A 55373-nucleotide genomic window follows, 5' to 3' on the forward strand; every position below is an offset into this window, starting at 1 on the left:
AACTTTTGTTGGGTTCCACCTCGCCCAAGAACCGGCTGTCGGGTCCGTGGGCGCGGTGGTGGCGGCGGCGGGGGGTCTCGGAGAGGAACTCCTCGACCGCCGGGACGTCGCCCGCCAGCCGCAGACGGCTCTCAAGATCCACGACTGACTCCCGGGCTCTAGCCGTTGGTGGTCTCGGTGCGCAGCTTCAGGTGCAGGGCCCTGGCATGCCCGGCCAGCTCGCCCACCGTTGCCTCGGGCGGGACCTCGTGCCCGTCGAAGAACAGGTAGTAGCGGGTGGTGCCGTCGCTGGCGAAGCCGAAGGCGGTGAGGGTGTCGGACAGCACGCTCGCGGCGGTCACCTGCGGGGCGTAGTCGTGCTGGTACGGGTGCCCGGCGAGGGCAGACGTCACCGTGGTCTTGATCTCCTGGGGCTGCGGCATACCGATCTCCTAAGTCGTTCGAGGGTGCTACGGGAGAGCCCTGCTGATTCAGCAAAGCATCAATGAGTCTCCAGTGTGATCACATGGGGTCGATGCAGTCAAGCTTCATCGCCGTATTGCTGCGCGCTACGCTGCCCGTATGAGCCCCGACCGGAGCCAGCTCCCCCTCCCCGACCCCGAAACGACCGGACCGGACGCTGTCGAACAGTTCGACATCGCCGAACTCGGACGCCTCCTGAAGGAACACCGCGGTCCCCTCTCCCTCCGGCAGGCCGCCGCCGAAGCGGGCGTCAGCTTCAGCACCCTCACCCGGGTCGAAGCTGGCGCCCAGCCCGACCTCGCCACCTTCACCCGCCTCTGCGCCTGGCTCAGCGTCTCCCCGAGCCGCTTCTTCACCCCGACGGCCACCCGCCAGATCTCACCCCTCGACCAGGCCATCACCCACCTCCACGCAGACCCCCGGCTCACCGACGACGCGGCGAACAAGATCAGCTCCGTTCTGCGCGACCTCTACGACGCTCTCGCGAAGGAGGCGGTCCCCGCCGTCCCCGCCCTTGCCTGCCACCTCCGGGCCGCCTCGGTGCTGCGTCCTGGCGTCCCCCAGCGGCTCGCCGACCTGCTCACCGACATGAACACCGAACTCGAACGACTCGTCGAAGCGGGCGAACTGTGACCCTCCCCCGAGGCTTCAAGGCCAACGCCGAACGAGAAGCTCTCCGACTGCGCCGCGAACTCGACCTCAGCGACACCGATTCCCTGAACGTCGACGACCTCGCCGACCACCTCAAGGTCAAGATCGTCAGCGCCGAGAAGCTCGTCAGCCGCGCCAGCCTCGAAGAGCTCGAACGGGTCCAGGCGTACGCCTTCTCCGCCGCGACCTTCCAGGTCTCCGGCAGGAACATCGTCGTCACCAACCCGCTCCGAACCCCGGGTCGCAGGGCCAGCGACGTGGCCCACGAGCTCTCCCACCTCGTCCTGAACCATGACCTCACTGAGATCCGCGAAGTCAATGGCATGCCCTTCAGGACCTGCCGCCCCGACGAAGAAGAACAAGCCACGGCCTTTGGCGGAACACTCATGCTTCCCCGCCCCCTGCTGCTCGGCGCAGTCTGCCGCCAGTGGGGGCCGGCGCAGATCGCCGAGCACTACGGAGTGACCGAGGAGATGGCCCGGTACCGGTACAACACCACCGGGGTGGCCAAGCAGGTCCGAGGCCGCTGACGGTGCCTGAGGCAGGCGCTGTGGTCTGCCGCTTACCGCCGGGACGTGGCGCGGGAGCGGGCAAGTCCCACAGCACATCCGCCCACGACTCGCTCGACTCGCGCAGGCCCTCGGCCGGCGCGATCAGCTCCTTGGATCCGTCCAGGCGCGCCCCCACCAGCACCAGCACCAGCACGCAAGAGTGCGCCTGCCCCAGGCGGACCTTGGGACACACACGATCGCCCCACACGTAGACCTAGTCGGCCGACGACAGGTCGCGGGCCTGGAAGGCAGCGTGGTCATCGCCCCACGACAGCCTGGTCGTCGAGCCGAGGAACTGCTCCAGCGCGGGCACGAGACCATCCCCATCCTGGGCGGCCGACCACCCGGGGGCGCCCGGCCAGAGCGCGCGCGGAGGCTGCTGATACGGCACCACCGTGCGAGGCATGAGCTGGAATTCCGTGCGGATGCAGTCCGCGGTCGCGGCACCGCATCCTCGATCGCCTGCGCGTACGCGACACCAGCAAGTGCCAGCAGACGGTGCGCCTCCTCCGTCCCCACCTGCTGACCGACGCATCAATCGCCACCCTCACGTCCGCCACGAGGCACGCCGTACTAAACCCAGCACGGGAGCCCTCATCCCATCCCAGCACGGGAAAACAAAGGGTCCGACCCCGAAGAGTCGGACCCTCTCTGACCTGCACATTTGCCAGATCAGCGACGTGGTGATACGTCACCCGCTACACATTGAACCGGAACTCGACGACATCCCCGTCCTGCATGATGTAGTCCTTGCCCTCCATGCGGGCCTTGCCCTTCGCGCGGGCCTCGGCCACCGAGCCGGTTTCGACCAGGTCCTCGAAGGAGATGACCTCGGCCTTGATGAAGCCCTTCTGGAAGTCGGTGTGGATCACGCCGGCCGCCTCGGGGGCCGTCGCGCCCTTCTTGATCGTCCAGGCGCGGGACTCCTTGGGGCCGGCCGTGAGGTAGGTCTGCAGGCCGAGGGTGGTGAAGCCGACGCGGGCCAGGGTGGCGAGGCCGGGCTCCTCGGCGCCGACCGACTCCAGCAGCTCCAGGGCGTCCTCCTCGTCGAGCTCGGCGAGGTCCTGCTCCAGCTTGGCGTTGAGGAAGATCGCCTCGGCCGGGGCGACCAGCGCGCGCTGCTCGGCCTTGAAGGTGTCGTCGGTCAGCTCGTCCTCGTCGACGTTGAAGACGTAGAGGAAGGGCTTGGCCGTGAGGAGGTGCAGGTCGTGGAGGAGCTCGGCGCGGTCCGAGCCCTGGACGATGCCCTGGGAGAACAGCGTGTCGCCCTTCTCCAGGATCTCCTTGGCCTCCTCGACGGCCTTGACCTTGGGCCCCACGTCCTTCTTGATCCGCGACTCCTTCTGGAGGCGCGGCAGGACCTTCTCGATCGTCTGGAGGTCGGCGAGGATCAGCTCGGTGTTGATCGTCTCGATGTCGTCCTTCGGCGAGACCTTGCCGTCGACATGCACGACGTTCTCGTCCTTGAAGGCACGGATGACCTGGCAGATCGCGTCGGACTCACGGATGTTCGCGAGGAACTTGTTGCCCAGGCCCTCGCCCTCGGAGGCGCCGCGCACGATACCCGCGATGTCGACGAAGTCGACCGTGGCCGGGAGGATCCGCTGCGAGGAGAAGATCTCGGACAGCTTGGCCAGGCGGGCGTCGGGGACGCCGACCACACCCACGTTGGGCTCGATCGTGGCGAACGGGTAGTTGGCCGCCAGCACGTCGTTCTTGGTCAGGGCGTTGAACAGGGTCGACTTGCCGACATTGGGCAGGCCGACGATTCCGATCGTGAGCGACACGTTGCGACTTCCCGTAGTGAGTGGGTGAGTGAGCCGGAGGCTGCCAGTGCCGGCGGGCCGGCCGATCCACCAGTTTACGGGGTTCGGGACCCCTGGCCGGCGGTCGTGTCGAACACCTGGACAAGGTCTGCTCTTCGGCTTGGTTTCGGCGTGTCTGGGCTGCGACTGGGCACATTAACCGACCTAAGTTGGTCCGGTGGAGCATCACAGGACCCGTCCCCGACAGCACGGACAGCGCCGTGGCGCCCCCCGCGCGCCCCTGCCGCCGCAGGCCGGACGGCGGCCTGCGACGGCCGAGCGCCGGCCGGCCCCGAGAAGGCCCGGTACGGCGGCGGCCGGCCCCCGGCAGCCACCGGGCCCACGGCTCACCGGACTCGGCGGCGGCCTGTTCTGCGCGGCTGCGATGTTCCTGCTGGGCTTCCTGGACGCCCTGCTGTTCGGGGCGTCCCTGACGGTGTACGGCGTGCTGTCCCTGCCGGTGTGCGCGCTGACCGCGCTGTGGGTGCGAGAGAGCGATCTGCTGACCGCCCCCGTCGTCGTCCCGATCGCCTTCGCCACCGGCCTGCTGACCGTCGCCGACGACGGCGGCGGCGGGTTCCTGGGCGGTGTGATGGGCCTGGTGACGGCCTTGTCCACGCAGGCCGGCTGGCTCTACGGCGGCACGCTGGTCGCCGGGGTGATCGTCATCGTCCGCCGGATCCGGCTGATCCGGAGCCGGCGCGGAGGCTGACCTCCGGCCGTCCCCAGATGTCTCCGGCCGCCCCCGGCCGTCCCCAGATGTCTCCGGCCGTCCCCAGATGTCTCCGGCCGCCCCCGGCCGTCCGGCCGTCCTCGGCTGCCCGCGGCAGCTACTTGGCGTGGTGCGCCGCGCGCATCGCCGCGCCCACGATCCCCGCGTTGTTCTGCAGCTGCGCCGGCACGATCTCGGCCCTGATGCCCTCGATGAGGGGCAGGAACTTGTCGGCCTTGCGGCTCACCCCGCCGCCGATGATGAACAGCTCCGGGGTGAACAGCATCTCGACATGGGCGAGGTACTTGGTGACCCGGTGCGCCCACTGCTCCCAGCTGAGGTCGTTGTCCTCCTTGGCCTTGCTGGAGGCCTTCTTCTCGGCGTCGTGGCCGTCCAGCTCCAGGTGGCCCAGCTCGGTGTTGGGGACCAGCTCGCCGTCGGTGAACAGGGCGCTGCCGATGCCGGTGCCGAAGGTGAGCAGGATGACCACGCCCTTGCGGTCCCGGCCCGCGCCGAACTGCATCTCGGCCACGCCCGCCGCGTCCGCGTCGTTGACCACGGTCACCGGCAGGCCGCCGAGCCGGTCGCTGAACAGCGTGCGCGCGTCGGTGTCGATCCAGCTCTTGTCGACGTTCGCCGCCGTACGGATATGTGTGCCGTCGCTGATCACTCCGGGGAAGGTGAGCCCGACCGGGCCGGTCCACCCGAAGTGGTCGATGACCTGCTTGACCCCGTCGGCGACGCTGTCGGGCGTCGCCGGATGCGGGGTGAGCACCTTGCAGCGCTCCTGGGCCAGGTCGCCCTTGTCCAGGTCCACAGGAGCGCCCTTGATCCCGGAACCACCGATGTCCACGCCGAAGATCTGCATGGCTTCACGTTACGTCGTACGACTGACAGTCACGACGCCGGACGGCCCCCGGGTCACATCGTCGTACGAGCGCCGTTCAGGCCTCGGCGCCGCTGCCGCCGCGCTCGGCGACCAGGGCGGCCGCCTCTTCGCGCAGGTCACGGCGGAGTTCCTTGGGCAGCGAGAAGGTGATGGACTCCTCGGCCGCCTTGACGATCTCCACATCGCCGTAGCCGCGCTCGGCGAGCCACGCCAGGACCTCCTCGACCAGTACCTCCGGGACGGAGGCGCCGGAGGTGACGCCGACCGTGGTCACCCCGTCCAGCCAGGCCTCGTCGATCTCGCTGGCGAAGTCGACCAGGTAGGCAGCGCGGGAGCCGGCCAGCTTGGCGACCTCCACGAGCCGCTTGGAGTTGGAGGAATTGCGGGAGCCGACCACGATGACCAGTTCGGCCTCGGCGCCCATCTGCTTCACGGCGAGCTGACGGTTCTGGGTGGCGTAGCAGATGTCGTCGCTCGGCGGGGAGATCAGCTGCGGGAACTTCTCCTTGAGCGCGTCGACCGTCTCCATGGTCTCGTCGACGGAGAGCGTGGTCTGGGAGAGCCAGACGACCTTGGACTCGTCGCGGACCTCGACCTTGGCCACGTCGGCCGGTCCGTCGACGAGCTGGATGTGGTCGGGGGCCTCGCCGGAGGTGCCGATGACCTCCTCGTGCCCCTCGTGGCCGATCAGGAGGATGTCGTAGTCCTCGCCTGCGAAGCGGACGGCTTCCTTGTGGACCTTGGTGACCAGCGGGCAGGTCGCGTCGATGGAGGCGAGACGGCCGCGCTGGGCCTCCTCGTGGACGACGGGGGCGACGCCGTGCGCGGAGAACATCACGATGTTCCCCGGCGGGACCTCCTCGGTCCGCTCGACGAAGACCGCGCCCTTCCTCTCCAGGGTCTGCACGACGTACTTGTTGTGGACGATCTCGTGCCGGACATAGATCGGGGCCCCGTACTGTTCCAGGGCCTTCTCGACGGCGATCACGGCGCGGTCCACACCCGCGCAGTAGCCACGGGGGGCGGCGAGCAGGACACGGCGGCCAGGCGAAGCAGTCATGGCACCCATCGTAAGGCCGCGTTCGGGGGGCCAGAGATCGCGTCCCGGTGACGATCCCGGGGAGACCGGCGGAAGTCCGGAGCAGTCGGCGACACCCGGCCGCGAAGGGGTCGGCGTTCGCCCACGCGCGCGGTGCCGACGGCGGGGGCGGTGGTCACCGTCGCGGTGATCGTGGCGCGGCGTCGGGGGCGGCGCGGGTGGTGGGGGCTGTGCGGTTGGCAGGAGGGCGTCGGTGCTGGTCGCGCAGTGGCGGGCTGCGTGACGAAGGCTTGTCGGTGGGCGCCGTTACTCTCGGCGCATGGCTTTGAACACGTCTGTCGAAGCACCTGTGCCTGTCGGCGAGGTCTCCCGGTTGATCGGTGGGTGGATCGACCGGCTCGGTGCCGTGTGGGTCGAGGGGCAGATCACCCAGCTCTCCCGGCGGCCGGGGGCGGGTGTGGTGTTTCTGACGCTGCGGGATCCGTCGTACGACATCTCGATCGGCGTCACCTGCTACCGGCAGGTGTTCGACGCCGTAGCCGATGTCGTCGGTGAGGGCGCCCGGGTCGTCGTCCACGCGAAGCCGGAGTGGTACGCGCCGCGTGGGCAGCTGTCGTTGCGGGCGGCCGAGATAAGACCGGTCGGGGTCGGGGAGCTGCTGGCGCGGCTGGAGGCGCTCAAGAAGGCGCTGGCCGCCGAGGGGCTGTTCGCCGCCGGGCGGAAGAAGCCGCTGCCGTTCCTGCCGCAGCTGATCGGGCTGGTGTGCGGGCGGGCCTCGGCCGCCGAGCGGGATGTCCTGGAGAACGCCCGGCACCGGTGGCCGGCGGTGCGGTTCGAGGTGCGGAACGTGCCGGTGCAGGGCGTGCACGCCGTGCCGCAGGTCGTGCAGGCCGTGAAGGAGCTCGACGCGCTCCAGGACGTCGACGTGATCATCGTGGCTCGCGGTGGTGGCAGCGTGGAGGATCTGCTGCCGTTCTCCGACGAGCAGTTGGTGCGGACCGTCGCCGAGTGCCGTACGCCCGTCGTGTCCGCGATCGGGCACGAGCCCGACAACCCGCTGCTCGACTTCGTCGCCGACCTGCGCGCCTCCACCCCCACCGACGCCGCCAAGAAGGTCGTACCGGACGTCGGCGAGGAGCTGGACCGGGTGCGGATGCTGCGGGACCGGGCCCGGCGGTGCCTGGAGGGGCTGGTGGCGCGGGAGGAGCGGGGGCTGGCGCATGCACTGGCGCGGCCCGTCATGGAGGATCCGCACCGGATGGTCGACGAGCGGGCCGATCATGTCGCCTCGCTGGTGGACCGGCAGCGGCGCACCCTCGGGCATCTGCTCGACCGGGCCGACTCCGAGCTGACGCACACGCACGCGCGCGTGGTGGCGCTCTCCCCCGCCGCCACGCTGAAGCGCGGTTACGCCGTGCTGCAGAAGGACGACGGCCAGGTGGTGCGGGGCAGCGCGGAGGTCGAGCCCGGCGAGGCGCTGCGGGCGCGGGTCGCCGAGGGGGAGTTCACAGTGCGGGTGGACGGCTGAGGTGCCGCACGGGTCGTACGAGTCGATGGGGAAGGTGGACACATGAGCAGCAGGACGGAAGAGACGCTCTCCTACGAGCAGGCACGCGACGAGCTGATCGAGGTGGTACGGCGGCTGGAGGCCGGCGGGACGAGCCTTGAGGAGTCCCTCGCGCTCTGGGAGCGCGGCGAGGAGCTGGCCAGGGTGTGCCGGCGGTGGCTGGAGGGGGCGCGGGCCCGGCTGGACGCGGCGCTGGCCGAGGGGGAAGAGGCCGAGGAAGGAGAGGAGGGGGACGCGGAGGGGGAGTGAGCGGGGCGGCGTGAGCGGGCGGCGCCTGTGAGGCGGACCACCAGGTTCCGACCCTTGTTGAAGGTTGAACCTTCTCGGCGTATGGTCGTGCCGTCAGCCTATCCGGACCGCGGTCCGGATTCGACGGATCGTGACCTCCAGGAAGTTAGAAGCCATGTCTCTTGTTCTTGACCCCGCTGCCCAGGACCTGCTGTTCCGCGAGGCCCGTACCGCCAACACCTTCACCGACGAGCAGGTGTCCGACGAGCAGGTCCAGGCCATCTACGACCTGGTCAAGTTCGGCCCGACCTCCATGAACCAGTCGCCCCTCCGGGTGGTCCTGGTCCGCACCCCCGAGGCCCGCGAGCGCCTGGTGCAGCACATGGCCGAGGGCAACCAGAAGAAGACCGCCGCCGCCCCGCTGGTCGCGATCCTCGCCGCGGACAACGAGTTCCACGAGGAGCTGCCGCAGCTCTTCCCGCACTTCCCGCAGGCCAAGGACGCCGTCTTCGGCGACCGCGCCGTGCGCGAGGGCAGCGCCGCCCTGAACGCCGCCCTCCAGGCCGCGTACTTCATCATCGGCGTCCGCGCGGCCGGCCTCGCCGCCGGCCCGATGGGCGGTTACGACGCCGCGGGCATCCAGAAGGAGTTCCTGGACGACGACCACACCCCGGTGATGGTCGTCAACATCGGCAAGCCGGGCCCGGACGCCTGGTTCCCGCGCTCCCCGCGCCTGGCGTACGACGACGTCGTCACGACCGTCTGAGCCACCCCTCACGTGCGAGAGGCCCCCGGCAACGGCGCCGGGGGCCTCTCGCGTCAGCACGGGCTGGTCAGGACGGGCAGGTCAGGACATCTTCAGTGCCGAGGCCATCTTCGTCAGCTGGGTGAACGAGGCCGTGCCGGCCACCACCGTCGTGGAACCGGGGGTGTCCTCCAGCACCAGCGCGTCGTAGCGGCCGCCGGTGTAGTGCGTCCAGGTGCGGTCGCCGATCTTCTCGGTCGTCTTCGTGGCCGTCGCGCCCTGGCTCGCGTCGGTGACGAAGTCCGCGACGGGCTTCTGAGTCGACTGCTCGATCTGGACGTACTGACCGTCGGGGGTCTGGTAGCCGAGATGCCAGCGATCGCCGTCCTCGCCCTGGAAACGGACCGAGGTGGCCTTCCAGGCGCTGGACAGGCCCTCCGGCGCGGCCACCGGGTAGGTCGCCGCGCGCCGAGCCGTCAGCAGCTCGACCCGGTAGTCGACCCGCTGGATGTCGGGAGCGTGATCGTCATGCGGGACGAGCAGGTAGATGAAGCCCGCCGCGAGACCGATCAGGGCCAGGGAGAGAATCATGTCCCGGACCGTCTTCTGCTTGCCGTTCGTGCCTGCCACGTCCCCTATCGTCGCAGGTGCCCGCTGCGCTCATCCGTGGGGTCCCCTGCTCATTTTGTCAGCCTGGAGATAGAGTCGACAGGAACCCTCATCCGGCCGTCGTCGTATCAGAAAGGTGCGCTCCGATGACCGAGCATCATCATTTGCCGTCCGAACTCGATGTCCCCTCCGAGGCCCCCGACCGCAACCTCGCCCTGGAACTCGTCCGGGTGACCGAAGCCGCCGCGATGGCCGCCGGTCGCTGGGTGGGCCGCGGCGACAAGAACGGCGCCGACGGCGCCGCGGTACGCGCCATGCGCACCCTCGTCTCCACCGTGTCGATGAACGGCGTGGTCGTCATCGGCGAGGGCGAGAAGGACGAGGCCCCGATGCTCTTCAACGGGGAGCGCATCGGTGACGGGACAGGTCCCGAGGTCGACATCGCCGTCGACCCGATCGACGGGACCACGCTGACCGCCAAGGGCATGCCCAACGCGATCGCCGTGCTGGCCGCGGCCGAGCGCGGTGCCATGTTCGACCCGTCCGCCGTCTTCTACATGGACAAACTGGTCACCGGCCCGGAGGCGGCGGACTTCGTCGACATCAACGCGCCGGTCTCCGTCAACATCCGGCGGGTCGCGAAGGCGAAGCGGGCCACGCCGGAGGACGTGACCGTCGTCATCCTCGACCGGCCGCGGCACGAAGGGATCATCAAGGAGATCCGCGAGGCCGGCGCCCGCATCAAGCTGATCTCCGACGGTGACGTCGCCGGCTCGATCTACGCGCTCCGCGAGGGCACGGGCGTCGACATGCTGCTCGGCATCGGCGGGACGCCCGAGGGCATCATCTCCGCGTGCGCCGTGAAGTGCCTGGGCGGGACCATCCAGGGCAAGCTGTGGCCCAAGGACGACGAGGAGCGGCAGCGGGCCATCGACGCCGGCCACGATCTGGACCGGGTGCTGACGACCGAGGACCTGGTGACCGGGGAGAACGTGTTCTTCGTCGCCACCGGGATCACCGACGGTGAGCTGCTGCGCGGCGTGCGGTACCGGTCGGAGACCGCGCTGACCGAGTCCATCGTGATGCGGTCGAAGTCGGGGACGGTGCGGCGGATCGACTCCGAGCATCGGCTGCGCAAGCTGCGGGCGTACAGCGCGGTCGATTTCGACCGGGCGAAGTAGGCAAGGCACCCGAGCGAAAAGGCGCCCTCTGTGCGGAGAGGGCGCCTTTTGTCTAGCCCGCCTGTGCTATCCGGTTCGTCGCCGCTGCTCGTGCCGCCTTCTTCAGTTCCATGTCGCGGCGCCTGCGCCTGGCCAGGACCACGCGGCGTTCCGCTGCGGTGAGGCCGCCCCAGACGCCGTACGGCTCGGGCTGGAGCAGCGCGTGTTCGCGGCACTCGACCATCACCGGACAGCGGGCACAGACCCGCTTGGCCGCCTCCTCCCGGGACAGCCGGGCGGCCGTTGGTTCCTTGGAGGGTGCGAAGAACAGGCCTGCCTCGTCGCGCCGGCACACCGCCTCGGTGTGCCAGGGTGCGTCTTGGTCCCTGTCCCGCGCCGGCACCCGCTGGGCCGGAACGGCAGCTACCTGCAGGGACGAATGCGGCGGTTGCAGCACGGGTCTACTCCTGACGACGGCTTCGCGAGCGAGAGACGATGCAGCAAGGCCTACCCGCTGTGCGCGGGCCTATGCACAGCGTCCTCAACAGCCGTGGCGCGGCGGCTCGTTCACGACTCCGGGTGCCGTTCGACGAGGAGCGATTCGCGTCCGTCAACGGTCCAGGTGTTTGCGCAACTTCCTGTCGACCTTGTCGTGGACCCGGTCCAGGATGTCCTCGATGAACTTCCCGCGCTTCGGCCGCGCCTCCACGTTGCCGAGTACGGCCCACCCCTCGACGTAGACGACCGGCGCGTCCGAGTCGACCGAATCCAGCGTGTCCGCCTCGAAGTTGCCGAGCACACCGCCGCCGGTGCCGCGCAGCGACACGTTCTCCGGGACGCGGATCTGGACGTCGCCGAAGACCGAGAACGCCTTGATGACGACCTGCTGGTACTCGAAGATCGCCTCGGTGAGGTCGAGCTCGATGGAGCCGAACACCGCGTACGCGTGCAGTCGGCGGCCCGCCCGCCAGCGGCCCCGGCGGCGGGCGCTGCTGAAGACGGCCACCACGTTGCTGTCCGGCTCGACGGGGATCGCGCCGGGCGTGGGCCGGGGCGGGACCGGCGTGTAGGCCGCCGCGGCCGGGCCGGCGTGGGCCGCCGGCAGGTCCCGTATGAAGACCTCCAGCTCGCCCACCGTCTTGGCGCTCAGCACGCCTTCCACGCGCTCGGCGTGCTCGTCGGCGGTCAGGCGCCCCTCCGCGAGGGCCTCCCGCAGGATGTCGGCGATGCGGTCACGGTCGGCGTCCGAGGCGCGCAGCTCGGCGACCGGCGTTCCGGCGCGCTCCTGAGGGGTCTGCTTCTGAAGGTCCACGGCAGCAGCGTACCGAAACGCGATAGATCGCGACTAGGGGTGTGGACAACCTCGGGCGTGTCGAACTGAGCCTTACCTCACAAGCTCCGTGTCAGCGCCAGGTCCTACGCTGGAGAGCGCTCGCCAGCGTCGGCGGGCGGCCGTCCGTCAGAGTGAGGAATGGGCTGAGATGCCTGAGTTCGCGTATACCGATCTGCTTCCCCAGGGCGAGGACACCACCCCGTACCGGCTGGTGACCTCGGAGGGTGTGTCCACCGCCGCGGGACCGGACGGGCGGACGTTCCTCAAGGTGGAGCCGGAGGCGCTGCGCAAGCTGGCCGAAGAGGCGATCCACGACATCCAGCACTACCTGCGACCCGCGCACCTCGCCCAGCTCCGGCGGATCATCGACGACCCGGAGGCGTCGGCCAACGACAAGTTCGTCGCGCTCGACCTGCTGAAGAACGCGAACATCGCGGCGGCCGGTGTGCTGCCCATGTGCCAGGACACCGGCACGGCGATCGTCATGGGCAAGCGCGGGCAGAACGTGCTGACCGAGGGCGGCGACGAGGCGGCGCTGAGCCGCGGCATCTACGACGCCTATCTGAACCTCAACCTGCGGTACTCGCAGATGGCTCCGCTCACCATGTGGGAGGAGAAGAACACCGGCTCCAACCTGCCGGCCCAGATCGAGCTGTACGCGACCGACGGCGGCGCCTACAAGTTCCTCTTCATGGCCAAGGGCGGCGGCTCGGCCAACAAGTCGTTCCTCTACCAGGAGACGAAGGCCGTCCTCAACGAGGCCTCCATGATGAAGTTCCTGGAGGAGAAGATCCGTTCGCTCGGCACGGCCGCCTGCCCGCCGTACCACCTGGCGATCGTCGTCGGCGGCACGAGCGCCGAGTACGCGCTGAAGACCGCGAAGTACGCCTCCGCGCACTACCTGGACGAGATCCCGGCGGAGGGCTCGGAACTCGGCCACGGCTTCCGGGACAAGGACCTGGAGCAGAAGGTCTTCGAGCTGACGCAGAAGATCGGGATCGGCGCGCAGTTCGGCGGCAAGTACTTCTGCCATGACGTGCGCGTGGTCCGGCTGCCCCGGCACGGTGCGTCCTGCCCGGTCGCCATCGCCGTCTCCTGCTCCGCGGACCGCCAGGCCGTCGCGAAGATCACCGCCGAGGGCGTCTTCCTGGAGCAGCTGGAGACGGACCCGGCCCGCTTCCTCCCGGAGACGACGGACGAGCACCTCGACGACTCCTCCGACGTGGTGAAGATCGACCTGAACCAGCCGATGGACACGATCCTCGCCGAGCTGACGAAGTACCCGGTGAAGACCCGTCTCTCCCTCACCGGTCCGCTGGTCGTCGCGCGTGACATCGCGCACGCGAAGATCAAGGAGCGGCTCGACGCGGGCGAGGAGATGCCGCAGTACCTGAAGGACCACCCGGTGTACTACGCCGGCCCGGCGAAGACCCCCGAGGGGTACGCCTCCGGTTCCTTCGGTCCTACGACGGCCGGTCGCATGGACTCCTACGTGGAGCAGTTCCAGGCCGCCGGCGGCTCCAAGGTGATGCTCGCCAAGGGCAACCGCAGCAAACAGGTCACCGACGCGTGCGACAGCCACGGCGGTTTCTACCTCGGCTCCATCGGCGGCCCGGCCGCGCGGCTCGCCCAGGACTGCATCAAGAAGGTCGAGGTCGTCGAGTATGAGGAGCTCGGCATGGAGGCCGTCTGGAAGATCGAGGTCGAGGACTTCCCGGCGTTCGTCGTCGTCGACGACAAGGGCAACGACTTCTTCCAGGACCCGGCCCCGCAGCCGACCTTCACCACCATCCCCGTGCGTGGCCCCGGCCTCGGCTGACACAGCCCCGGCACACCGCGGAGAGCCCCTGACCGCCGGTCGGGGGCTCGCTGTGCCGTGGCCTCCCTCCCCTCCACCGGGAGGTGCGGGGCGCCCTCGGGGGCCGAGGGATTCAGTCGGAAGCCTGCGTAAGCCGCCGTGAGCGGCCTGGCCGTAGGCAACCCGTCACAGATGGGTTGCCGGCCCCGAGCACGCCGCGACGAACCGGTCTCACGCAGGCTGGTCCGCGGCCGGCAGCGGGGGCGGTGTGTGCCGAGGCCACGGCGCGCCGACCCGTTCCGATGCCGCGGTCCGGAACGCTTCGGTCAGAATGCTGCCCGGAAGGGCTCCGACGGCGAGATCGTGGCGACCGGCATGGCGGCAAGAACGCTCCGCACGTCCCCGGCAAGCCGAAGCGGGAACGCTGCCACCAGCGCATCGGAACCACGCGACGACGCCTCCAGAGTAGGCGGGCGGCTTCCCGAACCCTCGGCTTCCCCTGGGCGAAGGCCGCGATGATCGAACATCCTGCCCATGGGGGTGGTCGCGGTGCGGATCCGGTCTGGCGTAAGTATGTGAGCGGACGCCCGCCCCTGATTGGCGCAGGGGCGGGCGTCGTCGTCAGGTCAGGGCCCGGTCAGCCGGCGCAGATGGTGAAGTCGACCGTGTCGCCCGGCTTGATGGTCTTCGGGGCGTGCGGGGACACCTCGAGCACCGAGCCCGGCTTGCAGCCCTTGACGGCCTTCTTGGTGACGGTGCCGAGTTTCGTCTGCGTCTTTTCGAGCACCGGCTTGGCCATGTCCAGGCTGAGGCCCGCGAGGGGGAGCCGCGTGGTCGCACCGTCGCTGAAGAGGTAGAGCAGGGTGGTGGCGTCGTCGTTCTGGGCGACCGTGCGGGTCGCCGCCGGAGTCGGGCTGTTGCCGGCGACCGAGGTCGCCAGGGCCGTCCCGCCGCCCACCGCGATGAGCGCGGCGGAGACGGCGGCGATGCCCACGGCCCGCCGGCGGCGGGTGCGGCGGACGATCTTCGGCCCGTCGAAGCCGGGGGCCTCGGCGGAGTCGGCGTACTGGTTCATGGCGTTCATCAGTTCCTCTTCGAAGGGTGTGCAGCCGGAGGGCCGCGCATCGCCGTACGAGGTCATCGGGTTCCTCCCTGGGGCTGCCGTGGTGAAGGGCCGGAGAGTGCGGGGAACTGGCTGCGGAGCTTCTCCATCCCCCGGGCCAGCTGAGAGCGCACCGTGCTCGGCGAGATGCCGAGGTCGGTCGCGATCTCGGCGTCGGAGAGGTCGTGGAAGTACCGCAGCACCACCACCGTCCGCATCCGCATGGGCAGGTGCTGCAGCGCCCGCACCAGCTGGTCACGGCTGTCGACCTGTCCGTACGCGTCGCCCGGGGCGATCCGGTCGCCGGGGTCCGGGACGGTACGCCGGTACCGGCGCCAGCGGTCGTTGGCGAGGTTGACCATGATCCGCCGGACATAGGCGTCCGGGACGTCCGCGGCGGCGATGGTCCGCCACTTGCGGCAGGCCCGCTCCAGCGTCTCCTGGACCAGGTCCTCGGCCGTGTCCCGGTTTCCGGTCAGGACCAGGGCGCCCCGGAACAGCGCGCCCGACCGGGCGGCGACAAAGCCGTCGAAGTCCGTCTCCACACGCTCCTCCCTTCCTGTCACCCGTCCTCGACGTGAGCCCGTGCCGTCCTGCTGCATCCGCGTGGTGAGAGCTGGGTCACACACCCGGGCGGAGCAAGCGGCGGAACATCCCCGGCGCGCCGACCGCTGTAACGGACATGAGCGACTACCGCATCGAACACGACTCCATGGGTGAGGTCCGCGTCCCCGCCCACGCCAAGTGGCGGGCCCAGACGCAGCGGGCCGTCGAGAACTTCCCGGTCTCCGGGCAGCGGATCGAGCGCGCGCACATCGAGGCGCTGGCCCGGATCAAGGGCGCGGCGGCCCGGGTGAACGCCGAGCTGGGGGTGGTCGACAAGGACATGGCCCAGGCGATCCAGGAGGCGGCCGGGGAGGTCGCCGAGGGGAAGTGGGACGACCAGTTCCCGGTGGACGTGTTCCAGACGGGGTCGGGGACCTCGTCGAACATGAACACCAACGAGGTCATCGCGACGCTGGCGACCGAGCGGCTCGGGCGGGACGTGCATCCGAACGACCACGTGAACGCCTCGCAGTCGTCGAACGACGTGTTTCCGTCGTCGATCCACATCGCCGCCACCGCCGCCGTCACGCGGGACCTGATCCCGGCCCTCGAGCATCTCGCGGCGTCGCTGGAGCGCAAGTCCGACGAGTTCGCCGATGTGGTGAAGTCCGGGCGGACGCATCTGATGGATGCCACTCCGGTGACCCTGGGGCAGGAGTTCGGCGGGTACGCGGCGCAGGTGCGGTACGGCGTGGAGCGGCTGCGGGCCTCGCTGCCCCGGCTGGCCGAACTGCCCCTCGGGGGAACGGCGGTGGGCACCGGCATCAACACCCCGCCCGGGTTCTCGGCCGCGGTGATCGAGGAGGTCGCGCGGGTCACCGGGCTGCCGTTCACCGAGGCGCGCGACCACTTCGAGGCGCAGGGCGCGCGGGACGGGATCGTGGAGACCAGCGGGCAGCTGCGGACCGTCGCGGTCGGTCTGACGAAGATCGCCAACGATCTGCGGTGGATGGCCTCGGGGCCGCGGACCGGGCTCGCCGAGATCGCGCTGCCGGACCTGCAGCCGGGGTCCTCGATCATGCCGGGGAAGGTCAACCCGGTGATCCCGGAGGCCGTGCTGATGGTGTCCGCGCAGGTCATCGGGAACGACCAGACGATCGCCGTGGCCGGCGCGGCCGGGAACTTCGAGCTGAACGTGATGCTTCCGGTCATCGGCAAGAACGTGCTCGAGTCCGTCCGGCTGCTCGCCAACGTCTCGCGACTGCTCGCCGACCGGACCGTGGACGGGATCACCGCGAACCGGGAGCGGGCCCGTGAGTACGCCGAGTCGTCGCCGTCCGTGGTGACGCCGCTCAACAAGTACATCGGGTACGAGGAGGCCGCCAAGGTGGCCAAGAAGGCGCTGGCGGAACGTAAGACGATCCGCGAGGTCGTCGTCGAGGGCGGGTATGTTGAGAAGGGTGATCTGACCGTCGAGCAGCTGGACGAGGCATTGGATGTCCTGCGGATGACACGTCCGTAACCGCGTGCGAACGTTTCGCGCCGCCCGGCCAGAACCGTGACGTCCGCCGCAGCGTCGTATGCCTATGGCACCTAATATCTGTGCATGGCAGACGGTGGAGCGGTGAGACGCGTGATGCGCGGGGAAACGGGCGGTGCGACCGGTGACGGGGCCGGGTTCTGGGCTCCGGGGAGCCAGATCCTGTGGCGGTACCGGGAGAACGCCGGGGACGGTTTCCACATCGCGCGCCCCGTCACCGTCGTCCGGGACGACGAGGAACTGCTCGCCGTCTGGCTGGCTCCCGGCACCGAGTGCGTCAGGCCCGTGCTCGCCGACGGCTCGTCGGTCGGTGAAGAACCGCTGGAGTCCCGCTACACCAAACCCCGGTCGGTCACGCACGGCCACTGGCGCGGCACCGGGGTGCTGAAGCTGGCCCGGCCCGGTCAGCCCTGGTCGGTGTGGCTGTTCTGGGAGCCGGGCTGGCAGTTCAAGAACTGGTACGTCAATCTTGAGCAGCCGCTGGTCCGTTGGGGCGGTGGAGTGGACTCGGAGGATCACTTCCTGGACATCTCCGTGCACCCGGACCGGAGTTGGCACTGGCTCGACGAGGACGAGTTCGCCCAGGCCCAGCGGGACGGCCTGATGGACGCGGAGACGGCCGAACGCGTGCGGGCCGCGGGTCTGGCCGCGGTGGCCGCCGTACGGGCCTGGGAGCCGCCGTTCTCGGACGGCTGGCAGCACTGGCGCCCGGACCCGTCCTGGGCGGTACCGTCGCTGCCGGATGACTGGGACCGTACGCCCGCGCACGTGTCCACATGAGACCCTTGATGCGCCCCCGGTGCACAACCGTAGGATCGTCCTCCGCAAGGGCGCGCTGAGCACAACTCCCGGAGTGCGATCCGGGCTTGACCGAACGTCACCGAGGGGCGGCAGGACGTGAGCGAGGGGTACGAGGGCAGCACCGGCGAGCGGGGCGCGGGCCGCAGATCGTTCGTCGGCGGCACAGGAACAGCCTCCAGCCACGCCGGAATTCCGTTCCTGGGACATGTAATCCGGGTATCGGAGTTTCGGCGGGACCACCTGCGCGCCCGGCGCGCAGCCCCGGACGGACGGATTCGACTCGCGTGACGGAGCACCCCACCTCCTACGAGCGCCCACAGCCGGGCGCCGACCCCGCGCAGGCCCGCGGGGCGCTCCTGCGTACCCCGCAACCGCAGCCGCAGCCGCAGGCACAGCCCCGTCCGCTCGGCGCCACCGCCTTACCGGCACAGGCCCGCGCGGGCGAGACGCCCTCCGGCCCCGGTACCAGCACGTCCAAGGAGCACTCCGTCAACGGCCCCGAGCACGCCCAGCCCACCAGCGCTGAGCCCGATCCGCACCGGCCGCGCCCCACCCCGGAGGGCATTCCTCCGCAGCCGGGCGCCGAGCAGGAGCGGGTGGCGGGCGCGGGCGCCCAGGAGCGCCGTACCGGACGCGGGCTGCCGCCCGGCCGGCCGATGCCGATGCGCCGGGACGGCGACCGGCTGCGCTTCGTGGGCGCCGCGACCCGGCGGATCGCCCGGGGCATCGACCTGGACGAGATCGTGATGGGGCTGTGCCGGGCGACCGTGCCGACCTTCTCGGACGCGATCCTGGTCTATCTGCGCGACCCGCTGCCGGTCGGCGACGAGCGGCCCGTCGGACCGGTGGTGCTGCGGCTGCGCCGCACCGACCGGATCCCGGAGGAGCGGGACACCGAGGGCTTCCCGCCGCTGCCCGTCCCGGAACCGGAGCCGGCCGAGATCGGCCTGGCCGCGCTCACCGCGGAGCTGTGCGAGGTACGGCCGGGCGGTGCCCTCAACGAGGTGCTGCGGGGCGTACGACCGGTTTTCGCCGACTCCCCCGCCGCGCGCGCCGCGCTGCCCGAACTCCTCGGCGAGGGCGCCGAGTCCCTCGTACCCGGCGGACAGCACGCGATCCTCGCCCCGCTGCGCGGCCGGCGCCGGGTGATCGGCGCGGCCGTGTTCCTGCGCCGCCCGGAGCGGCTCGCCTTCGAGGCGGACGACCTGCTGGTCGCCGCCCAGCTGGCCACGCACAGCGCGCTCGGCATCGACAAGGCGGTGCTGTACGGCCGGGAGGCCTACATCGCCGACGAGTTGCAGCGGACCATGCTGCCGGAGCACCTGCCGAGCGCCACGGGTGTGCGGCTGGCCTCGCGCTATCTGCCGGCCGCGGAGACCGCGCGGGTGGGCGGCGACTGGTACGACGCGATCCCGCTGCCGGGCAGCCGGGTGGCGCTGGTCGTGGGCGATGTCATGGGGCACTCGATGACCTCGGCCGCCATCATGGGCCAGTTGCGGACCACCGCGCAGACACTGGCGGGTCTCGACCTGCCGCCGCAGGAGGTCCTGCACCATCTCGACGAGCAGGCCCAGCGGCTGGGCACCGACCGGATGGCGACCTGCCTGTACGCGGTCTACGACCCGGTCTCGCACCGCATCACCATCGCCAACGCGGGCCATCCGCCGCCGGTGCTGCTGCATCTGGGCGGCCACGCCGAGGTGCTGCGGGTGCCGCCGGGGGCGCCGATCGGGGTCGGCGGGGTCGACTTCGAGGCGGTCGAGCTGGACGCGCCCGCCGGGGCGACCCTGCTCCTGTACACCGACGGGCTGGTGGAGTCCCGGCTGCGGGACGTGTGGACCGGGATAGAGCAGCTGCGGGAGAAGCTCGCCGCGACCGCGCAGCTGACCGGGCCGGATCATCCGCCGCCGCTCGAAGCGCTGTGCGACGAGGTGCTCGACATGCTCGGTCCGGGTGACCGGGACGACGACATCGCGCTGCTCGCGGCCCGCTTCGACGGGATCGCACCGAGCGACGTGGCGTTCTGGTTCCTGGAGCCGGAGGACGCGGCGCCGGGGCGGGCCCGGCGGCTGGCCCGGCGGGCGCTGGCGCGCTGGGGTCTGGAGGAACTGACCGACTCCGTCGAGCTGCTGGTCAGCGAGGTCGTGACGAACGCGGTGCGGTACGCGTCGCGGCCGGTGACGTTGCGGTTGCTGCGGACCGATGTGCTGCGGTGCGAGGTCGGCGACGACGTGCCGCAGTTGCCGCGGTTGCGGCAGGCCCGGGCGACGGACGAGGGCGGCCGGGGGCTGTATCTCGTCAACAGACTGGCCAGACGGTGGGGAGCGACCCGGCTGAGCACCGGCAAGGTCGTCTGGTTCGAGCTGAACCGGTAGCACCACAGGGCGTGCGGGAGGCGGGGAACTGCGGGCCGCCGCCCGCGACTTCCGTGTGCCTGCGTGCGGCCCGCCGGTAAAGGTTGCGTGCACGGAAACTCAAGGTGAACTAAAGTGACGACATCGCCATCGCACACCAGTGCGATGGGCGATTTGTCATGCACCGGATCATGAAGGGGAGGGAAGCGGATGAACGTGGGCAGCTTCGCCGCCAAGGCCACGGTCGTGGTAGCCGCGGGGGCCACTTTCTCGCTTTTCGGGGGACCCGCCCAGGCAAGCTCGGGCTGGGACTACATAGGCGACACGGAATTCCCTGTCAGCACCGCTGACTACATACGCTCGGGCCGGGCGCTGTCGACCGGCGGCGACATCCAGGCCTGCATTGCCACCGGCAACACCAGGAAGTACGCCTACGACCTCTGGGAGTACGACCCGGACAACGACGATGAATTCGTCGGCGCGGTCGACGGGGCCGGATGCTGGATCTGGCGGAACATCGGCAAGTACGTCGACGGCGACAACAAGCGCGCGGAGTTCTACATCGGCACGTACGACAACGAGGCCCTCTGGGTCCACTGGTACGACTGATCACTTCACTTACGCCGACAGGACGAGCTGAGCCGCACCGCGGCTGAGAGAGCCGACGCAAGGGGCGCCCGGTGGAATCCACCGGGCGCCCCTTGCGTACGTTCGCTACTGATCGTCCGCCGGGTCCAGCGGGTCGTCCGTGATGCCCCCCGTGGGGGTCGACTCCGGCGTGGAGGGTGCCGAGGTCGTCGGTGTCGGAGACTTCGTCGGGGTCTGACTCGGCGTCTGCGACGGGGTCTCGGAGGGCGTCGCGGACTTCGTCGGGGTCTCGCTCGGCGTCTCCGACGGGGTCTCGGACGGCGTCGCGGACTTCGTCGGGGTCTCCGTGGGCTGGACGGCCGCGCCCAGTTCGGTGTCCAGGTCGAACTTCTCCTTCTTCGTGACCCCGAAGGTGTACGCCGCCCAGATCTGCGCCGGGTAACCGCCACCGTTGATACGGCCGGTGCCGGGGATGAGGCCGGTGGCGCCGGTCAGCGAGACCTGGTTGTGGCTCTTGGCATCCTCACCGAACAGTCCGACCGACGTCACCAGGTCGGGCGTGAAGCCCGTGAACCAGGCCGACTTGTTGCTGTCGGACGTACCCGTCTTGCCGGCCACCTGCTGGCCCTTGCGCAGCGGGTTCTGGGCCACCGAGACCTTCGCCGTACCGTCGTCGACCACACCGGTCAGGACCGAGGTCACCTGGTCGGCCGCGCTGCGGCTGATCACCTGCTCGCCGATCGGGTTCGGCGGGTCGACCTTGCGGCCGGTCTTCTCCGCCGACGCGAGGATGCTCGGGGTGACCTTCTGGCCGTGGTTGTCGAGAGTGGCGTACACCCCGGCCATCTCCAGCGGGCTCGCGCCCATGCTGCCCAGGGTCTGCGCGGGCACCGCCGGCAGGTCCGTGGTGTCCAGGCCGAGGTCGTCGGCGACCTTCATCACGTTCTTCATGCCGACGTCCACACCCATCTGCGCGAACACCGAGTTGACGGACTTGTTCATCGCCGTCTGCACGGTGATGTTGCCGTAGTCGGCGTCGTCCTCGTTCGGTGGCGAGAAGGCGATGTCGCTGCCCTTGACCGCGCGGCCGCTGGTGCCGTCGTAGATCGTGTTGGCGTTGATCTCCTTGCCGTCCTGCGTCTTGGCGTCCTGGTCCAGCGCGGCGGCGAGGATGATCGGCTTGAAGGTGGACGCCGGCTGGTAGTCGGGGCGGGTGGCGTTGTTGGTGTAGTGCTTGTAGTAGTCCACACCGCCGTACAGGGCGAGGATCTTGCCGGTCTTGGGGTCGACCGAGACGGCGCCGGCCTGGACGTTCTTGTCGACCTTGCGCTTCTTGCCGTCGAGCTTGCTGGTCAGCTGGCCCTTGACGGCCGCCTCCAGCTTGGTCTGCCTCTTCGGGTCGATGTTGAGGGTGATCGTCCAGCCCTGGTCCACGACCTGGGCCTCCGCCTCGGAGCGGGTGAGGCCCTGGGTCTTCATCAGCTGGTTCTCCAGCTGGGTGTTGGCCAGTTCGACGAGGTAGCCCTTCTGGCCCTCCAGACCGGCGGCGGCCTTCGGCTCCTTGGGCACGGGGAACGTCAGGCCGTCGCGCTTGGACTTGTCCAGCCAGCCCTGGCCGACCATGTTGTCCAGGACGTAGTTCCAGCGCTGCTTCACCAGTTTGCGGCCGATGGGTCCCGCCACCGCCCAGTCGTACTGGCTGGGCGCCTGGAGCAGCGCGGCCAGATAGGCCCCCTGCTGGACGTTGAGGTCCTCGGCGTCGACACGGTAGTAGGCCTGGGCGGCGGCCTGGATGCCGTAGGCGCCGCGGCCGTAGTAGCTGGTGTTGATGTAGCCCGCGAGGATGTCGTCCTTCGACGTCTCGCGGTCCACCTTCAGCGAGATGACCAGTTCCTTCAGCTTGCGCGTGACGGTCTGGTCCTGGTCGAGGTAGTAGTTCTTGACGTACTGCTGGGTGATCGTCGATCCGCCCTGGGTGCCGCGGCCCCGCGCCGTGTTGTAGAGGCCGCGGGCCATGCCCTTGAGGTCGATGCCGTTGTCGCTGTAGAAGGACTTGTTCTCCGCCGCGACGAAGGTGTGCTGGACCTCCTTCGGGACCTTGGAGAGGTCCACGATCTCGCGGTTGACGGTGCCCTTGCGGGCCAGGACCGAGCCGTCGCTGTACTTGTAGACGTTGCTCTGCGTCTGCGCGAGCGCGTTGCCCTCGGGCACGCTCACCATCATGTACAGCGCGATGAAGGCGCCGATGCCCAGCAGACACGCGGTGAAGAAGGCGCCGAGCATCTTCTTCCAGGTGAACAGCGCGCGTATCCGGCCCTTGGCGGCCTTGCCGTTCTTGCCCGGCTTCCCCTTCCCGGCGGCGGCCTTGCGGCGCTCCGCACGGGTGCCGCCCTCGGCCGGCGGGGCCTCGACCGCCGTAGCGGTGCCGCCCGGGGTCTCGGGTGTCTCGGGCGCGGGTTGCGGCGACGAGCGGGGCCTGGGCGCGGCGCGGCGACCGCCGCGCTGTCGCGCTTTTCTCTCTTCCGCTCGTCCCATGAGTCCGTCTGCTCCGCTTCGTCTCGGCTGTCACACGTGTGTACGGGTGTCACACAAGTACGTGGCTCAGGTCAGCTCAGAAAGCTAACACCGCCCTCTATGACAAAGAGCAGACGATCCGCCCTTTACGGACGTGACAATCAGCACCCCGCCCCAACGGAACCGACGACTGGAGAGGACGGAGGGTTGCCTCCGCACCGTAAAGTGATATCACTTAGATAGAACGGAGCCAAGCAGCAGTCAGTCGTCCAAGGGGGAACCCATTTCTGTCCACGACTCCTCGGCGACCGCCGCCGTACCCGAGATGCCGGCCCCGCGCGTGCGGGAGTCCACGGCGCACAGCATAGGCGGCGGACTCGCCCTGCTGCTGGGCCTGTTGGGGCTTGTGGCCGCCGTCGCGCTGTTCGTGGCCGCCGCCGTGAACCCCGGCTTCGCCCTCGGGGGCGTCGTCGTCCTCGTCGCGGCCGTCCTGGCGATGCGCGGCCTCAGCACCGTGGCGCCGGGCGAGGCGCGAGTCGTCCAGCTCTTCGGGCGGTACCGGGGCACGATCCGGCAGGACGGGCTGCGCTGGGTCGACCCCTTCACCTCGCGCACGAAGATCTCCACCCGGGTCCGCAACCACGAGACCGCGGTCCTCAAGGTCAACGACGCCTACGGCAACCCGATCGAGCTCGCCGCGGTCGTGGTGTGGAAGGTCCAGGACACCGCCCAGGCCGTCTTCGAGGTCGACGACTACACGGAGTTCGTCGCGACGCAGACCGAGACGGCCGTACGGCACATCGCCATCGAGTACCCGTACGACGCCCACGACGAGGCCGGGCTCTCGCTGCGCGGCAACGCCGAGGAGATCACCGAGAAACTGGCCGTCGAGCTCCAGGCGCGGGTGGAGGCGGCCGGAGTGCGGGTCGTGGAGTCGCGGTTCACGCATCTCGCGTACGCTCCCGAGATCGCCTCGGCGATGCTCCAGCGGCAGCAGGCCGGTGCGGTGGTGGCCGCGCGGCGGCAGATCGTCGACGGGGCGGTGGGCATGGTGGAGGCGGCGCTCGCGCGGATCGGCATGGGGGCACCTCCCACGCCCTTCAGGCAGCGGGGGAAGGGCATCGTGGAACTGGACGAGGAGCGCAAGGCGGCGATGGTGTCCAACCTGATGGTCGTGCTGTGCGGGGACCGGGCGCCCCAGCCGGTACTCAACACCGGGACGCTGTACCAGTGACGGACTCGCCCGACGAGGCACCACGGAGTCGGCCGCAGCAGCGCAAGCAGGTGCTGCTGCGGCTGGACCCGTCCGTGTACGAGGCGCTGGCGCGGTGGGCCGGGGACGAGTTGCGGTCGGCCAACGCGCAGATCGAGTTCCTGCTGCGGCGCGCCCTCGCCGAAGCCGGCCGGCTCCCCGGAGAGACGGGCCCCCTCCCCCGCCGCGGCCGCCCCCCTGGTGGTTCCGCCCCCAGACCCCCGTCGGCCTGAACGGCCTCACTTCCGAACGCCGGACGGGGTGAGAGTGCACCGATCCGTTCTTGTCGAGGGCTTGGCCCATTCGCGGCAAAACATCGCCGGTATCCAAGGGCGGGCTCGCCCATAAAGCAGGCGGGCATCGGGAGTGCAATGGGCGATATACGGAACGGCGGAATGCGTGAGACGCCATACGGTCAGCCGTCATGGATTCAGCCCCAGGGACATGGCTTCACCAAGTAAGTCAAGACTTACCTTCAGGGAACTTTGACCGTATGGTGTGGCTCGAATCGAAGGAGCCCCCTGTTGTCGAAGATGAATGATCCCGCTGCGCGTGCGGTTGAATCGGAACAGGATTATGTGTCCTCCTTATATGAGTTGCTCTCCGAGCGGCTTTCCGAGGCGCGAGTACACCGAGCGAGTGTGCTGAAGGCCCCGGCGGAAAGCGCCGGTGAGGCATACGAGAGAGAAATCGCCGCCGAGCGTCTGGCCAAGGAAATCGGCCGGCTGGAGGGCGCCGAAAAGGGGCTGGTCTTCGGGCGCATCGACTGGACGGACGGCACGGCCCTGCGCATCGGGCGGATCGGACTGCATACGGAGGAGGACGACCTGCCTCTGCTCGTGGACTGGCGCGCGAACGCGGCGCGGCCCTTCTACGAGGCGACACCGGTCCACCCGATGAACCTGCGGCGGCGCCGGCACCTGCGCCTCGATGAGCGCACGGTCATCTCGGTGAGCGACGAACTGCTGGACGGGACCGCCCCGACCGACGAGGACGTCGTGGGGGACGGCCCGTTGACCGAGGCTCTGTCGGCACGGCGTACGGGCAGGATGCACGCGGCCGTCGCGACGCTGCAGGCCGAGCAGGACGCGATCGTCCGCTCCGCCCACCGCGGGGTGACCGTGGTGCAGGGCGGACCCGGCACCGGCAAGACGGTGGTCGCCCTGCACCGGGCGGCCTACGTCCTGTACGCGTTCCCGCGCGCCGCGGAGGAGGGTGTGCTGGTGGTGGGCCCGAACGCCCGGTTCCTCGACTACATCTCCCAGGTCCTTCCCTCGCTCGGAGAGAACGACGTCGTTCTGGCGACCTGCCGGGAACTGGCCGGAGTGTCCACGGACACGGTGGACCCGTTCGATACGGCGCGCCTCAAGGGCGGCTCCGACCTCGCCGACGCCTTGGCCGGCCTGCTGCGCGTCCACCAAGCCCCCGCCGGTGACTTCACCGTGCGGGTCGGACAGGAACTGGTTCACCTGTCCGACGAGGAAGTCGCCACGGCACGCGCCGCCGCCGTGGCAGCCGCACCGGGGCACAACCCCGCGCGCCAGGTGTTCAGGGAGCTCTTGGTCGACGCCGTCACCGACGCGGTGCAACGGGACATGGGCGACCTCCTGGAGCAGATCGACGCCGATGCCGAAAGGATGACGGGCCTGGACCTCGACCGGTTCACGGGAGCCGCCCAGCGCCGTGCCGAAGGTGCGGCCGACCCGGGTCCGGTCCACGAGCTGGACCTGGACGCCATCCGAGCCGATCTCCTCGACGACGCCGGCGTCGACCGGGCGGTCGAGGTGTTGTGGCCGCGGCTGGTACCCGGTGACCTCGTGAAGGCGCTCCTGACGAACCCCGGCGCTCTCGCCGAGCACCTGCCCCGCCTGACCGCGCAGGAGCGGTCCCTTCTGCTGCGCGGTCCGGACGACCCGTGGACGGATGCCGATGTGCCGTTGCTGGACGAGGCGGCGAGCCTGGTCGACGGCCCACCCGAGCGGACGTACGGGCACGTCGTCGTCGACGAGGCGCAGGAACTGACCGCCATGCAGTGGCGGATGATCGTCCGCCGCTGCCCGGCAAGGGCGATGACGCTGGTGGGCGACTTCGCCCAGGCAGGCCCGGTCGCGACAGCACGCGGCTGGAAGGAAGCGCTGAGCCCCCACGTCGGACCGCGGTTCGAACTGCACCACCTGACCGTCAGCTACCGCACCACGCAGGAGATCCTGGAGAGCGTCCGGGACCTGCTCACGCGGATCGCTCCGGACCAGAAGCCCACACGGTCACTGCGAAGCGGTGAGAGCCCTCGCACCGTGACCACACCTTTGGACGGGTCGGTCACCGCCCTCGTTCAGGAACTCCGCGCCCAGAGCACCGCGCACCCGGGCGAGCTTCTGGGAGTGATCTGCGCGGACACCAGGGTGAGCGAGCTGACGGCCCAGGGCATCGCCCACCACGCACGCATCGTGCCGGCGTCCGAAGCACGCGGCCTGGAATTCGACGGGGTCGTCGTCATGAACCCCGAGGAGATCATCACGGTCCGCCCCGGTGGGGAAAGGGACTTGTACGTAGCCCTGACCCGGGCCACCAAGCGTCTCTGCACCATCACCGTCCAGCCCGCCTGACGACTCGGGGCGGTTCTCGGCCACCGCCGCCCCGACCGACAGCGCGTCGAGCGCGTCCATCACCACGCCCTCGGCCTCCAGCCGCTTCAGCAGATCCAGCCAGCCGGAGCGGCGACGAGACGGGCTCGCGCGCTGTGGCATCGCGCTGTCGCACAACCGTGACAATCGGCTCCCACGTGCGCGTTCCCACACCCCGCCATGATCTACACACCGTGCGTATACATGCCGCGTATACACCGTGTGTAGAGTGCTGCCATGTCCATCGGTCACACCCTCCTGGGACTCCTGGAGTCCGGCCCGCGCCACGGCTACGACCTGAAGCGGGCCTTCGACGAGAAGTTCGGTCACGACCGGCCGCTGCACTACGGCCAGGTCTATTCGACGATGTCCCGCCTGCTGAAGAACGGGCTCGTGGAAGTCGACGGCATCGAGGCCGGCGGCGGGCCCGAGCGCAAGCGGTACGCCATCACCGACGCCGGCGTCACCGACGTCGAGAAGTGGCTGGCGACCCCCGAGAAGCCGGAGGAGTACCTCCAGTCGACCCTGTACACCAAGGTCGTGCTCTCCCTGCTGACGCACCGCAACGCCGGCGACGTCCTCGACAGTCAGCGCTCCGAGCATCTGCGCAGCATGCGGATCCTCACCGACCGCAAGCGCCATGGCGACCTCGCGGACCAGCTCGTCTGCGACCACGCCCTGTTCCACCTGGAGGCCGACCTGCGATGGCTGGAACTGACCGCCGCCCGTCTCGACAAGCTCCGCACGGAGGTGACCAAGTGACCGCTCCCGCTGGTTCGCTGCTCGCGGCCGAGGGGCTGCGCAAGGCCTACGGCCCCACACTCGCCCTCGACGGGGCCGGGTTCTCGATACACCCGGGCGAGGTCGTCGCCGTGATGGGCCCGTCCGGCTCCGGCAAGTCGACCCTGCTGCACTGTCTCGCCGGGATCGTGCCGCCCGACTCGGGCTCGATCGTCTACGCCGGGCGCGAGATGGCCACCATGAGCGACACCGAGCGCAGCGCCCTGCGCCGCAGCGAGTTCGGTTTCGTCTTCCAGTTCGGCCAGCTGGTGCCGGAGCTGACCTGTGTGGAGAACGTCGCGCTGCCGCTGCGGCTGAACGGCACTTCCCGCAAGGAGGCCGAGAAGGCCGCGCTGGGCTGGATGGAGAAGCTGGAGGTCGACGGCCTGAGCCGCAAGCGGCCCGGTGAGGTCTCCGGCGGCCAGGGGCAGCGGGTCGCGGTGGCGAGGGCGCTGGTGACCAGCCCCCGGGTGCTGTTCGCGGACGAGCCGACCGGCGCACTGGACTCCCTCAACGGCGAGCGTGTGATGGAGCTGCTGACGGACGCGGCCCGCTCCACCAACGCGGCCGTCGTGCTCGTCACGCACGAGGCCCGGGTGGCCGCCTACTCGGACCGCGAGATCGTCGTACGCGACGGCAAGTCCCGGGACATGGAGCGGGTGGTATGAACGTCAGGCAGTGGTGCAGGGATCTGGCCATGGGGGTCCGGTTCGCCTTCGGAGGCGGACGCGAGGGCTGGTTCCGGGCCACGCTGACGGCCGTCGGCGTGGGTCTGGGGGTGGCGCTGCTGCTGCTCACCACGGCCCTCCCGAGCGCGCTGGCCGTGCGCCACCAGCGCGATGTGGCACGGGCGGACTACACGTACGCCTTCGACCACAAGAAGGCCGGCGAGAAGACGTTCGTCATCGCGGACATCGAGACCCCCTACCGCGGCGCCGACATCCGCGGCCGGATGATCCAGCGGGAGGGCGCGAAGGCGCCGGTGCCGCCCGGGCTCACCACGTACCCGGCGCCCGGCGAGATGGCCGTCTCGCCCGCGCTGAAGCGGCTGCTGGACTCCCCCGACGGAGCGCTGCTGCGCGCCCGGCTGCCGTACCGGATCACCGCCACCATCGCGGAGAGCGGGCTCACCGGCTCGCAGGAACTCGCCTACTACGCGGGCTCCGACACCCTCGCCGACCACATCGACCCGCCGAACGTGGCCCGGATCGACCACTTCGGCAGCCCCAGGTCGCCGGACGAGGAGACCGACCCGGTCCTCACCCTGCTCGTCCTCGTGGTGTTCGTGGTGCTGCTGATGCCGGTCGCCGTGTTCGTCGCGGCCGCCGTCCGCTTCGGCGGCGAGCGCCGCGACCGGCGGCTGGCCGCGCTGCGGCTGGTCGGCTCCGACGGCCGGATGGTACGGCGGATCGCGGCCGGCGAGGCGATGGCGGGCGCGCTGCTCGGCCTGGTCTTCGGCGTCGGCTTCTTCCTGGCCGGCCGTCAGCTCGCGGGCACCGCGGAGGTGTTCGGCACCAGCGTGTTCCCGAGCTATCTCAACCCCTCCCCCGCGCTGGCCGCGCTGGTGGCGGTCGCCGTCCCGGCGGCGGCCGTGCTGGTGACCCTGTTCGCGCTGCGCGGGGTGGTCATCGAGCCGCTCGGCGTGGTGCGGACGGCGAAGCCCGCCCGCCGCCGGCTGTGGTGGCGGCTGCTGCTCCCGGTGGCCGGTCTGGCGGCGCTCTACCCGATGGTCGGGCAGGGCCGCGGAGGCGGCAACTTCAACGAGTACCTGGTCACCGGCGGCGTCCTGCTCCTGCTGGTCGGCGTCACGGCGCTGCTGCCGTGGGTCGTGGAGACGGTCGTCGGCCGGCTCGGCCGGGGTGCGGTGGCCTGGCAACTGGCCGTCCGGCGGCTGCAGTTGAGCAGTGGTTCGGCGGCCCGCATGGTCAACGGCATCGCGGTGGCGGTGGCCGGCGCGATCGCGCTGCAGATGGTCTTCGCCGGTGTCCAGGCGGACTACACCAAGCGGACCACCAACGACCTCGACCGCGCGCAGATGTCGGTCCAGGTACCGGACGGCGTCCCGGTGCCCGAGGTCGCCCGGGCCATGACCGGCACCAAGGGTGTGCGGAAGGTGGTCTCGATCGCCGACGGCCAGGTCGGCGACCTGAAGAAGGACCCGCGCCAGACCGACCAGGTGAGCGTGGGAAGTTGCGCCTCGCTGCGCGAGTTCGCGACCTTGCCGTCCTGCCACGACGGCGACGCCTTCGTGGTGAAGGGCTCCGACTCCGAGTCCGAGACGACCAAGCTGCTGACGACCGTGAAGAAGCACGACCGGACGCTCTACCTCAACCCCTCCTACACCGGCGACGACCAGGGCTCCCCGAGCCGCTGGACGGTACCGGCGGGGCTGAAGCAGGCGACGACCCGCGAGGACCCCACCGGCTACAAGCGCGGCGGTTTCCTGCTCACCCCGGGCGCGCTGCCGGACGGTGCCAGCACGGCGGTGCAGGGCGTGGTCTATCTGTCCATCGACTCCGCGGTGCGCGACGCCAACGAGTACGTGGTCAACACGGCAGTCCGGATCGACCCGCTGATGCACGCGGAGACGCTGACCTCGGTCGAGCGGGACGGCCAGTTCGACTCGATCCGCACCGGGTTGTTCGTCGGCGCCGCCGCGGTACTGGCGCTGATCGGCGCGAGCCTGCTGGTCGGCCAGCTGGAGCAGCTGCGCGAGCGCAGGAAGCTGCTGTCGGCGCTGGTCGCCTTCGGCACCCGGCGGCGCACCCTGAGCCTGTCGGTGCTGTGGCAGACGGCGATCCCGGTCGGGCTCGGCCTGCTGCTGGCCGGCGTGGTGGGGCTGGCCCTGGGCACGGTGCTGCTGAAGATGGTCGGCTCCACGGTGCGGGTGGACTGGCCGGGGGTGCTGGCGATGACCGGCTTCGGCGCGGCGGTCGTGCTGGCCGTGACGCTGCTGAGCCTGCCGCCGCTGCTGCGCCTGATGCGCCCGGACGGGCTGCGTACGGAGTAGGGGTCTACGAGTCGGCGCCGAGTACCCGGACGGGCAGCGGCCGCAGCGCCTCGCGCAACGCGGCCGCCGGCTCCCGGTACTCGGTGCCGCGCGCTGCCCCGGCGCGCATCGCCAGGGCGATCCGGCGGCTCGGGGCGGGCTCGGCGAAGGAGCCGGTGAGGAGCCGGTCGCTGCGGCTGGTCTCGACCCTGACGGCGGTGTGCGGCAGCAGGGTGCAGCCGAGCCCGCCGGCCACCAGCTGGACGAGGGTCGCCAGTCCGGCGGCCGTGGTGGTCACCGGCGCACCCTCCCGTCGCCCGCCACCGCCCTCGGCCGAGGGGCTTCGCCCCGCCCCTTTGATTCCCCGGCCCGCCTCCCGGCAGATGTCCAGGGCCTGGTCGCGCAGACAGTGCCCCTCGTCGAGGAGCAGCAGAGTGAGTTCCTTGAGCGACTCGCGCGGAATACCGGCTTGGCCGCCCAGCGGATGGCCGAGCGGGGTGACGAGCACGAAGTGCTCGTCGTACAGCGGGAGTTCGACGACACCGGGGATGCCCAGGGGGACGGCGAGCAGCAGCAGGTCGAGGCGGCCGGCGGTCAGCCCGCCCAGCAGGCTGGCGGTCTGCTCCTCGTGTGGGGCACGGTCCTGGCGACCGCCATCGCCTCCCGCTCCCCGGTCGTGCTGCGCGAGCTGGCGCCCGAGGCGAAGGCGAACCTGTCGCCGGAGGCGTACCGGGCCGCGAAGTCCGCGGCCGCGGTGATGGCGATGAACAACGTCTTCTACCGCACCCGCCATCTGCTCTCCGACCACGAGTACGGCACCCTGCGCGCGGGGCTGCGGATGAACGTCATCGGCAGCCCCGGTGTCGACAAGGTCGACTTCGAGCTGTGGTCGTTCGCGGTGTCCGCGATCAACGGCTGCGGGATGTGCCTGGACTCGCACGAGCAGGTGCTGCGCAAGGCCGGGGTCGACCGTGAGGTGATCCAGGAGGCGTTCAAGATCGCGTCGGTGGTTCAGGCGGTGGGCGTGACGCTGGAAGCGGAAGCCGTGCTGGCCGAGTTCGAGTAAGCGCCGTCGGCCCGTGGACCCCGCCCCGCTCTCAGCGGGCGGGGTCTTCCGCGTTCCTGGGGGCCGCGCCCCCGGACGTCGCTTCGGCCTGAACGGCCTCGTCCTCAAACGCCGGAGGGGCTGAGGTGGGTGGCGGAGCGCCGTCGTCGGGCTCCTCCTCGTCCGCGTATCTCTCGTTCGAGTACTGGTGCAGATAGCTGACCACCGTGTTCGTCACCGCCACCAGCGGTACGGCCACCACCGCGCCGCCGATGCCCGCGACCAAGCCGCCGGCCGCGACCGTGAGGACCACCGCCAGCGGGTGGACGCGGACCGCGCGGCCGAGGATGAACGGCTGCAGGATGTGGCCCTCGATCTGCTGGACCGCGAGGACCACGGCGAGGGTCATGACGGCCGCGAAGACGCCCTGGGTGACGAGCGCGACCACCACCGCCAGGGCGCCCGAGGCAACCGCGCCGACCAGCGGGATGAAGGAGAACAGGAAGATGAAGACGGCGAGCGGGACGGCCATGGGGACGTCCAGGAAGTAGATGCCCAGGCCGATGAAGATGGCGTCGATGAGGGCGACCAGGACCGTGCCGCGGACGTAGGCGGTGAGTGTGCGCCAGGCGCGCGGGCCGGCGCCGGCCACGCCCTCGCGGGCCGCGCCGGGCACGAGCTTCAGGAACCACTGCCAGATGCGCGCACCGTCGTAGAGCAGGAAGAGCGTGGAGAAGAAGACCAGCAGGATGCCGGTCAGGGCCTCCACGACGACCTGGACGCCTTCCAGGCCGAACGAGGTGATCTGGTCGGTGTTGGCACCGATCGCCTCGCGGAGGTTCTTGGCGATCTGGTTGATCTGCTTGTCGGTGACGTGGAAGGGGCTCTTCAGCAGCCAGTTGCGCAGGTCGTCGATGCCGTTCTGGACCTGGTCGGAGAGCGTGTCGATGTTCTCCATGACCTGCCAGGTCACGAACCAGCCCATCAGGCCTATCACCACGAAGCCGGAGATGGCGGTGAGCGCGGTGGCCGGGCCGCGGGGCATGCCGGAGCGGCACAGCCAGGCGACCGCGGGCTGGAGCAGGGCGGTGATGAGCAGCGCGATGACGAAGGCGAACACCACGAGTTGTACGGCGCTGATGACCCGCATCAGGATCCAGACGGTGCCGGCCAGCACCAGCAGCCGCCAGCCGGCCTCGGCGGCGACCCGTACGCCCCAGGGGATGGCCGTCACGGGGTCGGGACGCGGTGCGGGCTTCCGGACGGGCCTGGGAGCGGCGGCGGTGGCGGGGGCCGCCGGCGCGGGCTCGGGAGCGGGGGCCTGTGCGGGCAGTGCGGGCGGCTCCGGTTCGGTGTGCTCACGCTCCACCTCGGCCCGGCGCTCGTCCAACCGCTCGCCCATCTCGCTCAGTCCGGCGCCGAGCCTGCCGAGCCACTCCGGCACTCGCGACATGATCCGCTCTCTTCCCCCGCGTCTCCGGGTGCTCCTCACCACTCCCCCCGGGAGTCGTTCGGTCCGACCGTACAGGGCGACAGCCCCTCCCCCTAGGACGGGGAGGGGCTGTCGAAGGTTGAGAGAAGCCGAGCGGCCTCTAGTACCAGTTGTTCGCCTGCCAGAACGACCAGGCCTCACAGGGGCTGCCGTACCGGGAGTTCATGTAGTTGAGGCCCCACTTGATCTGGGTGGCCGGGTTGGTCTGCCAGTCGGCGCCCACGGAGGACATCTTGGAGCCGGGCAGGGCCTGGAAGAGACCGTAGGCACCGGAGGAGGCGTTGACCGCCTGGTAGTTCCAGCCGGACTCGTGGCTCACGATGTTGCTGAAGCACTGGTACTGGCCGCTGGCCACCATCGACTGCGCCATCGCCTGGATCTGCGCCACGCTGTACGAGCTCTGGACCGGGAAGCTGGCGGTGGAACGGCTGGCCGCTTCCTTCGCCTCGGCGCGCTCCTTGGCCTCCTTCGCCGCCTGCTCGGCCTCGACCTTCTTGGCGGTCGCGGTCTTGGCGGCCGCCACCCGGGCCGCCTGCTCGGCGTCCTTCTTGGCGGTCGCGTCGGCCTGGATGGCCACGGCGTCGGCCTGCTGCGTCAGGGACGCGGTCTGCACCGTTGCCTGCTGACCCGCGGGGATGTCCGCAAGCAGCGTGGTGTCGGCTGCCGTCGCCTCAGCGTCGTTCGGCTGTGCGACGCTGCCCGAGGCAACACCGACAACGCTTCCGACGGCGGTGACCGCGGTGGCCGAGGCCACTGCGAATCCCCGGACCGAAATCCGGCTCACACGGTTTCCTTCCAGCATCGCCCGCTTCGGTGACCCTGGCGGACGCAATCGTTCCCCTGACACTGGCCTCCCAACTGCGGGGTCACGGGAGGCGCGGGCCCGATGGGCAGCTCCCCGCCGGGGAGTGCCGTGTGGCGTTCGGGCGGCATACGACGTCGCTATGGAATTAGCTGTGATGCTTCCGTGTTGCCGTACCGCTGGGGGTACAGGTGTGTCGTATGCGGGGCCTGACAGGAGTGAGACTCTGCCGTACCCCGACGCCGGGTGGCAATTCCGAGTTGCGTGTGAAAGCTCACATCCCGTTTCCCCCAGGGGATTTCAGGAAAGCCGCACGCACGAAGGCGCCGCCCGGCTAGGCTCAACGTCTTTGCCGGACGGCGCCAACGGATGGGTAATCAGCCCAAGTTGGACACAGGGATCAGATGGATCAGATGTGTCCGTCCTCCAGCATTTCGGTCACAAGCGCGGCAATCTGGGACCTCTCGGACCGAGTGAGGGTGACATGCGCGAAGAGCGGGTGACCCTTCAGCTTCTCCACCACGGCGACCACACCGTCGTAACGACCGACCCTGAGGTTGTCCCGCTGGGCCACGTCATGGGTCAGCACCACCCGTGAATTCGCGCCGATCCGGGACAGAACGGTCAACAGGACGTTCCGTTCCAGTGACTGGGCCTCGTCGACGATCACGAACGCGTCGTGCAGGGAGCGGCCGCGGATGTGGGTGAGCGGCAGCACCTCCAGCATCCCGCGCGCGGTGACCTCCTCGATGACCTCGCGGCTGGTGACCGCCGAGAGGGTGTCGAAGACCGCCTGCGCCCAGGGGCTCATCTTCTCCGACTCGGAGCCGGGCAGATAGCCCAGCTCCTGCCCGCCGACCGCGTACAGCGGACGGAAGACCATCACCTTCTTGTGCTGGCGGCGCTCCAGGACCGCCTCCAGACCCGCGCACAGCGCCAGCGCCGACTTGCCGGTGCCGGCCCGGCCGCCCATCGACACGATCCCGACGTCCGGGTCGAGCAGCAGATCGAGCGCGATGCGCTGCTCGGCGCTGCGGCCCTTGATGCCGAACGCCTCCCGATCGCCGCGTACCACACGGACGTTGCCCTCGGCCGTCACCCGGCCGAGTGCCTTGCCGCGCTCGGACTGGATGGTCAGGCCAGTGTGCACGGGGAGGTCGGAGACCTCCGGGACGTACACGTGCCCTTCCTCGAAGAGGATGTCCACCTGTTCGCCGGGGAGCGTCAGTTCGGACATTCCGGTCCAGCCGGAAGCGCCCGTGATGGCGAGCTCGGCGCGGTACTCCTCGGCCAGCAGACCGACCGACGAGGCCTTGATCCTGAGCGGGAGGTCCTTCGAGACGACGGTGACGTCGTACCCCTCGGCCTGCAGGTTGCGGGCGACCGCGAGGATGCGGGAGTCGTTGTCCCCCAGGCGGTAGCCGCTGGGCAGGACGCTGGGGTCCGAGTGGTTGAGCTCGACACGGATCGTGCCGCCGAGGTCCCCGATCGGGATCGGGGCGTCCAGACGGCCGTGCCGGACCCGGTAGTCGTCGAGCAGGCGCAGGGCCTGCCGGGCGAAGTAGCCGAGTTCGGGATGGTGCCGTTTGGCCTCCAGTTCCGTGACCACGACGATCGGGAGCACGACCTCGTGCTCGTCGAAGCGGGCCATGGCGTTCGGGTCGGCCAGCAGGACGCTGGTGTCGAGAACATAGGTGCGCCGGTCGGACTTGCGGCGCGTTGTGCTGGTCACCACGGAAGGACGTACCCCCTCGGATGAGGTCGGGGAGCGACGAAGAGGAGCTGGACCGGTTGACGGCCACCCTGCACGGGCCGAAAACCGGCCCCCCGCTGCTTCTTCCGTGCCGTGACCGCACGGTCGGGCTGGTGCAAAGGGCCTCCCGGGCGGACGACCCCGAGTCGCCCGCTGAGATCCGATGCCCGTGGTTCGGGCATCGACCTGCTTGCCTTATGCCCTCGAACATGCGCCGCCATGCCACGGTCTGCAACGACGCGCAGGTGAACTCCGTGTTACTGGCGCCCTGAAATGGGTGATTTACGCCTCACGGGTGCGGTGGGGTCATCCACCGTAGCGAGGAAGTCATCCAGCGTGGCGACGGTGACAGGGGGCGTATGCCGTGTTGGCGTCCGCCGTCACGATCACGTCACCCGCCGTAGCGGCGGTGGCGGGCCGCGTAGTCACGCAGGGCGCGCAGGAAGTCGACCTTGCGGAACGCGGGCCAGAAGACCTCGCAGAAGTAGTACTCGGCGTGCGCGGTCTGCCAGAGCATGAATCCGGACAGCCGCTGCTCCCCGCTGGTACGGATCACCAGGTCCGGGTCGGGCTGGGCGCCGGTGTAGAGGTGACGGCCGATCATGTCGACGGTGACGGAGTCGGCGAGGTCGTCCATCGCGACGCCCTTGTCGTTGGCGTCCAGAATCATCGAGCGGACGGCGTCGGCGATCTCCTGGCGGCCGCCGTAGCCGATGGCGACGTTCACCAGTATTCCCTCGACGTGCGCGGTGGCCTCCTCGGCCTCCTTGAGCACGTTCTGCATCGGGGAGGGCAGGAGGTCGGGGGTGCCGACATGGTGGACCCGCCAGCGGCCGTCGGCGGCGAGGGTGCGGACGACGTCCTCGATGATGCCGAGGAGGGGGACCAGCTCCTCTTTGGCGCGGTCGAAGTTGTCCGTGGACAGCAGCCAGAGGGTGACGACCTCGACATCGGTCTCGGAGCACCAGCCGAGGAATTCCTCGATCTTCTCGGCGCCGGCCCGGTGGCCGTGCACGGTGCTGGATCCGGCGGCCTTCGCCCAGCGGCGGTTGCCGTCCATGATGACGCCGATGTGCTTGGGCACCTGAGCGTGGTCCAGGTGACCTTCCACCCGGCGTGCGTAGAGCCTGACGAGCAGGCCGCGCAGCTTGTCGCGCAGGTTCACTTGAGTCCGCCCCTCGTGTCTCGCTGCGGGGTTCCGCGGGCCGAAGCCTACCCCTCCGGGAGTTGAGGGGGGCGCGGTGGGGAGGGCGCCCAAAGGGGGTGGGGGGCCTGTGCGGTCCGGCGAGTGCGGGTGCGTCGGGGCTGGTCGCACGGTCCACCGAGCCCCTTCGGGGCGCCAGGGGCGAGGACGCTTGAAAAGTGGGTGAAAAAACAGGGGCGGCCATGGGCGGGGCGGCGGTGGGCGGCGGCGGGGACGGCCGCGGGGAGAGGCGGGGACGGCGGTGGGGAGAGGCGGGGACAGCCGCGGGCGGAGGCGGGGACGGCCGCGGGCGGAAGAGCGGGCCGGTCCCCGGGCAAAAAAACGGGCCGGTCCGTGGGGGGGAGACGGACCGGCCCGAGGGGGGGTTTCCACCATAACCCTTTGTAAGTGATGCTGCGTGCATCGGCGTGCCACAACTACTCTCCGGAGTCGCCCGACAACGCCTCGACGGGCCTAGAACGCTGGATTCAAGGGCCTCGATTGGCCGATTCGCAGCGGAATCCCAGGAAAACTGGTCGCATTCAGGGAGATCAAGAGGGTTTGGGCCGTCTTGGGGATGCCTCGGCGAGTTGTTCACCCGTCCCCCCGATGGGCTACCCCGGCTGCGAACGGCGCCTTGACGGGAGCCAGTGGGGCATTACGGCACCGCGCAGCCCCCTCCGCGGCGCGGTGCCGCCCGCGCAGATTTGCTCACGCGAATTACCTTGGTCTGAACTTACGTGAGCCGACAGGTGGATACGGGGCGCTGGGGGTAACGATGTGAAAACTCTGTGGAAATGAGAGGTGAACAGAGAGGCCGGATGTTCACTTATGCGTAGATCAATGACCAAGGGTGCAGATTGACCTTATTGGGTCTGCAGTGTCATGACATGCACCATGATGATCGCTGCGGTACGCCCGGTACCGGCTGGGCGTCCGAGGGATCGAACGGCAGTTCTTGGCCATTCTCGGGCACCTGGCATTCCAAGGCCGGTGGATCACGTCCGCCGCTCCGGCTTGCGGGCGTCGAAGAGGTGCCGGGTGCTGTGGGCGACGAAGGGTCCTTCCGCCTCGATCCGCCGGTGCAGGGCGCGGAGTCGGGGCTCGTACTCCTCGACCGTGAAGCCGGGGACCATCCATACGACCTTCCGCAGGAAGTGCACGACGGCGGCGATGTCGTAGAACTCCATCCGCAGCCGTTCGGCCCGCAGGTCCACGACCTCCAGCCCGGCCGCCTCCGCCCCGGCGCGCTCCCGGTCGGGGTGGCGCCCGCCGCGGACCGCCTCCGGCTGCGGCCCGAGGAAGTACTCCACCAGCTCGAAGACGCTGGCGGGTCCGACGTGCTGGGCGAAGTAGGTGCCGCCGGGGCGCAGCACGCGCGCGATCTCGGACCAGTGGGCCCGCACCGGGTGCCGGCTGAGGACCAGGTCGAAGGTCTCGTCGGCGAACGGCAGCGGGGCGTCGTCGGGCGAGGCGACGACCACGACACCGCGCGCACGCAGCAGGGCGCTCGCCCGACGAACGTTCGGCGGCCAGCCCTCGGTGGCGGCGACCGACTGCGACGGCTGGGCGGGGGTGGGGCCAGGGGCGGTTCGGGCGGAACGGTCCCGGGCCGCCGTGTCGAGGGCGAAGGCGAGTACCTCGCCGCCGCCGGTCTGGATGTCGAGGGCGGCGGTCGCGCGGGCCAGCCGTCCGCCGGCGGCGCGGGCATAGCCCCAGGAGGGGCGCGCCTCGGTGGCCCGGCCCTCGAACCAGGAGAAGTCCCAGCCCTCCGTCGGCACGGCGGCCCCCTCGGCGACGAGGTCCTCGAAGGACTCGAAGGTCCCGAAGGTGCGGTGCGTGTGCTCTGCCATGGCCCGCATGATCCCAACGGATTGTCAGTGCCCGCTGCTAATTTCGCCCACCATGACGACCGATGACACGTACACCGCCGGCGAGAAGGACATCCTGCGCGCGAGCCTGGACCGGCACCGGGACGCCGTGCTGTGGAAGCTGGAGGGCCTCGACGACGAACAGCTGCGCCGCCCGATGACCCCGTCCGGGACGAACCTGCTGGGGCTGGTGAAGCACCTGGCGTCCGTGGAGTACGGCTGGTTCGTGTCGAGCTTCGGCGGCGAGACCGAGCCCCTGTGGTTCGACCCGTACACGGACGAGGACATGTCGGTCGGCCCCGGCGAGACGACCCAGCAGATCATCGACTTCTACGGCCGTGCGCGCGCCGCGTCCGACGCGATGATCACCGCGCGGCCCCTGGACACGCTGGGCCGGCCGGACTGGCGGGACCAGACGGTCTCCCTGCGCTGGGTGCTGGTCCACATGATCGAGGAGACCGCCCGGCACGCCGGGCACATCGACATCCTGCGGGAGCTGGTCGACGGGACGACGGGCGACTACCGGCGGACAGCTCCCACGGACACCGACTGACCGGGCGGTCCGGCGGACACGACCGCCGGACCGCTCACGGCACGAGCGGCCGGACCTCCTCGGCGGTGAACCGTACGAAGCCCTCGGGGTCGGGTTCGTCCCCCGTCGGCTGGAGGATGACGGTGTCCGCGCCGGCCTCCGTGAGCCGTTGCACCGCTTTGGCGACGGCGCCCGCGTCTCCGGCGACGCCGAGCTCGGGGACCGACCCCAGGCCCTCGGCGGCGAGTTCGGCCCGGAGCCGGGCGGCCGCGTCGGCCCCGGTGGCGGTGAGGAGATAGACGACGACCTGGTGCGGCTCGTCCGCGCCCCGACCGGCGGCCGCCCGCCCCTCCTCGATGAGCCGCCGGGCCCGGCGGACGCCGTCGGGCGGGGTGGCGGCGGTGAGAATCGTCCCGTCGGCGGCCTCGCCGGTGAGGCGGAGGGTGCGGGGGCCTTCGGCTCCGGCGAGGATCTGGACGGGCCCGGCGGGCGGCCAGTCGAGCGCGACGTCGTCGAGCCGGACGTACCGCCCGGCGACGGTGAGCCGCTCCCCGCGCAACAGCGCGCGCAGGGCGCCGAGATGCTCCCGCAGCAGGGTCAGCGGGGACTCGGCGCGGGCGCCGACCTGGCCCATCCAGTCCTGCACACCGTGGCCGACGCCGAGGATCGCGCGCCCCGGGAACATCCGGTGCAGCGCGGCGGCCTCCATCGCGGTGATGGCGACGTTCCGCAACGGCACGGGCAACAGCCCGACCCCGATCCGCACCCGCTCCGACCAGGCGAGAGCAGCGGCGGCGGTGGAGATCCCACCCTCCCGGAAACAGTCCTCCCACAGCCACAGCTCCTCCAGCCCGACCTCATCCGCAAGCCGAACCACGGCACGGAGTCGCTCGGGGGGCAGCTGGGGGCGGAATACGGCGCCGAGTGTGGTCATGGGACTTTCCTAACCGAGAGCCGGGGGAGCCACAACTGCATTGACCGAAGACACGCCTCACTGCATCGCCGACTGAGGGTCCGGTAGACGTACTCCTGCGCGGCGGGCGCGTTCGAGGGCGGCGGGGCTGGCTCCACCGGGATCGGCGAAGCCACGCTTGTCCGTCGGGCGCTGGTGGATCACGTACAGGCGACGGGGTCCGGGAACCGCGATGACGGCGGCAAAACGGGGATCACCCGCGAACCACACCTCCTTGGCCTGCGCCGTCTTTTCGGCGTTGTAGCCACGCCCGAGACGCCGTCTCCACCACATGGACCGAATGTGCACCTTCAGAATCAGCGCCAGCATTTCGCCGGGACGCTCGGGATTGGGAAAGCTCAGCCAGACATCCCCGGCAGTGGCTCCGGGAATCTTTCCGATGCCGCTCTCGGGCTCCTCGAACACCTGCCAGGGATAGGCACGCAGCAGCCGTCGTGTGTGGAAGGCCCATGAGATATAAGCCGGTTGGAGGAACGCCCGGTAGAACGAGTAGAGCAGAGGGACGAAGAAGAGCCACAACGTCCAGGTGATCGACATGACCACATACCAGGCCAGCAAGCCCAGCCAGGCGGCCGGCCACAAGATCTGACACAAGAACGCGCAAGTGACCAACTTTACCCAGGCACGGCGAGTCGCGGGATCATCCCAGGCCGTGGGGTGGTGCGTGGGGGGCATCTCAGTCCTTGTCGGGTACGCCACTGGATACATCCGGAAGCGGATTTTCGAAACTGACCGTACCGGCGATGTCCGTGAGCAGGGCACGGTAGTGGCTTGCCTTCTCTACATTCGTCGTAGCCAGCGAGAGGATTGCAATGCGTTGGCCGTCGAGGCACGGAACGTAGACCGTGACCTGGAGTAGTTCGCACGGGACAGCGAGGCCCAACTCCGGGGGCGCTGCCAGACGCGTCTCCACGAGCGAAGCCGGACCGCAGGGCAGGTCCAGAGTCGCGATGTGTTCCGCATTCTCCGCTCCAGAGGCAGCACGGGCCGCGAGGACGCTACGCGGGGTCCAGCCGGTACCGCGCCAGGCGAGCGTGAAGAAGGACAGCAGCGGTCCGCCGCCGTCCTCGTCGTCGGAATGCAGACCAAGGCAACAGTGCACCGTCCCGGCTTCCAGGAGCAGCTGGGCCAGTCGGAGAACCGGACCGAGAGCCGTCAACGGGCCTGTCGCTTGCGCCGGATCGTGGCCGGCCATCGTCAGCTCCTGGAGCGGAAGTGGGACAAATCCCGGAGGCAAGGCGAACCAGACTTCGGCCTCCTCACTCCGCGCCGAGTCATCAATCACGTAGGAAGCACCGCTCATGACGCTTCACCTGCGCCGCGAAGCAGGAAGTGGAGGGCACCCATGGTCGCCGGAACATCGACGCCCAGGGTTCTGGGTCCGTCCAGGAGGCTCGTGACCGTCTTGGCAGCGTCATTGTCCAGGTTGTCGACAAAGCTGCTTGTCACGCCGTAGACGGCCGTCCCGGCCCCCAGGATCGTCGCCGGCTTGTCGATCTTCTCGACAACCGGGGCCAGTCGTCCGCCAAACACCCTCGGATGCGACAGGACGTTCACGGCGCCCTCGGCCACGACAGCCTCTGTTTTGATCGAAACGCCCACCGTCTTGATCGAGGTCCCCATCCTGACCCCAGCCCTGGCGATCTTCTGTCCAAGGGTCAACACCTCGTCTGCCTCGCCGACCGCCGCAGCGGTCGCAGACAACAGCTCGGGGGCCTTCATGGCTCCCTTGGCCACCGCCCCCAGCCCCGGCAGCATCCCCAGAAAGTCCCCCGCGACCCCCAGCAGGTTGCCCCAGAAGTCGACATCCAGCTCGCCCTTCGTGAAGCCGTCCTCCAGGGACGCCAGGACCTCGGGGTCGCTGACGCGCAGGCCGAAGGCCATTCCGCTGAGCAGTCCGGCCGCCAGGAACAGCATCCACGGGGCGATGACCGTGAGGCCCAGCAGTGCGATCACGCCCAGCACAGCAGCGCACGCGCTGAGAATGTCCGGGAGGTTGTCACCCAGCCAGTCCGTGAACTTGTCCCACGCGTTCGGCTCGTGCGGCGCCAGCTTGTGCGTGGCGTCGCCGATGTGCCGGGCCCGCTTGCGGGCGACGTCCTCGTGTTCGCCCGCAAGGGATCGGGCCCGCTTCAGTACGTGGTCCAGGTCGTCCTGCGCCGCCGTGACCCTGCTGTTCGCCTTGTCCAGAGCTGCGCCGGCATCACCCTGCGCCCTGTCCTTGCCCGTGGTCTCCGAGGTTCTCTTCGCCTCGTCCGCGTGGCCCTGAGCACGCCGCAGCGCCTCGCGGGCATCCTTGGCCTCACCGTCGAGTTTCTTCGCGCGCCGCTGGAACTCCGCCAGCTCCCCGGCCCACAGGTCCAGCTGCTTCGCTGCCTTGTCGACGGAGTGGGCGCCGTTCTTCAGGTTGAGCGGCAGCGGGCCGCCCTCCAGTTGCTCGCGGAACGCGACGGCCGCGTCGCCCTCCCAGTAGCTGCCGTTCATCAGCTTGGTGACCTTGGAGTGCGCCTTCTCCATCTCCTTCGCGCAGCCGGAGAGCCTGCGGTGGATGTCGTGCACCAGATCCGTGCTGCCGGGAGCAGGGTTGAAGCCGAGATGCGGGTAGGGATTCGTGACCGTCACTTGTTGCCGCTCTTCCGCCTCGCCTTTTCCAACGCCTTCTCCAAAGCCACGTCCACCTCATGAAAGTCGTCCCTGGCTTTCTTCGTGATGTCCGTGAGCTCCCCGATCTGCCCGGCGATCTCCTTGGCCCCGTAGTGCCAGTCCCCCTGGAACCGGTCACAGGCCTTGTCCAGGTCGTCCGTGCCCAGGCCGTTGACGCCCGGGTCGTGCAATACCTTCTGCAGAGCGGTGAACGACTCCTGTGCTCTCTTCAAGTCCCTGAAGAACTTGTCGAGTTCCGTACCGTCGACCTTCAGCCGCTCAGCCATGCGGATGCCTCGTTACGGTGAAGGAACCGGGCAGGGCGATGCACTTGCGGACTCCAGGTGGGGCCAGAGGTCTCTTGATCCTCACGACGATATCCACGGGACGTGGGCGCCACTGGGTACGGACCTGGTGGGCCGGGGGCGACCGACCGGGCCGGTACGCCGGTTCTGAGGCGAAATTCCGGGCCATGTTGCGTACTTGAGCACTGCCGCAAGCATCACTCGTCCGTGTTGCGGATACGGTCGCTTCGGGGAGCCGCTGGGAGACAAGCGAGAGGCAGGCCATGAGGCGCTGGCGGGACGGGCGAGGAACGTTGGTCATCCGAGGCAGCGAGGAACCGGCCATGGTCCCGCTGGAGATCGCCACGTCCTATCGCGCCCGCTCAAAGGGCCTGTTGGGGCGCGATGCGCTCGACGGTGCGATCCTGCTCTCTCCCGCCAGCAGCATCCACACCTTCCGCATGCGGATGGCGATCGACGTCGCCTACCTCGACCGTCACCTGAGCGTCATCGCCATCAGGACGATGCGACCCGGCCGACTCGGACTGCCCCGTCTTCGGTCGCGGCATGTACTGGAGGCGGAGGCGGGCGCCCTGGAGAGGTGGGGCGTGACGGTGGGTACGCGGGTGACGGTCGAGGTGGAATAGGGGTCACCGCCCCACATCCAGGTCTCACCACAAAGTTCCGGCGCCGTGACCAAGGCGTACCCCCTGGCCGGCGCCTACCGAGAGCAAGTCTGACCGCGCCCCGCCGCTGGGGCACCGGCCTCGCTCAGCTTCCCGTTCTCGGGAACGTCACCTCCACGCGGCGGTTCTTCTTGCGGCCCTCCTCCGAGGAGTTGTCGGCGATCGGGTACTGCTCGCCGTAGCCGCGGACGTCGAAGGTGATGTTCGGGTCGTTCAGGTCCTGGTCGAGGACGCCCTGTACGGCGTTGGCGCGCTGGCGGGAGAGGACGTCTCCGTGGGCCGAGGAGCCCAGGTTGTCCGTGAAGCCGAAGACACGGACCTGGGTGGCGTTCTGCTTCCTGATCTCCTCCGCGATCACATCGATCCGCGCCTTCGCCGCCGCGCTCAGCTTGGAGCTGTCCTTGCTGAACAGCACCTCGGCCTGGAGGGCGAACGTCACGTCCGCGTTGGTGTCCTCACGGCGCTCGTCACCGCTCTGGTCCTCCACGACCGACTTGATGTCCAGGACTTTGGGATCGGCGAGGGTGGCGCCTTCGGGGAGCTTGAGGTCGGGGTCCGTCGGGTCGACCTTCACGGGCGCGGTGGCCGAGGGCTCGGTGCCCGGCGGGACGCTCGGGTCACCGTCGTCGGCACGGGCGGCCGTCGCGCCGTGGAGATGCGTGACCAGGAGGAGCACGGCGGCGCCCAGGGTCAGCGGGAGGCGTGGTGTGGTCACGTCGGCCTCACCCGGAGATCTGGATCGTGCCGCTGGCGAAGGTGGGGAGTTGGAGGGTGACCTCGGTGGTGTCGGCGGGGGGCGCGGGGAACTGCATGAAGACGGGTACGGTCTGGCCGGCGTCGACGTTGGTGATGCCGATGCTGGTGAGCGGCCGGCCGTCCGTGTCGCGCAGGACGTAGTAGCGCTTCTTGCCCTTGGAGTCGACCAGGGTGGCCCCGCCGAAGGAGAAGCCGTGCCGGGTGATCTCCGTTTCGTCACCGCTGACCTGAGCGGGGATGACGACGGATGCGGCGCCGTCGTTCTTGAGGGTGGCGTTCACCGTGACGAACCCGCCCGAGTCCCGCTGAGCGGACGTGACCTGTAGGAGCAGACCGTCCGTCCCCCTGAGTTCGGCGATCGGCGCCTGGGACTCGCCCTCCTGAGCACTCGGGTTCGATCCGCCGCTCTTGGACGCGGAGGCCGACGCCTGGGGCTTGTCCGCCTTGTCGTCGCCTCCGCCGCCGCAGCCGGCGACCCCCACCGCAAGGCCCGTCGCGACCATCAACGCGACCGCCCCCCTGCGGGCCTTCGCAGTGAACCGCATGCTCATCGTTCCCGCCTCCTTCTTCGCTCGTCGATTCGCTTGTCAGTCGGCCAGGTAGACGTCGAAGAGGTCTTCGGGGCCCGGCAGACCCGTCGGATCGGTCGGGTCCAGCTTCCACGTTCGGCCGTCCTCGCAGGTGAGTTCGGGCAGGACGCCGTCGTCACCGGCAGGCGGGAACGTGCAGAGCGACTTGATCACGGCCGTGGCGTACGCCGTCGATTTCAGGCTCTCGGTGCCGGGCACGACGGAGTCGCCCACGGTCTTCTTCGTCGTGGCCTTGACCTTGAAGCTCAGCGGAGGTCCGGGCAGGCACTGTGCCTCCGCCTCGTTCTGGGCCGCCAGTTGCTGGGCGCGCCAGCACGAGAGGGGGACGTTCACCTTGCCCTCGAAGATGTCCAGCCACTTGGTCGGGTCGCTTACGTCCTGCACCCACTGGTCCGCAAGCTCGTCACGCGTGTTCATGGCCTCGGCGAGCGCCGCCGCGTCGGCGGCCGTCTGGGCCCCGTTCCGGTTCACCGCGGCCTGGCCGACCGCGAGGTACGCGAACGCGAGAAAGAGCAGGCCCCCCGCTACCGTGATGTAGATGGGGAAGGCCTGCCCTGAGTCGCCGTAACGGCGGAGACGCATCACACGATCTTGTTGATTTGCGCAGTGATCTTGGTGAGGATCGTCTGGCCGATGCTGGTACCCGTGACGGCCAGCACGATCGCCACCACCACCGCGATGATCCCGAGATACTCGACCGCGGTCTGCCCCCGGTCGTCGGCGCGGCGCTGCAGCGCGACGAGCATCCTCAGCATCCGGTCGCTCATGGTGGTCCCCTCCCGGTTCGGTTCCGATCCTTGCACCGTACGGCGGAACATACCCAGCCGCCGAGGGTCCCAGGACCCAAATCCGGACCCAGTTCACCCTGTTCATCCTCATGACACCCCCAGCCACTTGGCCGTCGCCTGGGCGCGGGTGGTGGTGTGGAGCTTGGCGAAGATGCGGTTGATGTGGTTCTTGACCGTCTTCTCGCTGATGAAACAGACGGCGGCGATCTGCTGGTTGGTCATGCCGGACACGATGAGGTCCATGATCTCCGCCTCCCTGCCGCTCAGTTGAAACCGGGACTTCGACGACTGTCCCACAGTTGATTGCAGTTGCGAAAGCCCTTTGGGTGGAAAATGTGTTGGGAGAGCGCGCAGTTCGGGTTTTGCGTGTGCAGTTGCATGTCCTCTGATATGTGCCAGCAACGCGTTCGTCGCGGTCGGTGTGAAGTGCGGCCGCCCCCCGCCCACGTCCCGTACCGCCTGCGTCAGCTGTGCTGTCGTGAACTCGCCGTGGACCAGGTAGCCCCCGGCGCCCAGGCGTACGGCCTCCTGCACGATCTCCGTCTCGTCGCTGTACGTCAGCATCATGACCGGGGCCAGGCGCACCAGGTGCGGCAGCGCCGCCATGCCGTCGACCCCGGGCATGCGGACGTCGAGGAGGATGACGTCGGGGCACAGGCGCAGGGCCGCCTCGTAGGCCGCGCGGCCGTCCTCGGCCTCGGCGACGACGGTGAGGCCGTCCGCGGCGCAGAGGACCGCCGTCAGGCCCGCGCGGATCACCGGGTTGTCGTCGGCCACCAGGATGCGCAGGGGTGGGGGCGGAGGTTCTGCGCACTCCGTGAAGGGGTGCTGCGGCATCGGGGGGCCTCCTCTCGTCTCCGTCGTCTCCGTCGTCTCCGTCATGTCAGTGGCACCTCCACTCGCACCTCGGTGCCCTTGTCGGCGGTCAGCCGGAGGCGCGCGCCCATCGAAGCGGCGCGTTCCGTCATGCCGAGCAGGCCGAAGTGGCCGGTGCGGTGCAGGTCCTCGACGGTCGTGTCCGGGGGCAGGCCGCGGCCGTCGTCGTGGATCGTGACGATCAGACGGTGGTCGGGGGTCGTCTCCGCCCGTACGTCGACCCTCGTCGCGCGTGCGTGGCGGTGGGCGTTCTCCAGGGCCTCCGCCGTGATGCCCAGCAGCTGGCGAGCCGTGGCGTGGGGCAGCGGGACCGGGGTGGCGGGGCCTTCGTAGGTCGCGGTCAGCGCCGTACGGGCCGTGAAGTCACTTGTCAGCGACTGCAGTTCGGAGCGTACGTCCGAGGCCTCGCCGTCCGTCCGGGCGCGCAGGTCCGTCAGGAGTTCGCGGGCCTCCCCCGCCGCCCTGCGGGCCGCGTTCGCCACCTGTTCCGCCTGCTGTCCGATCAGCGTCGGGTCCAGGCGGTCCGGGGACGCGGACGCCGACTTTGCGAGGCCGTCCGCGATCAGTGCGACGCCGTACAGCGTCTTGGTCACCGAGTCGTGCATCTCGCGGGCCAGCCGGGCGCGTTCCGCGCTCACCGCCTCCGTCGCGGCGAGACGGGCACGGGTCTCGGTCAGGGCCTCGGTGGCGGTGCCGAAGCGGAGCATCAGGGTGCGCAGGGTGGAGCCCATCGCGCCGGTGATCACGCACAGGCCGGGCAGGAGGAGGGAGTCCGCGACGCCGGTGTGGTGGTCCAGCGTCTCCTCCACGACCAGGAGGATCAGCGACTGGAGGGACGCGAAGACCGCCGCTCCGCGCCAGCTGTAGAGGAGGCCGGCGAGGAGCGGGGTGCAGACGCTGACGTACGCGAGGGTCGTGTCGGGGCCGGCCGAGATCAGCAGGAAGGAGCCGAAGAGGGTGTCGGCTGCGAGCAGGGTGGGGTGGCGCAGCAGGAGCGGGCCGAAGCGCTGCCAGTCGCGGAAGAGGACGTACGAGATCATGAAGGTGACGACCACCGCCGAGCCGACCAGGCGGGTCCCCAGGCCGGGGGTGGCGTTGAGGAGGGCCGCGGGGGCCGCCACGGCGATCATCGCCAGGCGGAAGCCGAAGACCTGGCGGCCCATCGCCTGCAGGGCCCGGATCTCGACCTTCCCGTCGTCCTCCCGTGTCGCCATCGCCCTCACCCGCCCTCCCTCGGCTACTTCCCCGTGACCGACCCGAAGTCGACCCCGGAGCCCAGCAGCAGGCCGGCGGCCAGCAGGAGCATCGTGGCCGGGACCATGAACGTGGTGATCATCAGCGTGGCCTTCGGGACCGCCCGGGCCGCCTTGCGGCGCGCGTTCTGGGCGTCCGTGCGGCGCATGTCCTTGGCCAGGGCGACCAGGGTGTCGACGATCGGTGCGCCCAGTTCCTCGCCCTGCTGGAGCGCCGTGACGAACATCGCCACCTGTTCGGAGTCGTTGCGGCGGCGGAGTTCCGCGAAGGCCTGGCGGCGGCTCATGCCCAGGTCCAGCTGGCGCAGGGTGATGCGGAGTTCGTCCGCCCAGGGGCCCTCGTAGTGCGAGGCGACCCGGTCCAGGGCCTGGCGGAAGCCGAGGCCGGCGCTCACCACCACCGCCAGGACGTCCAGGAAGTCGGGCAGGGTGCGTTCGATGACGTCCTTGCGGATGCGGATCGCCGACCAGATGCCGACCTCCGTCCAGAACGCGCCGAAGAGCAGGAGCAGCACGGCCATCAGCCACTGGCCGCGGAGGAGGAAGACCAGGAAGCCGACGGCGCCCAGCGCGCCGTAGACCGCCCGGCGGGCCGCGTAGCGGTCGATCGTCAGGCCGCCGGGGTTGCCCGCCAGGTCGATCCTGCGGCGGTACTTGGCGACCAGGCGCGGGCCCATCAGGCGGAGGACGGCGGGAGCGTAGCGCATGCCCATGCGGTCGATGAGGGAGTTGGCGGCGCCGGTGCGGGTGGCGCCCACCTCCAGCGCGATCGCCAGGTCGGAGGGGAGTTTCGCGTCCGCGCGGTACATACGGACGCCCGCGAAGGCGCCGTAGACGGCGAGGGCCATCAGGAGGGCCAGGAGCAGTGGCATGGTCACAACCCCCTATACGTCGATGCGGCTGAGGCGGCGGATGAGGACGAAGCCGATGACGTAGAGGCCGAACGCGATGAGGACCGCGGCCTGGCCGAGGGTGGTGCCCGTCATGCGGTCCAGCGTGTCGCCCTTGACCCCGTTCATCAGGAACAGGGCGCCGATGCCGAGCACCGGGACGGCGTACGACGTCATCGTCACCTGGGAGAGCTGGGTGCGGACCTCGCGGCGGGTCTCCTTGCGCTCCTCCAGGGTCTCGGTGAGGTTGCGCAGGGCGGAGACGACCTGGCCGCCCGCCCTGTTGGACAGGACCAGGGTCGTGACCAGGACGACCAGTTCCCGGGACGGGAGCCGGTCGGCCAGTTCACCGAGCGCGTCGTCCATGGAGTGGCCGATCGCCAACTGGTCGGCGACCTTGGCGAGTTCTTCGCCGGCCGGGGCCTCCAGCTCCTCCGCCGCCATGCCGATCGCGGTGCGCAGGGCGAGACCGGCGTGCGTGGCGTTGGCCAGGATGCGGGCGAGTTCAGGGAGTTGGGCGATGAACCGCTCGATGCGTTTCTGGCGTTGCCAGTTGAGGAACTGCACGGCGGCGAAGACCCCGAGGAGGCCGGCGATCGGCCCGAAGAAGGGGGCCAGGGCGGCCTGGCCGATGAGCCAGAGGGCGACGACGGCGGCGATCATGTAGGCGAAGAACTCGCCGGGCGTCACGTCCAGGCCCGTCGCCGCCAGCCGGAGTTCGAGGCGGCGGCCGATCGCCGTGCCGCGCAGGCGGCGGTCCAGGTTGCGGAAGCGGCGCCGGCGGCCGGTGAGCGGGCCCTGGCCGGTGTAGGAGAGGCGGTCCACCAGGGCGGCGCGCTGGGCCCGGCCGGAGGCGTAGGTGTGCAGGCCCACCACGGCCAGCAGACAGGCCAGCAGGGTGACGCCGGTGGTGAGGGTGACGAGGTCGTGGAGGGGCATGGCCTACCTCGCTTCTCGGGTGGTGAGCTGGTCGAAGTGCTGGGCCACGCCGAAGGCCTGCGGGATGGGCTGGCTCGCCAGGTAGAGGCGGTCGGCGGTGCGGCGCGGGAGCGGGAAGTACTGGAAGGCGCCGTGGACATGGCCGTCGTGGGTCATGGGCCGGGCGTCGAAGCGGGCCACCGTCGCCAGCCGGTACGGCTCGCTGCCGTGGCTGTCCAGCACCGCGATCTCGGTGATCCGGCGGGCGCCGTCCGCGAACCGGGTCAGCTGGACGATGACCTCGACCGCGCTGTTGATCTGGTCGTGCAGGGCGACGAAGGGGACTTCGACGTCCGACATGGAGGCCAGGGTCTGGAGCCGGGTCAGGGCATCCTCGGCGCTGTTGGCGTGGACGGTCGCGAGCGAGCCGTCGTGGCCGGTGGACATGGCCTGGAGCATGTCCAGGGACTCGCCGCCGCGGACCTCGCCGACCACGATCCGGTCGGGGCGCATCCGCAGCGAGTTGCGGACCAGGTCGCGGATGCTGACCTGGCCCTTGCCCTCGACGTTCGCCGGGCGCGACTCCAGGCGGACCACGTGCGACTGCTGGAGCTGGAGTTCGGCGGAGTCCTCGATGGTGATGATGCGTTCGTGCGCCGGGATGAGCCCGGAGAGGGCGTTCAGCAGGGTCGTCTTCCCGGTGCCGGTGGCGCCGGAGACGATGATGTTGAACTTCGCCTGCACCAGGCCCGCCAGCAGGAACACCATGTGCTCGTCGAGCGAGCCGAAGCCGATCAGCTCCTGGAGGGTGAAGGAGCGCGGGAAGCGGCGGATGGTGAGGATGGGGCCGGTCAGGGAGAGCGGCGGGATGATGACGTTGACGCGTTCGCCGGAGGGCAGGCGGGCGTCGACCATCGGGTTGGACTCGTCCACGCGGCGGTTGACCGTGGAGACGATCCGCTCGATAGTCTGCATCAGCTGGTCCGCGGACGCGAACCGCAGCGGCAGTTGCTCGACCCGGCCGCCGCGCTCGACGAAGATCGCGTCCGGGCCGTTCACCATGATTTCCGTGATCGACGCGTCTTCGAGCAGCGGCTCCAGGATGCCGAGGCCGAGGGCCTCGTCGACCACCCGGCGGATCAGCTGGGAGCGCTCGACGGTCGACAGGACCGGGCCCTCGCGGCTGATGATGTGGCCGAGGACGCGTTCCAGGCGCGCCCGGCGCTCGGCGGCAGCGAGCGTGCTCATCTCCGCGAGGTCGATCTCCTCCAGGAGCTTGGCCCGGTAGGAGGAGACCAGATGGCCGTCCTCACCCCGGCTGCCGTGCTCCTCGGGGGAGTTGATACGTGCCCGCAGGCTCATGTTGCCGTGCTCCTCGTTCAGTGGTCGACGGGCATCGTGGCGGACTTGGTGGCGTTGCCCAGCTCCCAGACGATCTTCGGGATGTGGACCGTGGCGGTCACGGTGACCGAGTCGCCGCCGCCGGAGGAGGCGCAGCTCACGTCGATCCCGCCGCTGACCGCGGCGGCGCAGGCCGCGTCGACGCCTTCGTGCAGCGAGGCGGCCCGGGCCCCCGCCCGGGCCGCCGTCCCGGCCTGCTCGGCGGCGTAGGCGACGGCACCGAGCTGGATGCCGGCCAGCCCGACGATGAGCAGGACCGGGATGAAGCCGAGATACTCGATGGCGACCTGGCCGCGGTCGCGGAACCGCCGACTGGGGTGCGTCACTGCTTCACCTCCTCCACCGTGCCGGCGTGGCCGGTCACCGTGACGGGGAAGTCGATGGTGCCGGGGAAGAGGACCGGGACGTGCAGGGAGACGTCCGCGGTGACCATGCCGGTGCCGCCGCACTGCACGGTGGCGCCCTCCCGCCAGGCGCTGGAGAGGTCCTCCAGCGCGGCTTGCTCGCAGACGCCGCTCCGTTCCCCCCGGGGGACGGCCGTGCCCGCGCGTACGCCTTCGTCGGCGGCGTTTCCGGCGAGGGTGAAGGCGTATCCGACGAGGACGGCCTGCCACATGAGTACGAGGGTGAGGATGATGACCGGCGTCATGCCGAGGAGCTCGATGGTGACCTGGCCGCGGTCGCGTGCGGGCGCGGCGGGCCGTCGGTCGGGTGCGGGTGCGTGGGGGCTGGTCGCGCAGTTCCCCGCGCCCCTACGGGGCGCTTCCTTGCGGGACGCCGCAAAGACGCGCCCGGTTGAAGCGCGCCCAAGGGGCGCGAGGAACTGCGCGCTCGGCCCCCACCGCCCCGCACTCGCCCCTCGGCCTCTCACGGCAGTTCCTTCCGCCGCCGGAACCCGACCGCCGCCCGTTCCCCGCCCCGGGCCCGTGCCCCGGCCCGGCGCGGCACCGTTCCCTCCGCCGTCCGTACCAGGCCCAGCTCCCCGGCCAGCGCCCACAGCGCCTGCTTCACCGTGCTGCGGGCGTCGAGTTCGTGGATCCGGCCCGCGTCCACCACGCCCTGGAGTTCCTTGAAGTTGGCGGGGATCGGGGTCCCCGCCAGCGCGGTGCCGGTGATCCGCTGGATCAGGGCGGGCTGGATCTCCGTGGCCTTGGTGTGCCGGTTGACGACCACCGTGGTCTCCTCGGCCTTGCGGATCTGCAGCCGGTCCCACATCCGCACCGTGCGCTTGGCGGCGCGTACGGCGACCACGTCGGGCGTGGTCACCAGGAGCGCCAGGTCGGCGGTCTCCACGGCCGCCGCGCCCGCCCCGCCGAGCTGGGCGCCGCAGTCGACGACCACGATCTCGTAGCGGGAGCGCAGGGCGCTGAGGATCTGGCGGGCGGCCCGGTCGGTGACCTCCTCGCCGCGTTCGCCCTCGGCGGGTGCGAGGAGCAGGGCGAGCCCTGAGTCGTGGCGGAAGACGGCCTCGGCCATGACGCGGGGGGAGATGTCGTTGACCGCGGCCAGGTCGGCGACCGAGCGGCGGAACTGGACGTCCAGGTAGGAGGCGACGTCCCCGGTCTGGAGGTCGAGGTCGACCAGGGCGGTGGAGTGGCCGGAGGCCTGCGCGGCGAGGGCGATCTGGATCGCCACCAGGGTCGCGCCGGTCCCGCCCTTCGCGCCGCTGACGGTGACGACGGTCCCGCCGACGCCGGCGAACGCGTCCGCGCCGTGGCCGAGGTGGCGCCGTACGCCCGTGGACCACTGGGCGACCGCCTGGACGCGGCCGGCCAGTTCCTCGTAGCTCATGGGGAGCCCGACCAGGCCGCGGGCGCCGGAGTCCATCGCGGCGGCGAACAGGCCGGGGCTGGTGTCGCTGGTGACGAGGACGACGCCGACCGCCGGGAAGCGCAGGGCGACCTCGCGGATCAGCTCCAGGGCCGGGACCGGGCCGATGCGTTCGTGGACGACGACGACCTCGGGGAGTTCGTCGACGGACTCGGCGGCGAACCGGGACAGAGTGTCGACGAGTTGGGTGGAGTCGACGACGGGCGGCAGCGGTTCGCTGTCCGGGAGCTGGCTGAGCAGCGAGACCAGGGCGCGGACGGCGTCCGCGTCACCGACGGCGGGGAGGATCCTGATGGGCATGCGAGGCGCCTCTCACTTGTCCGTCGCGAGTTCGTAGGTGCGGTCCTTGTCCGGCACGGTGGTGGTCGTGCCGGGCGCGACCAGGGCGAGCCGGACCCGCTGGGCGAAGGACTCCGCGTAGGTGAGGCGCTGGGCGTCGAGCGTGGACAGCGCGAAGGTGATGGGGACGGCGTCGCTGGGCTGCTGGTTCCTGTTGTCCGGGTCCACGTAGCTGAGCTGGGCGCCGACGTCCAGGACCCGGGCGTTGGTCACGATGATCTTCGACTGGTCGGGGTCGCTCTGCTGCTTGCCCTCGAAGGTGGCGTAGACGTTGACCAGCGAGCCCGGGGTGATCTTGCCGGCCACTCCGGTGGCCGCGTCGATCATGATCGCGACCTCCTGCTCGCCGGCCTTCAGCGCGGGCTGGTCGACGATCATGTCGGTCTGGAGCAGGGAGCCCTTCTTCAGCGTGGTGACCGCGATCTTTCCCTCGATCGCGCTGAGGCTGGTGACGGCGTTGGCGGACAGCCACCGCTGGGGCATCTCGACCTTCTGGAACTGGCCGGCGCTCAGCGTCGTGTACGGCTTGACGTCCGACCGGACCTTGTACGCGGTGACCTTGGGGCCGACCTCGGACTTCGCGTTGTCGATGACCGAGAGCACGCCGGCGAACGCGCCGAGCGCGCAGATCACCGACAGGATCAGGAGTATCACGCCGCGGCGCTGACGGGAGTTCATGGACCGTGCGACCTCATCGGGGGAAGTGGGGGAACCGAGCGGTGGGTGGTACGGGTCAGGCGGGCGTCCGCTGTTCCAGCGCGCGGTGCGCCGGGGGGTCGTAGACGGGCGGGGTGGCGGAGCAGAAGACACAGCGGTCGCCGATGACGTCGATGCCGCACCAGTGGCAGCTGGTCTGCCGGACCGAGGTGACCAGCTGGTAGAGGACCGACAGGTCGGCGAGATAGCTGGTGAACTCGATCATCCGGCCGGTCCCCCACCACTGGGACGACTCGGCCGGCAGCGGGGTCTCGCGCAGCCCGTACGCGCCCCAGGACTTGGCGAGGCCGCCGATCCACTCGGACTGCAGCTGCCCTCTGGCGACCAGCATCCAGGTGCTGAACTCGGGTCCGGTCAGGGTCGCGTCCGGGCCGACCCGGACCAGTTGCGGCTGGGGGTGCGCGACGACGGCGAACTGGGTGCCGGGCATCCAGGACTTGGCGTGCGCCTTGAGGGTGACCGGGACCCGGTCCAGCTTGGCGACCGAGCCGAGGACGGCGCCGGAGTGGATGTAGTGGGTGAGCAGCCGGCCGGCCGACGCGAGGACGCCGGGGCTGAGGTCGCAGGAGGCCAGCTGCCGCAACTGCCGGGCCAGGACGGCGATACCGAGGGGCGGCAGGTCGGGGCGGAACAGGGCGATCCGGTCGCTCTCCAGCAGGGAGCGCAGGGTGTGCAGGCGCCGGGTCACGGCTTCGGGTACGGCCGCGGAGCAGACGACGATCACATGACCGTGCTGCTCGATGAGCGCCACGAGCTCGGCGAGGGTGTGGTCGAGGGGCCGCTGGTCCAGGTCCCGGAGCACGACCGCGGGCATGGTCCGCTCGTCCTGCACCGGCAGCGCCATGTCGGCACTGGTCACGGCAATGGCAGTTGGCACGCGCAGCTCCCCGCTCTTCACACCCCGGCGGCCCACCGGTGTTACTCCAATGAGCCGGGACGACTTCATTGCGTGACTACCTCAGCACTGTAACCACGCCTCTGTGACCGGAGAACAGCGTTTGTCCAGCTGTCTGGGATCCGTGACCATACAAGTTGCGCCAAATCGGGACAGGTTGAGCATATGACCGGGGTCTGGTCCGGTCAGCGGCGGCTTTGAATTTGGTCTGGACCTA

General features: G+C 70.0%; 56 protein-coding genes and 1 pseudogene. 21 read left to right on the forward strand and 36 right to left on the reverse strand.

The annotated features are described in order from the left end of the window. Positions 1 to 158: 158 nt before the first annotated feature. A complete protein-coding gene (locus ACFWXC_RS15975; RefSeq protein WP_384479012.1) occupies positions 159 to 422 on the reverse strand; it encodes a hypothetical protein in 264 nt (87 codons plus the stop codon). A gap of 139 nt (positions 423 to 561) precedes the next feature. Here ACFWXC_RS15975 and ACFWXC_RS15980 point away from each other — a divergent pair, with 139 nt between their 5' ends. Further along, a complete protein-coding gene (locus ACFWXC_RS15980; RefSeq protein WP_384479014.1) occupies positions 562 to 1095 on the forward strand; it encodes a helix-turn-helix domain-containing protein in 534 nt (177 codons plus the stop codon). Next, complete coding sequence (locus tag ACFWXC_RS15985; protein WP_384479016.1) at positions 1092 to 1643, forward strand: ImmA/IrrE family metallo-endopeptidase; 552 nt, start codon at positions 1092 to 1094, stop codon at positions 1641 to 1643. The genes ACFWXC_RS15980 and ACFWXC_RS15985 overlap by 4 nt, the downstream gene beginning before the upstream one ends. A 70-nt stretch (positions 1644 to 1713) precedes the next feature. Here ACFWXC_RS15985 and ACFWXC_RS15990 read toward each other — a convergent pair. Both ACFWXC_RS15990 and ychF read right to left on the reverse strand, forming a co-directional pair. Further along, a pseudogene (locus ACFWXC_RS15990) lies at positions 1714 to 1974 on the reverse strand (transposase); the annotation flags it as partial. A gap of 388 nt (positions 1975 to 2362) precedes the next feature. Beyond that, on the reverse strand, positions 2363 to 3451 hold the full coding sequence (gene ychF, locus ACFWXC_RS15995) for a redox-regulated ATPase YchF (protein WP_384479018.1): 1089 nt from the start codon (positions 3449 to 3451) through the stop codon (positions 2363 to 2365). A gap of 196 nt (positions 3452 to 3647) precedes the next feature. On the opposite strand from ychF, the gene ACFWXC_RS16000 reads away from it, so the two are divergent. Then, the gene (locus tag ACFWXC_RS16000; protein ID WP_384479020.1) at positions 3648 to 4181 is read left to right on the forward strand and encodes a DUF6542 domain-containing protein; all 534 of its coding nucleotides are present in this window, start codon (positions 3648 to 3650) and stop codon (positions 4179 to 4181) included. Between the two features lie 118 nt (positions 4182 to 4299). Here the strand turns inward: ACFWXC_RS16000 and ppgK are convergent, their stop codons facing one another. Together ppgK and ACFWXC_RS16010 are read right to left on the reverse strand one after the other, a co-directional pair. Then, entirely contained in the window at positions 4300 to 5049 is a 750-nt protein-coding gene (gene ppgK, locus ACFWXC_RS16005; RefSeq protein ID WP_384479022.1) for a polyphosphate--glucose phosphotransferase, read from the reverse strand. Positions 5050 to 5125: 76 nt separating this feature from the next. After that, the gene (locus ACFWXC_RS16010) at positions 5126 to 6139 is read right to left on the reverse strand and encodes a 4-hydroxy-3-methylbut-2-enyl diphosphate reductase (protein ID WP_384479024.1); all 1014 of its coding nucleotides are present in this window, start codon (positions 6137 to 6139) and stop codon (positions 5126 to 5128) included. 289 nt (positions 6140 to 6428) lie between these two features. On the opposite strand from ACFWXC_RS16010, the gene xseA reads away from it, so the two are divergent. The 3 genes from xseA (at position 6429) to ACFWXC_RS16025 (ending at position 8670) form a co-directional block, all read left to right on the forward strand. Next, positions 6429 to 7637 carry an exodeoxyribonuclease VII large subunit gene (xseA, locus tag ACFWXC_RS16015; protein ID WP_384479026.1) on the forward strand — a complete coding sequence of 403 codons (1209 nt, stop codon included), beginning with the start codon at positions 6429 to 6431 and terminating at the stop codon, positions 7635 to 7637. A gap of 42 nt (positions 7638 to 7679) precedes the next feature. After that, positions 7680 to 7925 carry an exodeoxyribonuclease VII small subunit gene (locus ACFWXC_RS16020; RefSeq protein ID WP_384479028.1) on the forward strand — a complete coding sequence of 82 codons (246 nt, stop codon included), beginning with the start codon at positions 7680 to 7682 and terminating at the stop codon, positions 7923 to 7925. Positions 7926 to 8079: 154 nt separating this feature from the next. Then, entirely contained in the window at positions 8080 to 8670 is a 591-nt protein-coding gene (locus ACFWXC_RS16025) for a malonic semialdehyde reductase (RefSeq protein WP_384479030.1), read from the forward strand. An 81-nt stretch (positions 8671 to 8751) separates the two neighbouring features. On the opposite strand, the gene ACFWXC_RS16030 is transcribed toward ACFWXC_RS16025, so the two are convergent. Next, a complete protein-coding gene (locus ACFWXC_RS16030; protein WP_384479032.1) occupies positions 8752 to 9279 on the reverse strand; it encodes a DUF4245 domain-containing protein in 528 nt (175 codons plus the stop codon). Between the two features lie 125 nt (positions 9280 to 9404). On the opposite strand from ACFWXC_RS16030, the gene glpX reads away from it, so the two are divergent. Then, on the forward strand, positions 9405 to 10439 hold the full coding sequence (gene glpX / locus ACFWXC_RS16035) for a class II fructose-bisphosphatase (RefSeq protein WP_384479034.1): 1035 nt from the start codon (positions 9405 to 9407) through the stop codon (positions 10437 to 10439). Between the two features lie 52 nt (positions 10440 to 10491). Here glpX and ACFWXC_RS16040 read toward each other — a convergent pair whose 3' ends face one another. Continuing rightward, entirely contained in the window at positions 10492 to 10875 is a 384-nt protein-coding gene (locus ACFWXC_RS16040; RefSeq protein WP_351741706.1) for a WhiB family transcriptional regulator, read from the reverse strand. A 153-nt stretch (positions 10876 to 11028) separates the two neighbouring features. Beyond that, positions 11029 to 11730: a DUF1707 domain-containing protein gene (locus ACFWXC_RS16045; RefSeq protein WP_384479036.1), complete on the reverse strand. Its 702-nt coding sequence runs from the start codon at positions 11728 to 11730 to the stop codon at positions 11029 to 11031. 169 nt (positions 11731 to 11899) lie between these two features. Between ACFWXC_RS16045 and ACFWXC_RS16050 the strand changes: the two genes are divergently transcribed. Continuing rightward, positions 11900 to 13570 carry a fumarate hydratase gene (locus ACFWXC_RS16050; RefSeq protein ID WP_384479038.1) on the forward strand — a complete coding sequence of 557 codons (1671 nt, stop codon included), beginning with the start codon at positions 11900 to 11902 and terminating at the stop codon, positions 13568 to 13570. A 616-nt stretch (positions 13571 to 14186) separates the two neighbouring features. On the opposite strand, the gene ACFWXC_RS16055 is transcribed toward ACFWXC_RS16050, so the two are convergent. Both ACFWXC_RS16055 and ACFWXC_RS16060 read right to left on the reverse strand, forming a co-directional pair. Next, complete coding sequence (locus tag ACFWXC_RS16055; RefSeq protein WP_384479040.1) at positions 14187 to 14690, reverse strand: hypothetical protein; 504 nt, start codon at positions 14688 to 14690, stop codon at positions 14187 to 14189. Beyond that, the gene (locus ACFWXC_RS16060) at positions 14687 to 15196 is read right to left on the reverse strand and encodes a SigE family RNA polymerase sigma factor (RefSeq protein WP_384479042.1); all 510 of its coding nucleotides are present in this window, start codon (positions 15194 to 15196) and stop codon (positions 14687 to 14689) included. Before ACFWXC_RS16060 ends, ACFWXC_RS16055 begins: the two co-directional genes overlap by 4 nt. A gap of 137 nt (positions 15197 to 15333) precedes the next feature. On the opposite strand from ACFWXC_RS16060, the gene ACFWXC_RS16065 reads away from it, so the two are divergent. From ACFWXC_RS16065 to ACFWXC_RS16080, 4 genes are all read left to right on the forward strand, one after another. Continuing rightward, positions 15334 to 16719, forward strand: coding sequence for a class II fumarate hydratase (locus tag ACFWXC_RS16065; protein WP_384479044.1), 1386 nt, complete (start codon positions 15334 to 15336; stop codon positions 16717 to 16719). Positions 16720 to 16803: 84 nt separating this feature from the next. Beyond that, positions 16804 to 17517 carry a DUF402 domain-containing protein gene (locus ACFWXC_RS16070; RefSeq protein WP_384479046.1) on the forward strand — a complete coding sequence of 238 codons (714 nt, stop codon included), beginning with the start codon at positions 16804 to 16806 and terminating at the stop codon, positions 17515 to 17517. Between the two features lie 305 nt (positions 17518 to 17822). After that, positions 17823 to 19913: a SpoIIE family protein phosphatase gene (locus ACFWXC_RS16075; RefSeq protein ID WP_384479048.1), complete on the forward strand. Its 2091-nt coding sequence runs from the start codon at positions 17823 to 17825 to the stop codon at positions 19911 to 19913. 189 nt (positions 19914 to 20102) lie between these two features. After that, complete coding sequence (locus tag ACFWXC_RS16080; RefSeq protein ID WP_384479050.1) at positions 20103 to 20501, forward strand: hypothetical protein; 399 nt, start codon at positions 20103 to 20105, stop codon at positions 20499 to 20501. 105 nt (positions 20502 to 20606) lie between these two features. On the opposite strand, the gene ACFWXC_RS16085 is transcribed toward ACFWXC_RS16080, so the two are convergent. After that, a complete protein-coding gene (locus ACFWXC_RS16085; protein WP_384479051.1) occupies positions 20607 to 23015 on the reverse strand; it encodes a transglycosylase domain-containing protein in 2409 nt (802 codons plus the stop codon). A 304-nt stretch (positions 23016 to 23319) separates the two neighbouring features. Here ACFWXC_RS16085 and ACFWXC_RS16090 point away from each other — a divergent pair, with 304 nt between their 5' ends. The 6 genes from ACFWXC_RS16090 to ACFWXC_RS16115 all read left to right on the forward strand — a co-directional run bounded on the left by ACFWXC_RS16090 (position 23320) and on the right by ACFWXC_RS16115 (position 30660). Continuing rightward, positions 23320 to 24228 (forward strand): SPFH domain-containing protein, encoded by a 909-nt coding sequence (locus ACFWXC_RS16090; RefSeq protein WP_384479053.1) that lies wholly within the window; start codon positions 23320 to 23322, stop codon positions 24226 to 24228. Continuing rightward, positions 24225 to 24479, forward strand: a complete 255-nt coding sequence (locus tag ACFWXC_RS16095; protein ID WP_382537773.1) for a hypothetical protein — start codon at positions 24225 to 24227, stop codon at positions 24477 to 24479. Before ACFWXC_RS16090 ends, ACFWXC_RS16095 begins: the two co-directional genes overlap by 4 nt. A 345-nt stretch (positions 24480 to 24824) precedes the next feature. Next, a complete protein-coding gene (locus ACFWXC_RS16100) occupies positions 24825 to 26852 on the forward strand; it encodes a HelD family protein (protein ID WP_384479055.1) in 2028 nt (675 codons plus the stop codon). Between the two features lie 255 nt (positions 26853 to 27107). Next, complete coding sequence (locus tag ACFWXC_RS16105) at positions 27108 to 27632, forward strand: PadR family transcriptional regulator (protein WP_384479057.1); 525 nt, start codon at positions 27108 to 27110, stop codon at positions 27630 to 27632. After that, complete coding sequence (locus ACFWXC_RS16110) at positions 27629 to 28318, forward strand: ABC transporter ATP-binding protein (RefSeq protein ID WP_384479059.1); 690 nt, start codon at positions 27629 to 27631, stop codon at positions 28316 to 28318. Before ACFWXC_RS16105 ends, ACFWXC_RS16110 begins: the two co-directional genes overlap by 4 nt. After that, on the forward strand, positions 28315 to 30660 hold the full coding sequence (locus ACFWXC_RS16115) for an ABC transporter permease (protein ID WP_384479061.1): 2346 nt from the start codon (positions 28315 to 28317) through the stop codon (positions 30658 to 30660). The genes ACFWXC_RS16110 and ACFWXC_RS16115 overlap by 4 nt, the downstream gene beginning before the upstream one ends. Positions 30661 to 30664: 4 nt before the next feature. On the opposite strand, the gene ACFWXC_RS16120 is transcribed toward ACFWXC_RS16115, so the two are convergent. Further along, positions 30665 to 31249: a LysR substrate-binding domain-containing protein gene (locus ACFWXC_RS16120; protein ID WP_384479316.1), complete on the reverse strand. Its 585-nt coding sequence runs from the start codon at positions 31247 to 31249 to the stop codon at positions 30665 to 30667. Between ACFWXC_RS16120 and ACFWXC_RS16125 the strand changes: the two genes are divergently transcribed. Beyond that, positions 31151 to 31705: a carboxymuconolactone decarboxylase family protein gene (locus ACFWXC_RS16125; RefSeq protein WP_384479318.1), complete on the forward strand. Its 555-nt coding sequence runs from the start codon at positions 31151 to 31153 to the stop codon at positions 31703 to 31705. The two genes, ACFWXC_RS16120 and ACFWXC_RS16125, sit on opposite strands and share 99 nt — an antisense overlap. 31 nt (positions 31706 to 31736) lie before the next feature. Here ACFWXC_RS16125 and ACFWXC_RS16130 read toward each other — a convergent pair whose 3' ends face one another. The 5 genes from ACFWXC_RS16130 to ACFWXC_RS16150 form a co-directional block, all read right to left on the reverse strand. Next, complete coding sequence (locus tag ACFWXC_RS16130; RefSeq protein WP_384479063.1) at positions 31737 to 33137, reverse strand: AI-2E family transporter; 1401 nt, start codon at positions 33135 to 33137, stop codon at positions 31737 to 31739. 139 nt (positions 33138 to 33276) lie between these two features. Continuing rightward, on the reverse strand, positions 33277 to 33960 hold the full coding sequence (locus ACFWXC_RS16135; RefSeq protein ID WP_384479065.1) for a transglycosylase SLT domain-containing protein: 684 nt from the start codon (positions 33958 to 33960) through the stop codon (positions 33277 to 33279). A gap of 427 nt (positions 33961 to 34387) precedes the next feature. Then, the gene (locus ACFWXC_RS16140; protein WP_384479067.1) at positions 34388 to 35713 is read right to left on the reverse strand and encodes a PhoH family protein; all 1326 of its coding nucleotides are present in this window, start codon (positions 35711 to 35713) and stop codon (positions 34388 to 34390) included. A 409-nt stretch (positions 35714 to 36122) separates the two neighbouring features. Next, a complete protein-coding gene (locus tag ACFWXC_RS16145; RefSeq protein ID WP_384479069.1) occupies positions 36123 to 36896 on the reverse strand; it encodes an isoprenyl transferase in 774 nt (257 codons plus the stop codon). 1016 nt (positions 36897 to 37912) lie between these two features. After that, positions 37913 to 38767: a class I SAM-dependent methyltransferase gene (locus tag ACFWXC_RS16150; RefSeq protein ID WP_384479071.1), complete on the reverse strand. Its 855-nt coding sequence runs from the start codon at positions 38765 to 38767 to the stop codon at positions 37913 to 37915. A gap of 52 nt (positions 38768 to 38819) precedes the next feature. On the opposite strand from ACFWXC_RS16150, the gene ACFWXC_RS16155 reads away from it, so the two are divergent. Next, a complete protein-coding gene (locus tag ACFWXC_RS16155) occupies positions 38820 to 39338 on the forward strand; it encodes a DinB family protein (protein ID WP_384479073.1) in 519 nt (172 codons plus the stop codon). A gap of 34 nt (positions 39339 to 39372) precedes the next feature. Here ACFWXC_RS16155 and ACFWXC_RS16160 read toward each other — a convergent pair whose 3' ends face one another. From ACFWXC_RS16160 to ACFWXC_RS16180, 5 genes are all read right to left on the reverse strand, one after another. Continuing rightward, entirely contained in the window at positions 39373 to 40251 is an 879-nt protein-coding gene (locus tag ACFWXC_RS16160; protein ID WP_384479075.1) for an LLM class flavin-dependent oxidoreductase, read from the reverse strand. 57 nt (positions 40252 to 40308) lie between these two features. Beyond that, complete coding sequence (locus tag ACFWXC_RS16165) at positions 40309 to 40827, reverse strand: hypothetical protein (protein WP_384479076.1); 519 nt, start codon at positions 40825 to 40827, stop codon at positions 40309 to 40311. Positions 40828 to 40966: 139 nt separating this feature from the next. Continuing rightward, positions 40967 to 41593: a hypothetical protein gene (locus tag ACFWXC_RS16170; RefSeq protein WP_384479078.1), complete on the reverse strand. Its 627-nt coding sequence runs from the start codon at positions 41591 to 41593 to the stop codon at positions 40967 to 40969. Next, on the reverse strand, positions 41590 to 42849 hold the full coding sequence (locus ACFWXC_RS16175) for a hypothetical protein (protein ID WP_384479080.1): 1260 nt from the start codon (positions 42847 to 42849) through the stop codon (positions 41590 to 41592). The genes ACFWXC_RS16170 and ACFWXC_RS16175 overlap by 4 nt, the downstream gene beginning before the upstream one ends. A 59-nt stretch (positions 42850 to 42908) precedes the next feature. After that, positions 42909 to 43220: a hypothetical protein gene (locus tag ACFWXC_RS16180; protein ID WP_384479082.1), complete on the reverse strand. Its 312-nt coding sequence runs from the start codon at positions 43218 to 43220 to the stop codon at positions 42909 to 42911. 281 nt (positions 43221 to 43501) lie between these two features. On the opposite strand from ACFWXC_RS16180, the gene ACFWXC_RS16185 reads away from it, so the two are divergent. Next, positions 43502 to 43864, forward strand: a complete 363-nt coding sequence (locus ACFWXC_RS16185; protein ID WP_384479083.1) for a DUF192 domain-containing protein — start codon at positions 43502 to 43504, stop codon at positions 43862 to 43864. Positions 43865 to 43988: 124 nt separating this feature from the next. Here the strand turns inward: ACFWXC_RS16185 and ACFWXC_RS16190 are convergent, their stop codons facing one another. The 14 genes from ACFWXC_RS16190 to ACFWXC_RS16255 all read right to left on the reverse strand — a co-directional run bounded on the left by ACFWXC_RS16190 (position 43989) and on the right by ACFWXC_RS16255 (position 55105). Further along, the gene (locus ACFWXC_RS16190) at positions 43989 to 44618 is read right to left on the reverse strand and encodes an OmpA family protein (protein WP_384479085.1); all 630 of its coding nucleotides are present in this window, start codon (positions 44616 to 44618) and stop codon (positions 43989 to 43991) included. 7 nt (positions 44619 to 44625) lie between these two features. Then, positions 44626 to 45210 carry a hypothetical protein gene (locus ACFWXC_RS16195; protein ID WP_384479087.1) on the reverse strand — a complete coding sequence of 195 codons (585 nt, stop codon included), beginning with the start codon at positions 45208 to 45210 and terminating at the stop codon, positions 44626 to 44628. Between the two features lie 36 nt (positions 45211 to 45246). Continuing rightward, positions 45247 to 45831: a pilus assembly protein TadG-related protein gene (locus ACFWXC_RS16200; RefSeq protein WP_384479089.1), complete on the reverse strand. Its 585-nt coding sequence runs from the start codon at positions 45829 to 45831 to the stop codon at positions 45247 to 45249. After that, positions 45831 to 46016 carry a hypothetical protein gene (locus ACFWXC_RS16205; protein ID WP_351318768.1) on the reverse strand — a complete coding sequence of 62 codons (186 nt, stop codon included), beginning with the start codon at positions 46014 to 46016 and terminating at the stop codon, positions 45831 to 45833. Before ACFWXC_RS16205 ends, ACFWXC_RS16200 begins: the two co-directional genes overlap by 1 nt. A gap of 108 nt (positions 46017 to 46124) precedes the next feature. Continuing rightward, on the reverse strand, positions 46125 to 46874 hold the full coding sequence (locus tag ACFWXC_RS16210) for a response regulator (RefSeq protein ID WP_384479091.1): 750 nt from the start codon (positions 46872 to 46874) through the stop codon (positions 46125 to 46127). Positions 46875 to 46915: 41 nt separating this feature from the next. Next, a complete protein-coding gene (locus tag ACFWXC_RS16215) occupies positions 46916 to 48127 on the reverse strand; it encodes a sensor histidine kinase (protein WP_384479094.1) in 1212 nt (403 codons plus the stop codon). A 23-nt stretch (positions 48128 to 48150) separates the two neighbouring features. Beyond that, a complete protein-coding gene (locus tag ACFWXC_RS16220; RefSeq protein ID WP_384479096.1) occupies positions 48151 to 49038 on the reverse strand; it encodes a DUF5936 domain-containing protein in 888 nt (295 codons plus the stop codon). 12 nt (positions 49039 to 49050) lie between these two features. Continuing rightward, positions 49051 to 49995 (reverse strand): type II secretion system F family protein, encoded by a 945-nt coding sequence (locus ACFWXC_RS16225; protein ID WP_384479097.1) that lies wholly within the window; start codon positions 49993 to 49995, stop codon positions 49051 to 49053. A gap of 3 nt (positions 49996 to 49998) precedes the next feature. Next, positions 49999 to 51336, reverse strand: coding sequence for a CpaF family protein (locus tag ACFWXC_RS16230; RefSeq protein ID WP_384479099.1), 1338 nt, complete (start codon positions 51334 to 51336; stop codon positions 49999 to 50001). A gap of 17 nt (positions 51337 to 51353) precedes the next feature. Further along, positions 51354 to 51701: a TadE/TadG family type IV pilus assembly protein gene (locus ACFWXC_RS16235; protein WP_384479101.1), complete on the reverse strand. Its 348-nt coding sequence runs from the start codon at positions 51699 to 51701 to the stop codon at positions 51354 to 51356. Continuing rightward, complete coding sequence (locus tag ACFWXC_RS16240; protein ID WP_384479103.1) at positions 51698 to 52024, reverse strand: pilus assembly protein; 327 nt, start codon at positions 52022 to 52024, stop codon at positions 51698 to 51700. Before ACFWXC_RS16240 ends, ACFWXC_RS16235 begins: the two co-directional genes overlap by 4 nt. Before the next feature lie 218 nt (positions 52025 to 52242). Next, positions 52243 to 53505 carry a CpaE family protein gene (locus tag ACFWXC_RS16245; protein WP_384479104.1) on the reverse strand — a complete coding sequence of 421 codons (1263 nt, stop codon included), beginning with the start codon at positions 53503 to 53505 and terminating at the stop codon, positions 52243 to 52245. A gap of 12 nt (positions 53506 to 53517) precedes the next feature. Beyond that, entirely contained in the window at positions 53518 to 54222 is a 705-nt protein-coding gene (gene cpaB / locus ACFWXC_RS16250) for a Flp pilus assembly protein CpaB (RefSeq protein ID WP_351708543.1), read from the reverse strand. 55 nt (positions 54223 to 54277) lie between these two features. Continuing rightward, positions 54278 to 55105, reverse strand: a complete 828-nt coding sequence (locus ACFWXC_RS16255) for a hypothetical protein (protein ID WP_384479320.1) — start codon at positions 55103 to 55105, stop codon at positions 54278 to 54280. Positions 55106 to 55373 lie beyond the last annotated feature (268 nt).

Source organism: Streptomyces sp. NPDC058683 (genome assembly GCF_042716195.1).
Lineage (GTDB): Bacteria > Actinomycetota > Actinomycetes > Streptomycetales > Streptomycetaceae > Streptomyces.

Excerpts from the sequence above, each read along its gene's own strand:
- ACFWXC_RS15975 (WP_384479012.1), bottom strand. The coding sequence starts at position 422 with ATGCCGCAGCCCCAGGAGATCAAGACCACGGTGACGTCTGCCCTCGCC.
- ACFWXC_RS15980 (WP_384479014.1), top strand. The coding sequence starts at position 562 with ATGAGCCCCGACCGGAGCCAGCTCCCCCTCCCCGACCCCGAAACGACC.
- ppgK (WP_384479022.1), bottom strand. The coding sequence starts at position 5,049 with ATGCAGATCTTCGGCGTGGACATCGGTGGTTCCGGGATCAAGGGCGCT.
- ACFWXC_RS16010 (WP_384479024.1), bottom strand. The coding sequence starts at position 6,139 with ATGGGTGCCATGACTGCTTCGCCTGGCCGCCGTGTCCTGCTCGCCGCC.
- xseA (WP_384479026.1), top strand. The coding sequence starts at position 6,429 with ATGGCTTTGAACACGTCTGTCGAAGCACCTGTGCCTGTCGGCGAGGTC.
- ACFWXC_RS16020 (WP_384479028.1), top strand. The coding sequence starts at position 7,680 with ATGAGCAGCAGGACGGAAGAGACGCTCTCCTACGAGCAGGCACGCGAC.
- ACFWXC_RS16025 (WP_384479030.1), top strand. The coding sequence starts at position 8,080 with ATGTCTCTTGTTCTTGACCCCGCTGCCCAGGACCTGCTGTTCCGCGAG.
- glpX (WP_384479034.1), top strand. The coding sequence starts at position 9,405 with ATGACCGAGCATCATCATTTGCCGTCCGAACTCGATGTCCCCTCCGAG.
- ACFWXC_RS16050 (WP_384479038.1), top strand. The coding sequence starts at position 11,900 with ATGCCTGAGTTCGCGTATACCGATCTGCTTCCCCAGGGCGAGGACACC.
- ACFWXC_RS16055 (WP_384479040.1), bottom strand. The coding sequence starts at position 14,690 with ATGACCTCGTACGGCGATGCGCGGCCCTCCGGCTGCACACCCTTCGAA.
- ACFWXC_RS16065 (WP_384479044.1), top strand. The coding sequence starts at position 15,334 with ATGAGCGACTACCGCATCGAACACGACTCCATGGGTGAGGTCCGCGTC.
- ACFWXC_RS16070 (WP_384479046.1), top strand. The coding sequence starts at position 16,804 with ATGGCAGACGGTGGAGCGGTGAGACGCGTGATGCGCGGGGAAACGGGC.
- ACFWXC_RS16080 (WP_384479050.1), top strand. The coding sequence starts at position 20,103 with ATGAACGTGGGCAGCTTCGCCGCCAAGGCCACGGTCGTGGTAGCCGCG.
- ACFWXC_RS16085 (WP_384479051.1), bottom strand. The coding sequence starts at position 23,015 with ATGGGACGAGCGGAAGAGAGAAAAGCGCGACAGCGCGGCGGTCGCCGC.
- ACFWXC_RS16090 (WP_384479053.1), top strand. The coding sequence starts at position 23,320 with ATGCCGGCCCCGCGCGTGCGGGAGTCCACGGCGCACAGCATAGGCGGC.
- ACFWXC_RS16105 (WP_384479057.1), top strand. The coding sequence starts at position 27,108 with ATGTCCATCGGTCACACCCTCCTGGGACTCCTGGAGTCCGGCCCGCGC.
- ACFWXC_RS16115 (WP_384479061.1), top strand. The coding sequence starts at position 28,315 with ATGAACGTCAGGCAGTGGTGCAGGGATCTGGCCATGGGGGTCCGGTTC.
- ACFWXC_RS16130 (WP_384479063.1), bottom strand. The coding sequence starts at position 33,137 with ATGTCGCGAGTGCCGGAGTGGCTCGGCAGGCTCGGCGCCGGACTGAGC.
- ACFWXC_RS16150 (WP_384479071.1), bottom strand. The coding sequence starts at position 38,767 with ATGGCAGAGCACACGCACCGCACCTTCGGGACCTTCGAGTCCTTCGAG.
- ACFWXC_RS16155 (WP_384479073.1), top strand. The coding sequence starts at position 38,820 with ATGACGACCGATGACACGTACACCGCCGGCGAGAAGGACATCCTGCGC.
- ACFWXC_RS16160 (WP_384479075.1), bottom strand. The coding sequence starts at position 40,251 with ATGACCACACTCGGCGCCGTATTCCGCCCCCAGCTGCCCCCCGAGCGA.
- ACFWXC_RS16165 (WP_384479076.1), bottom strand. The coding sequence starts at position 40,827 with ATGTCGATCACCTGGACGTTGTGGCTCTTCTTCGTCCCTCTGCTCTAC.
- ACFWXC_RS16170 (WP_384479078.1), bottom strand. The coding sequence starts at position 41,593 with ATGAGCGGTGCTTCCTACGTGATTGATGACTCGGCGCGGAGTGAGGAG.
- ACFWXC_RS16180 (WP_384479082.1), bottom strand. The coding sequence starts at position 43,220 with ATGGCTGAGCGGCTGAAGGTCGACGGTACGGAACTCGACAAGTTCTTC.
- ACFWXC_RS16185 (WP_384479083.1), top strand. The coding sequence starts at position 43,502 with ATGAGGCGCTGGCGGGACGGGCGAGGAACGTTGGTCATCCGAGGCAGC.
- ACFWXC_RS16195 (WP_384479087.1), bottom strand. The coding sequence starts at position 45,210 with ATGAGCATGCGGTTCACTGCGAAGGCCCGCAGGGGGGCGGTCGCGTTG.
- ACFWXC_RS16200 (WP_384479089.1), bottom strand. The coding sequence starts at position 45,831 with ATGCGTCTCCGCCGTTACGGCGACTCAGGGCAGGCCTTCCCCATCTAC.
- ACFWXC_RS16205 (WP_351318768.1), bottom strand. The coding sequence starts at position 46,016 with ATGAGCGACCGGATGCTGAGGATGCTCGTCGCGCTGCAGCGCCGCGCC.
- ACFWXC_RS16210 (WP_384479091.1), bottom strand. The coding sequence starts at position 46,874 with ATGCCGCAGCACCCCTTCACGGAGTGCGCAGAACCTCCGCCCCCACCC.
- ACFWXC_RS16215 (WP_384479094.1), bottom strand. The coding sequence starts at position 48,127 with ATGGCGACACGGGAGGACGACGGGAAGGTCGAGATCCGGGCCCTGCAG.
- ACFWXC_RS16220 (WP_384479096.1), bottom strand. The coding sequence starts at position 49,038 with ATGCCACTGCTCCTGGCCCTCCTGATGGCCCTCGCCGTCTACGGCGCC.
- ACFWXC_RS16225 (WP_384479097.1), bottom strand. The coding sequence starts at position 49,995 with ATGCCCCTCCACGACCTCGTCACCCTCACCACCGGCGTCACCCTGCTG.
- ACFWXC_RS16230 (WP_384479099.1), bottom strand. The coding sequence starts at position 51,336 with ATGAGCCTGCGGGCACGTATCAACTCCCCCGAGGAGCACGGCAGCCGG.
- ACFWXC_RS16240 (WP_384479103.1), bottom strand. The coding sequence starts at position 52,024 with ATGACGCCGGTCATCATCCTCACCCTCGTACTCATGTGGCAGGCCGTC.
- ACFWXC_RS16245 (WP_384479104.1), bottom strand. The coding sequence starts at position 53,505 with ATGCCCATCAGGATCCTCCCCGCCGTCGGTGACGCGGACGCCGTCCGC.
- cpaB (WP_351708543.1), bottom strand. The coding sequence starts at position 54,222 with ATGAACTCCCGTCAGCGCCGCGGCGTGATACTCCTGATCCTGTCGGTG.
- ACFWXC_RS16255 (WP_384479320.1), bottom strand. The coding sequence starts at position 55,105 with ATGGCGCTGCCGGTGCAGGACGAGCGGACCATGCCCGCGGTCGTGCTC.